The following is a 57,671-nucleotide window of genomic DNA, read 5'->3' as shown; positions in this document are numbered from 1 at the left end:
GCGTCCATCACTCCCCAGAATCGGTTTTTAAAGATCTGGGTCGATTCTCGTTGGCGTGGTGGGCTACTTACGACTCCAGCAACTCGATCCGCCACGTCGTACTCTTCGAGCGGCCCCATTGCTCTAGCGAAATATCCGAGAGTTCGTCTTGAAGCTGACTGAGATACTGTGCAACGGCTTTCGGCGATCCATCGAGCTCACTAGCGATATCGCGAGCTCGAAGGTACGTCGGCTCGGTGTCGGCTCTCTCGACAAGATACGCTCGAACCGTTTGACGGGTTACATTCGGCATATTGAATCAGAATCTCGATGGTCAGCGCAGCCATCCGAGGAACTTGTAGTCGTGGTCGGGCGTGTACTGGCGGAACAACAGGCTGTTGGTAAGCACCGACACACTGGAGAAGGCCATTGCACCTGCGGCAAGCACAGGCTGGAGCAGACCAAGCGACGCCAGTGGAATCAGCGCTGTATTGTAGCCCAGCGCCCACACGAGGTTCTGCTCGATCTTTGCGATGGTCCCATCGCTAATGCGGATGGCTTTCACGACGTCGAGTGGATCGTCACGCATCAGCGTCACGTCGGCAGCTTCGATAGCGACATCGGTGCCACTGCCAATAGCTGTCCCGACATACGCGACGGCGAGTGCTGGTGCATCGTTCACACCGTCACCGACCATCATCGCCTTGCGACCCTCGTCCTGGATGGCTTCGATCGCATCAGACTTCTCGTCAGGGAGGACTTCCGCACGGACGTTGGCTGGATCAATACCAATCCGTTCTGCGACGGCGCGAGCGGTCCGCTCGTTGTCACCGGTGATCATCATCACGTCGATGTCCCGATCCTGAAGTGCGGTTACTGCATCTTTCGCACTCTGTTTGACTGTATCGGCGTCGGCGACCACACCAACGAGCTCGCCTTCATAGGCAACGAGCATCGACGTTTTCCCCTCATTCTCGAGGCGTTCCATCGTTTCTTCGGCGGATGAGGAATCGATATTGTTGTCACGGAGTAGTTTCCTGTTGCCAACCAACACCTCGCTGTCGTCGACAATAGCACGAATCCCGTGGCCGGGGACGTTCTCGAAACTGTCCGGGTCCGCCACATCGATGTCGCGCTCTTCGGCTCCGTCGACGATTGCCCGAGCAAGTGGGTGTTCACTCCCGCTTTCGGCAGTAGCAGCGACTCGAAGCACGTCTTCCTCAGTGAGCCGATCTCGCGTGGACAGCGCTCCACCATCGGCCGCCGGTTTCCCGCCGTCGGTAACTGGCTGACCGTTCGGGTCGAAAACGACCACGTCAGTGAGTTCCATCTCGCCCTCGGTGAGCGTCCCAGTTTTGTCGAACACGACGGTGTCTACGTCTTTCGCCCGCTCAAGGATGTCACCGCCCTTAAAGAGAACGCCGTTCTGGGCACCGATGGTCGTACCGACCATTGTCGCTGCCGGCGTTGCCAATCCAAGCGCACAGGGACAGGCGATTAGCACCGCACTCGCAAAGACGACGACAGCGAATTCGAATGTCGAGAGCGCGGCTGGCCCTCCACCGACGAGGCCCCAGAGCGGGATGGCAGATACGAATCCAGCAAGCGTTCCAGGGAAGAAATACCAGACAGTACCCCAGAAGAGAGCGTTCAGGATAACTGCCGGCACGAAGTAGGCGCTAATACGGTCAGCGAGGTTCTGAATGTCTGGCTGGCGAGACTGAGCTTCTTTGACGGTTTGAACGATCTGCTGGATGGCAGTATCCTTCCCAACCTTTGTCGCCTCCACAACGAGGATACCGTTCTCGTTGAGAGTCGACCCGACGACTTCGTCACCCTCGCTCTTTTCGACGGGCACCGACTCGCCGGTGACCATCGACTCGTCGACAGCGCTCTGACCATCGACGATGACGCCGTCGGTTGGAATCTGTTCACCGGGACGGACCTTCATCCGGTCGCCAACCGTGACTTCCTCAAGAGGGACCTCATGTTCGGTGCCGTCCTCATCGACGAGCGTCGCGGTGTCGGCTTCCATCTCGAGGAGTTTCCGGAGTGCCTCGCTGGCTTGCCCCTTCGAGCGAGCCTCAAGGTAGTTACCGAGCGTGATGAACACCAGGATGAGCGCAGCTGTGTCGAAGTAAAGCCCGCCCGAGATCAGACCGAGCAGTACCACGACGCTGTAGATATACGCCGTGGACGAACCGAGGGCGATGAGCACGTCCATATTGGCGGTCTTGTTCTTCACGAGTGCTTTGTACGAGTTCTTGTAGAACTCCCAGCCAAGGACAGCCTGAACGGGCGTCGCAAGCAGGAACTCGACCCAGCCGAACTCAATCCCGAGAATCGTTTCCGGAAGGATTCCGCCGCCGAGAATGAACTTCTCAACGAGGAAGAAGATAAGTGGGGCAGAGAGTGCAGCACCGAACAGTGTAAGACGAAGCTGCCTGCGAATTTCCGCCTGGCGTGCGGCATCGCGGTGATCCCCTGCAGAAGCGTCGGATTCGTTGTCCTCGCGGACGGGGGCGTAGCCAGCGTTTTCAATAGCGTCGTAGAGGTCCTCAATAGTTGCTTCAGTGGGGTTGTACGTGACTTGTGCTTCGTCAGTTGCGAAGTTGACGTCGGCCTTGATGACACCCGGTGTTTGCTTGAGTGCGTTCTGCACCGTCTCTGAGCAGTTCGAACACGACATATCGGTGATGCCGATCGTTGTCGTTTCCGTGATCGGTGTATACCCAGCGTTTTCGATGGCGTCGTAGATACTTTTCAATGAAACCTCGTCCGAATCGTACTCCACAGTCCCTTCGTCAGTGGCGAAGTTGATGTTCGCCTCCGAAACCCCATCGAGAGAGGTGACGGCATCGGAAATGGTCTGTGAGCAATTCGCACAGCTCATCCCCTGGATATCGATGTGAATTCGACGCTGACTCATTACACTATATTATACGTCTTCCCTCTTCAATGGATTTGTTCTTTAGAATGTTCAGGCGGGAGACCGGGAAAGCTTTGGATCGAAAGTGATATTGCCCCAACACCGATCAGTCAGCACGCTGCTGGAGCTGTTCGTACTTCTCCTCGAAGCGAGTTTCACACGACGGGCAACAGAACTGATAGAGATCGCCGTTGATTCGAGCCGTCGTTCCTTCGTTATCGACCGTATTGCCACACTGCGCACAGGAAAGTGCGAACTCCATCCCACCGAGGTTGGGAGACCAATCCGAACCCACCAAAAGTTTCACTTCGAAGTTATCGATCGTTCCTTCGTCAAAGATATCGTCGAGCCAATTGGCGACGTCGTTGTCTGGGACTCGTGCATAGACTACAATGTCGGCTTCCGCAGTGATAAACACGTACTCAACTGCACCGGTATCGAAGAGCGTCTCCTTGACCGACGAAACATCACGTGTGCTAGTGACTTGAACTGTGACCAGAACCGGTATTCCTTTATGGAACTGGGATCGGTCGATATCGAGCGTGAATCCACGAATGATTCCTCGCTCCTGTAGTCGAGCAACCCGATCCGATACGGCAGGTGGGGAGAGGTCAACAGCTTCCGCAACGTCATTGTACGGACGACGGGCGTTCGACATCAATAGCTGGAGGATTTCGAGGTCGGTTTCGTCCAAATCGCGCATAGTAGTACTACGTCATCGAGAGCCAAAAGTGATGTGCGTTTTTGCCTTTTGTTTCTAGTGTAGTGGGTACAATACAGATACAGAATTTAAAGGGGAATCCACAAAAGACAGTAGATCGTATCTCGGAGTGTATGACGACCACTATCACTGTTGAAGGAATGTCATGTGGACACTGTGAGCAAACCGTCGAGGAAGCTCTCCAAGGTGTGAACGGTATTACCGATGCGACAGCCGACCACGAGGCCGAGCAGGCGACTATCAAAGGTGATGCTAATAGTTCAGAGCTCGTTGAAGCCGTCGAAGACGCAGGCTACACAGCGAGTGTCTGAAAGGAACAAGAAAGAGCGGCTAACCATACCGATACCTGACTCTTTATGGATCCGATGGTAGCGTCTCAGTCACCTTGCGGTGATTCCGAGTGAACGATAGCAGCAAGACTTTCGAGTTGTGCGGCCACATGCTCACTCTCACCTGCTAAATGGACAACGAGATCATCGAGCGTGACAATCCCCACAATGTTCCCATCTTGCACGACAGGTGCTCGTCGTGCGTTCACTTGATTCATGTGATGGAGTAGGTGTGGAAGGCGTGCTTGGGAGTCAATCGTGAGTGGATCTTCAGTCATTACATCTTCCGCAGTGAGGTCTGCTCCCAACTGTTCATCATGCAGAACGTTAGTACCGTATTCGTCTGTCAAGAGATGAATTGCAAGATCACGATCGGTGATGATTCCGGTAAGATCTCCGTTCTCGATGACTAAGACATCTCCCACGTTTTCGTCGACCATCGTCTGGGCGACCTTATCGATAGCCGTGTCGCTGGAGACACTCACCACGTCTTTTCGTGCAATTCTCCCTACCCGGAGGTTGATATCGGAGCGTTCATTTGCCATCGACTACCATACGGTAGAAAGACCGAAAAGTGTAGTGCCCAATCAAACAACTCCAGGGAGTATATTCCTACAAGTAATTCCCGCTACAACACCACAAGAGCTAACGGAACAAGTCAGCGACGTCTAAACATCCTCTTACACCACTAATTCGAGAACATCTCGATTCGAGGTCATTCATATACTACTAGCTTTATCTTCTGAAATGGAGTTTGCGGGCTGGAATCAGTTAGAAATACAAATTCCAGGAAGAACCAGATCGTATAATATGTACCGAGTGAAGAAGCTACGAAGTCAGTGTCACAATCCGAAACGAATACAGAGTCAATTACATCTATAGGTTTGTAATGCAAGCCAGGTCATACTTAAAGGAGATGCGAAGAAGACCCTCGTGAAGATATTCTCCAATCACATGTATGAGTAGAACAAAACCGTTCCAAAGACAGTGGACGTCATCAGGTTGTTACTCCACCCGACGGTCATGAAGTGCATAGAACAAGCGGTTATATTTAAGTCAATTACCGAGTGTTCGGGGTGACCGAATTAGAGAAACGAGTAAGATGGTTGCTGGCGAACCGCAAGGTATGGGGAAACATTCGAAACATGGGGAAGACAAAACTGAGTCAACTAAAGTATCACTTAGGCAAGAACCAGGAGGTCACGCTTCAATAGGAGGATTATCACTCCACAGCGAAGGGTTCCAATTGGTACCATCAGAAACACGATTCCAGCACGGTGAAACGGTCGATTGGTCGTTTCAGGTCGTGACTGAGGATGGACGAGCGGTAACTGAATTCGACGAAGCACACGGTGAAGTGTTGCATCTCATCGTCCTCCGACGAGATCTAACCTATTTTCAGCATCTCCATCCTGACGTTAAATCGGACGGGACGTGCAGTGTTGGAGATTTTTCGTTACCAGAGCCAGGCGTATACCGTGCATTTGTCGATGTAGTCATTGAAGGCCATTCGATGACGCTTGGATTCGACCTCTTCGCACCTGGGACAGCAACTGTAGAAGAACGCCCTGACACGTCACGGCAGGCCACTTGTGAGGGGTACGTGATTGACCTACTCACAGACAACGTTACTGCCAATGAAGCTACGCGATTGTTATTTGACGTGCATCGCGATGATGGATCCGTAGCAGACCTAGAACCGTATCTTGGGGCCCTCGGCCATTTAGTTACCCTTCGTGAGGGAGATCTCGCATATCTCCACGTGCATCCGAAAGAAACAACATCTCAGCCGGGTCGTGTTGAGTTCGATGCAACATTCCCGACATTAGGTCGGTATCGGCTGTTTCTCCAAGCAAAGCCAGAGGGCAATCTTATTTCGACCTCGTTTGACGTGCGGATCGAAAACTAAGCTACTCTCGTCTTTTATCATGCACAGGTATAAGATCAAACTAAGTATCGATTAGGGGAGAAAGACTAATCTGCGGACTGTGGTTCCTGCGACAAGGGAAGACCAGGTAAATTCGGAAGATCCAGATCAACTCTTCGGAGGAACTGTGCATTGACAGCGACGACGACGGTAGAGAGAGACATTAAAAGGGCACCGACGGCAGGGGACAAAAGAATTCCAATTGGAGCAAGGATCCCCGCTGCCAGTGGAATGGCAAAGACGTTGTAACCGGCTGCCCAGACGAGATTTTCCTGCATCTTTCGGTAGCTCGCTCGACTGAGTTTAACGAGTCGCACGACATCAAGAGGATTGTTCTGAACGAGAATGAGATCCGCAGACTGGACTGCAACATCTGTACCACTCCCGATTGCAATACCAATATCGGCGCGAGTGAGTGCTGGCGCGTCATTGACTCCATCGCCGACCATTGCGACGAGTTTTCCCTGCTCTTGTAACGTAGTGATTTTCGAATCCTTGTCTTCAGGAAGCACTTCAGCAAAGTACGTGTCAATACCAAGGTCGTCTGCCACGGCTCTTGCAACACCTTCGCTGTCGCCGGTCAACATCGCAACCTCGATATCTAATTCGTGAAGTGCTTCGATAGTTTGTCGGCTTTCCTCTCGAATTACATCTGCAAGAGCAAATGCGGCTATCGCTTCGTTATCCCGCAGCAGATAGACGACTGTCTGTGCGTTTTCACCAGCAGTATTCGCGAATTGGGTAAGCTCAGGAGCCAGTTCAATAGCCTCCTGTTCGATGAGATTTGGACCGCCGACAAAGACTAAATCATCATCGATGGTTGCGCGGACACCACGGCCTTTGATGGCTTCGAAATTGCTTGCTTGTGGGACGGACAGTCCCTGATTGGCTGCTGCGTCACGGAGTGCTTGGGCAATCATATGCTCCGAATCGCGCTCGACAGCAGCAGCCATTGCAACAGCTTCATCATCGTTGATTCCACTGACGGTCATAACGTCAACGACGCCCTGCTCACCTTTCGTGAGAGTCCCCGTCTTATCGAACACGACAATATCGACTTCACGCGCTTGTTCCATAGCGATCCGATCACGAACGAGCATCCCATTTCGAGCCGCAAGTGACGTGTTGATAGCAACGACAAGCGGTACTGCCAGACCAAGTGCATGTGGACAGGCGATAACGAGGACTGTAACAACTCGCTCAATCACCATCGCGTTAAAAGAGATAGCAATCGTCCATCCGATGGCTGTGATGATCGCTGCGGCAACTGCTGCATAAAATAGCCATCCTGCAGCTCGATCAGCAAGAACCTGTGTTCGAGACTTACTCTGTTGGGCTTCCTCGACGAGTCGCATAATACCGGCGAGTGCCGTATCATCGCCAGTAGCCGTGATTTGAACGCGAAGACTGCCATCTCCATTGATCGTCCCACCGATCACCTCATCACCAGACTCCTTGAGAACAGGACGGGATTCTCCCGTGATCATAGATTCGTTGACCTCAGAGTGCCCTTCTGCTACAACACCGTCTGCAGGAACATTAGCACCCGGACGGACAAGAACACGGTCGTCGGTCTGGAGGTCACTGACAGGGACTTCTTCCGTCGTGCCATCGTCAAGAATGCGTTCTGCAGTGTCGGGAAGCAGTTTTGCTAATTCATTGAGTGCACCAGATGCGCGCCGGACACTCCGCATTTCAATCCAATGACCCAGCAGCATGATGTCGATTAGCGTCACCAGCTCCCAGAAGAACGCGGATGTCGTCGGAAGAACGACGCTTGCGAGACTGTAAACGAAGGCAACGGTGATCGCCATTGAGATCAGCGTCATCATGCCTGGTGAACGATCTTGTAGCTCCGGGAGTGCCATTTTGAGGAACGGCACACCACCATAGGCGAAGACAATTATCGCAAACACGGGATTAATCCATTCACTCCCAGGGAATGCGGGAACCGAGAAGCCAAGCCACTGCTGAAGGGCCTCACTATAGAGGAGAACTGGGATCGAAAGGAGTGTCGACACGAAAAAGCGCCGGCGGAACATCTGCTCGTGACCAGCATGCATCCCGCCATGACCACCGTGGTCCCGGTCTCCGTCTTTGTGTCGATTGTGAGTTTCGCGTTCTGGTTTCTCCGTGTCTCGTGCTTCTTCCTCTAAGAGCGAACGCTCTACGTGAGACACCTCTCGTCCCTGCTTAGATTGCTCTCTTTCGTCATCTGAGTGCCTGTCGTGACTGATTTTATCCTCAGTTTTCTCTCCATCCCCTGTCGAGTCGTCGTGCTCGTCCATTACTGAACCTCGAAGAGTCATCTACGTCATCGAGCGTAAAGGAAGTATGGTTGGTTCTCACCCTTGAATTGTCCTACCTACGTACGAACGCACGTTCCAAAAAACCGGATTGGGCTTCGGGGGAACGTCCGAATTCCGATTTACGCGGACGCCATGTCACGGCAGCTCTCTGCACACTCTTCGAGAACCTCGGCACAGACCTGACAGTGCTCGTGGTCGTGTCGGGAACACTCTTCGGCACATTCTTCGGCCGCACCAGCAGTGGCCTCGGCAAGTTGCGGGCTATAATTGGAGTTGCGCGCCATGAATCGAGCGTGATCGGCGGCGAGGTCGGCCACATCTCGGCACAGGCGAATACACCGCGACATGTCCATATCTTCGTCCAGACACTCGTCAGCACACCATTCGCACGCCTGAACAGCCTCAAAGCAGTCGTTCATACACTTTTCTCCGGTATCGCTCAGTTCGAGTTCTGATAGTGCCATCGCATTCATTACTTCAACGTCTCTCTTTTCCCCTCTTGTTGCTAGCAGGGTAAAGGTACGATGCGTCGAAAAAGGGAGAGAGAAAGTAGGAGCATAAAAAGGCGCCTAGCGTTTCAGATGTAGATTGCCGACACGCTTTACATGATCGCTGGTAGATGTTCGGGACGAGAGATAGATATCATGGTAGAACTCGATCAAACGGATACTGATATTCTGCAACTGTTAATGGACGATGCACGTCGTTCGTACACCGACATCGGCGAGCAAGTCGGATTGTCGGCCCCGAGCGTTTCGAACCGCATTACCCAGCTTAAAGATCTGGGGGTAATTGACGGCTTTACTGTGAATATCGACCGTTCAATGCTGGCCACGGGTGATGATATCTTGATCGAAATCGAAGCACAGCCGGGCAGCGAAGAGGCGATCGTCGAGACTTTATCGACTGTGGATGCGGTTGAGTGTATCTTGCAAGCGGTCGATCCACGGATCAGTGCGCACGCATATATGAACGATAGAGAGATCAAACAGCTCTTCTCTGAAACACTTGATGAGCAGCACATCCAAAGTTACGAAATACGGAAAATAGCGAATTCCGTCTGGAAGCCACAAATCGACCGATCCGATCTTGCGATCGAATGCATCGAATGTGGAAAGCCAATCCAAGGAGATGGCATAACACTCGAAACCGAAGAGCAGCAATACTACCTCTGTTGTACATCGTGTGAGTCCCTCTTTCGTGAACAATATGATGAGTTGAAGAGCGAAGTTTGAACAGAGGGATGGAAGGTCCTCCGAGCTACACGTTTAACCTGTCTCGCAAACCTAGTGGTTTGATGCTGGATATGGGTTACAAGTTCTTCTCGCGTTTCCGCGTGAAAATTAGGATCTAGAACTGTAACAAGGAGGGGAACATATTTACTATCATATCAATATCGACTAATAACCGGTACCACATTCATCCCCAAATAGTTTGCTTTATTGTCAAGTGGGTTGTTATCCCTTTGGGGAAATCCATGTCCAACGAATCGCGAGTTACGAATCAGACACGCAGACAGTTCCTCGGTGTTGTGGGCGGTGCTACGATTGGATTGACATCCACTGTGACCGCACAAGAAACGTCATCGGGAGATAACCATCAAAGCATGTGCTGCTTTGCTTTTGGTGGTCAAGTCTCTGGCTGGCAAGGACGGAGGCCACAATCCATCGCGGGACAAAAGAATCCAACACTCCAACTCGAGCCAGGACGGACATACGGAGTAATGTGGCAGAATCTGGATGGACAGCCGCATACATTCGCGTTGCGAGATTCGAACGGGAAGAATCTCGCCGTGATACTTCCGAACGTCCGAACAATGCAAAATGGTGGTCCAATGATGGATGGCCAAAATGGAACAACGATGGGGGGACAGGATGGCCACATGATGGGTGGGGAAAACGGCTCGATGATGGGTGAGCATCAAAACGGGGGGACACCTCCGAAGGATGCGATCAAAGTCACACCGCAACTTGCAAAGAAAGGGGCGGTCCAGATGTTGGCATTCGTTGCTACCCGTGAGGTCAAACAATATCTCTGTACTACTCACCCAACAACGATGGTCGGCCGGGTGAGAGTATCACAACAAAGCGATGATAGCGGGAATCATGGCGGAGAAAGCAATCAGGGTAGCAACGGTAATCACGGCCACGGAGGGGAAAGTGGCAACAACGGAGGCTCATAATTGCTGATTTGGAGCCCGTAGTCGACATCTCCAATGACATCGGTTGCTCACAGCGGTCGTAGTCTCTGCTGAGGAGGTGAACAGTCGCAAAAATACTCACCTATTACTTTGCTCAGTGCCGAGCGCGTTGTCGGTGACGCAGAATGAGAAATCCAAGAGTAATGATAAGAAGTACTTGCACCACTTTATCGATTAGACCGAAACTTCCGACGTGGGGCATTCCATCATTGATCCACAGGAGGATTTGAACAGCGGTATAGAGAATACCCACACCATAGAGATACAATCGATTGACACCGATGAAGAACAGACCGATGCCACCGAGGAATCCGAGTCCGGCAAGGGCCATGATCTGTTCGCCATGCTCGAAATAGAGATAGAAGTGCACGGCAGCAGTAAAGAGCGCAAGTAACGCGACGCCAAAGTGAATCGGAGAGACGGTGAAATTCTGCCGGCGTGTACTGGTGTACCGATACGCTGGTGCCGTTGCAACTGTCCCTAACAGGAATAGTCCCCCGACCATCAGCAGCCAGCCATTCACGAATCCTTCTTCATCCCCACTGTGTCCCTCTCCTTCGTGGCTGTGGCCTGATTCGGTCTGACCTTCCCCCGCGTGATCGTTCCCTGAATCAGTCTCTCCACCATGACCATGTCCTGATGCAGTGGTTGTTTCGGTTCCATGACCGCCTCCCGATTCAACTGTTGTCTCTGTTCCATGGCTTTCCCCTGATTCGGTTGTCGTCTCTGTGCCATGTTGTTCCCCATTATGATGGCCATCGTCTTGAGTCGATGTTGTCGACGTTGTTGTATGATCTTCACTACTTGCCATTGCAACCCCTGGTGAAGCAACCAGAAAGACAATGCTCAGTATCAAGAGTACGCGTCCGATTCGTTGCCAGTTGGGCTTCATGAGTGGCGGTTGACCGCGATGGGGTATAGTTCGTAATGAGCGTTTTCATCCAGTGAAAATACCCTCGGAGGTAATCTTAGCGACTTTATGAAATATCTATTGAGAGAAAGAACAGATATGTTCTATTCTATGACCAATTGATTCGGAATCCTATACCGTTCGCTCTATTATGATTTTAACCGGAAGTACCAAAAACACCACTACTTCCAGTGTAAATCAAGGCTACAGTCCCTCTATCGTACGATAGTAGTCACTCATACATTTATAAACCTCATGTCGCTACATCGAATATCCGCCTTCGTGAAGTTGAGACTACGCAGGCAATAGCGACCCCAGAATTCACGATTTGGGACAATCCACCCATCTACAAGCGTCTCAAACTGAACCACAGACGCCGATTCTAGTCAATCTACTAACTACTGGACGGATTAACGACGATTCGAACCAGAGCTGCCGCTGCTCACCAAGCGTTCATTGCCTTGAAACAGGGTTCTAGCCGATTCCAGTTTGCTTCAGAAGTGTAAGGACCGTGTTTGCTGTCACAATCGGTGATCGGTCGTACTCACCCATCACTCCAACCTGCACAAGAAGATCGACTGCACGCCAGATTGAGTACAGCAGACATGCGAATGCGAAGTAGAAGAATCGCAAAACAAAGTTCTTTGACGTGGTGGCTGCCATGAACCGTTTGACGCTCTTATAGCCGCTCTCGATTTCCCACCGATATTCATACTCTCGCAACAGCCTCGGCTCCCCGTTCGTCATGAATACCGAATACTGCCGATGATCCGTGCAATTGGAATTAACCCTGCGTCGGTACACAAGCGTTGTTTCATGTCGCTCGTCGTCGTTCAACAAAAGATTCCGATCGGTCACGTACCGATCTTGATCCCACTGCAGTAACCGCTGTGCTTGGGCTTGCTCACTCGTTTGCATCCGTTTCGGTACAACATATCGGAGCCCACGCTGGTCAATTTCCTCCAAGATGTGCTGACTGTCAAACTCGCGATCCATCAAAACGTTATCGACAAGAACCTGCTCTTGGGCGGAATCCAAGAGGTCTCGGACAATCTCTAACCGAGAGTCGCCCTTCCGAACCGGCCGAGCATCCAAGACGATCGGTACTGCATTGCCGACGAGTTGGATCGTCGCCCACTGATAGGCGTACTCGCCGTCTTTCGTCCCGATAATCTCCTTCATGTCCCGTACGGTCGCCGGTAAATGGATCATCTTCGGTTGTATCGATCGCGACGATTCCCGCTCGATGGAACGCATCTGTTTCGGCAACTCGGTCAAGTAATCGACCGCTTTGCGGTACATCTCACGAATCCTGTCGATAGAGTTTCGAGTTCCCAAATGCGTTCGTCGAACGCTTTCATGCGTGTCGAGAAACCGCTGTGTCGCATTTCGTGTGCGTGAATCCATAGTCCGTGTTCTCGCGCATGTTCGATAGCGGCACGGGCGACTCGTTCAACACGGTTGCGAGCAGTAACCAGTTCCTCAACTCTATTTTCGAGTGTGTCGATGCGCTCGTCTTTCCGTTTCGTTGTACGCCGCAATAGCGGATCTTTCGGTAATCGTAGAACCCGATTCCAAGCGTCTAGGTCTCTTCTATCACGAGTAGCCGATGGTTATCGTACTAATCAATCCGGCCTGCATACCATGTCCCTCTCTACTGATGACGGCTTCTTTGGCCGAGAACTGTCTGCCAACTCATTCAGCTACGTGAGAACCACTTTTGTCGTTCGCCCTTTTCACAAAAGGTAGACGGAGACACCCTCGAACCCACGAACGCGACTGAATTCAACAAATTACCACGGGAATGACGAGTCACACCCGTTGTGACCAGACACGAAAGCGAAACCACGAGGTAGCTGTAACATACAACTACACTACTTCTGAACAAATCGAATTTTTTTCTTAGTTGTGACTAGAATAAGAGGCGTCGGAGACGTGAGGAACCACCCCAAGCCGCAACCAGAGGCAGTCTACACGTCACGTCCCGTCCAACGTATCAACCGTGTTCTGTTTTCTCGCCGTTCTCACACCTCACCACCGTCACGTCCGGTCACAACGGGTGTGACGCCACCCGTGACTGCACCATTCTCGAGGAGATCGAACTCGTGATACCGCATCTCGTTCAGCCCTTCGACTGTGTCCATGTCCATTGCCATGATCTTGATTTTCTCCTGTTGCTGACTCATACGGCGCTCTTTGACCGTCACGTCCAACCCACCGAGGTCGACGAGTGCGTCCCACACGCGAGTGATCGTTGTCCCGTGCGGTTTCTCGCCATCGATGGCAGTGATCGCTTCCTTCAGATCTGCACGTGTCCAGAAAATGCCCGAACCGTTTTTCCGCCGCGTGGCGAATTCGTCCCATCGTCGGGCGGCCGTCACTGCACGCCACGAGTTCTTTTTGTTTTTCTCGTCTACGAGCCGCTGTTTCACTTGGTACGGCGAACAGTTTGCGTACAAATCCAGCGGAGATGTGGCCGGGTCGATGTCACCCGGTAGACCAGCGGTGTTTGACGATTCGCTATCGTCTTCGATTTCGGCCTCGAGTTGGCTGACCTTTGCCGTGGCCGCTTTCGATATCTCCCGCGCGGTCTTTGCGTTCTCGTTCGCCTCATGTGCGTTTGCGGCTAAGTCCGTCCGTGCTGTACTCGCCTTTTCGGTAGCCGTCTCAAGGTCAGCAACACGCTGTTCAAGCATGTCGATCTGCTCGGCCTGCTGCTGGATCACTGCCCATATCGTCTCCCGGCTTGGGACCTCCTGCTCGGTCACGACCGCGTTCGACGTGCTCGGCTCTGTCACGTCCATCCCCATCGCGGCGGCAAATTCGTCGTCCGAGACCGCGTTCTCGTCAACTTCGTCGGGTGACAGTCCGATCGACATCAGTACTCACCTCCGAAATCCGTGGTGCTCATTGGCACTCACCCAGTGGGGAAAGCCCAAGATCCTCGGGCAACAGATCTTCCAGTCGGTTAGCGACTTGGGAAAGTCCCTGTTTCTCGGGATCGTACATCTCGTGAATAATCAGCCATATGCGGGCTGTCGTTTCTGAGACGTCAAAGTGGGCTGCGGTGCCAGCAATTGTTCCAGCTTGCTCGTAGGCAGCCCGCAACCGCTCTGGATCACGGTACGGATGCTGCTCGAGTTCGTCGGCTGTCGTCAGCGACGATAATGCCGTTGAAAAGCCAACATTCGAGGCAGATTGGTTGGATGAAGTCGATCTATTCTTGTCTGTCGTGTCTGTCCACTGATCTAATCGGCACTGCGTATCCGGTAGCGGGGAACCTTTACAAGACGTGGCTTCGAAGTTTTGGGTACTCTGGGACATAGCTAAGCGTGGTGCTTGGATGTGTTCTGTGCCAGAGATGGCCGGTGCGTCCGCGAACGAGTGCTTGGACTCACGTACGTTCGCTGATTTGCGCACCGGTGCTACCGACCCGAGAGCCGTGCGTGTCCGGGTACGATTCAAGTCTCGTAGAGTCGAATTATCCCCGAACGACAGTCATCGGGCGGTGATCTCTGGTGTGATTTGCGCTTCTCAGCGAAGAGTAATATCTTCACCGCCGTTTACGGTGTAAAAGTGTGTAGGACACTGAAAATTCTCCTAACACGTTACCGAGTAGTTCTTGAATTGTTCATCTCTCGTTAATAGGCTCTAGAGTGCCCCAGTCACCTACTTAGATCGATTTTGTCTGCATGAGTAGATTGTTCGAGATAAGAATCATACAACCCAATTCCCCAATCAACTAACTCATTATTAGAACTGATGATCATTGCGACGTGGTTACCACTGCCAGCTTCGTTGTACGCTCCGATCGCAACCCGTCGATCATCGTATATTCCGATACCTAACGTATGCGCAAAATCAAGCGTATAAATGTCATAATCGCTCAGATCCAAAGAATCGAGTATATAATGAGTCTTGCTCGTATTAGCGATTTTTACGAATGTGGGCCAATCGAAGATGATTTCGCTATCAATGCTAAAGTTGAGTAGTTCGTACGCTGTCCGATACGCACTGAATAGAACCGGATGATAGATCGAGCAGAGCCCTCGAAATCGGCTGGTATCCCGATCATAGAGGTTGAAAACTGTCGAAAGTACTGACCCAGGGTTAGCAGGATTAGAGACTATCAGCTTGGCGTCAGCGAGCGAATGGATTGGGAAAGTAGCGTCTTCTGGAGGAAGGCGCTGAAGCCACGGTGCTTTTTCAATAAGCTGTTGGACTGCAAGAGATAATTCACGGTATGCATTCAAAGCCTCTCGTCCAGCAGTCGTTATCCGGTGGTTGCCACCGTGATCTTCCGTCCATCCATACTCCAGAAGATCACCAAGGACTCGTCTGATCGTGGGTTGTGAGGGTGGGTCGCCTACTGCAGTATTCAGATCTGTGAGTCGATAAGACTCATCTTTCAGCGTTTGGAGAATACTGATCGGGTGGTCGGATCGGGTCAGAAACGCTAATTCTTGGAGTGGAATCGTTTTGAGGCACGTTTCAATGACGTCCAAAAGCAGAAGACCGCCAGCAGTAGATTTGATTTCTGTTTCGTGGTTTCGGACAAATCCTCGATCTCGAAGAACCGCGAGATGATTCGAAACAGCTTGCCGAGAAATCTCGGCATGGTCAGTGATATCAGTTCGTGTAGTAGGATTTCCAAGTGTACCGAGGGCACGTAATACCGAAAGACGCGTAGTGTCCACAGTCTCATTGATTACATCACGTACGACCAATTCTTCACCTGTGAGCGGGTTTGTAGCTTGGCGACAAGTGGAATTCACAGAGATCTCTAGCTAAAGGATCCTTCCTGCTCCTTTTAGATATTTGCTATCCGACTCATGAAATTTAATTTGGCGAGAAATACCTATTCCATTTTAGTTGAAGACCAACAATTGAGTTGTTTCAGCATACTCAATGACGAGTCGGATATCAAAGCGTCACAATAGGAGGGAGATTCGTCCGCCGATAAACGCCACCGCCGAAATATACATTGCATATTTAAGGATTGACTGACCTACCGACGGATCATCGACGCTCAAATATCCAGCATAAATAGTCACAAGAATCGCTGGCGTCACTAACACGAGATACGCGATTCCGAATATCCCGATGAGATATGGAATAGGGCTCGCAAGTACTGCAATGAGCAAAACCACCAGAGCGATCAGTAGTGAAGGTCGATATCCGATAGTGATTGGCAATGTTTTCATGCCACCCTCACGATCGCCTTCGATATCTTCGATATCTTTGATTAGCTCTCGGGCAAACGTCGACAGCGCTGCTAAGAGGAATAACACGAAGACTGGCGTATTAACTTGACTAACAGCCGCTGCACCGAAGAGAAACGTACTCCCACCAAGGTAGCTCACGAGTAAGTTCCCGACGCCTGGCAATCCTTTGAAAAGCTCCGTATACATGATGAGGGCAACAAGGTTTACGACCGCAATCGCGGTCGCTAACCGTGAAAGTAGCAGAGCAAGCGCTCCAGCAATAGCAAACAGGATGAGACTGAAGATAAGGACGGTTCTGGGGGCGACTGCACCACGAGGGATTGGGCGCTCAGGATCGTTGATGCGGTCGATATCGCGGTCGAAGTAGTCGTTAATAGCCATTCCCGCACCAGTTGCAAGAATCGTTGTGACGATTGCTGCACCAATTGCCCCGCTATTGCTGAAGACAGCAGTACCTTCAGCCACGAATGCACCGATGAACGATAGGACTCCAGCTGCGATAGCATTCCCTGGCCGAGTGAGTTCGAAAAGTCCTTGAACGCGGTCGGCATGGGACACACCTTCGACTTTCTGTGGACGTCCAATAAAGAGCCCGAACCTACGTCGTAAAATCAGAACGGGTAGAAGCAGTAGTCTGGTTTGGTCGGTGTGTGAGAAAGACCTATTCGCCGTCACTAGTCTCTTCACATATGGAAACAGCAGACAATGAGTTGACAGAGGAGACAGTCCTCGCAGATGAACGTGTAGCAAGATTCGAGCAACTACTGGATGAAAAAACCGAGTTGGAACTCACGGAGACGATGGCCACGGTCTGTGGAGTCCATAAAGCAGCATTCCGTGTATACCTCACTGTGCTCGATCATCCACGCAGCACGATTGCTGAAATCGCCGAAATTCTCGACCGCGATCAGAGTACGATCGGGAAACAACTGAAGCCGTTGTATGAAGAAGAGTTAGTGAATCGGTATCCTCGCACCGTCTCCAACGGGGGCGTCAAGTATCTTCATGTCGCCCAACCACTTGCGCAAACGACAGAGTGGTTAGACCAAGAAGTGAACAGCTGGACGGATACAGCGATGGCCCAATTGTCTTGCCTGTCTTCCGAATGAGCCACCATATACAGAATTCATATTCAGCATACAGATACTGTATTTAAAGACAGAGAAAGGATTTCAGATTCAGAATTGTATTAGTTGGATCACCGGTTCAGCTACTTGAGAGAAGAGAGTATCCAGCGGGCAGATACAATTTTTGTATACAGTATTCGAATATAGCATATGTAGACAAAGTTCAGTCCAGAAAAGACAGATTCTGACTACACAATATTAGGATACCGATTGTGACAGCACCAGTAACCAGCATACGTATTCAGTATACGTTTTCAGAATACACATTCAAGATATCGATGCAGAAGCCACAGTCAGAAAGCGGAAACAAACAGCGAACTCAGAACTCGTCTTCTTTAGACAGGAGGTGCTCTTTTTTCGCCTTTACTGCTTGGTCAACCGTCTCAGGAGCCACCTCTTGCAACCCTACTCGAATGAGATCCCCAATCGTTTGGCTTCGATTCACATTGGAATCGTTTTCTCGGTTGAGTGCCCTGCGTGCATCTGTTGCAACATTTTCAAGTTCTCCAGACTTCTCGAGTCCGTGAAACAGTGCTGCGAGATTCGTATCTCGAACAGTGATATTCGAACTGGCGTCACCGTTGTCAATTGCTTCATAGGCTTCCTGAACTGTCTGCGTTAGTTCGACAGTCTCGTCGGCCTGGGACGGTTCGGACGTTGAACGTTTCTGGTTCTTACTGTTCTGGAGGAGCTTTTCGGCTTTGTCTTGGCTCATTGGTCTCTGTGAGTCGGTTAAGGAGTTCAGTGGTGTTCTCTCGATACGCGTTTAGCACACGCTGCCCTGTATTGTACAGCTCATCTTCAGGGACAGCAAAGAGTGTGCAGCCTTCGTTTTGCTTCTTCGAGATATCCTGTGAATTCGGGACAGGAACCAGGGCCGCCTGGTCTGGATATGCCTCTTGGAGTTCAGCAACGAATTCCTTTGATAAGTTCGTCGAGCTCTTCACCATCGTCGGAATGACCATCGCGAGCTGCGGATCGATTGGATGTTCTTTGCGAAGGTCATCGAGATCGTCGCGAAGATTATCTAGCTGGTTTCGTTCGAACGCACCAGGTTTGAGTGGCGCAATGACGTTTCTGGCGGCGAACAACCCGTTCAATGCAATGTTGTCCTCTTTGCCCGGCAGATCGAGCAAAACGAAATCATATCGATCGTTCAGGTCTTCGGTGATGAACTCATCTAGCTTCGAAAAACGCTCCTCGACAGGAACGTTTGCGAGATTATTATCTGCACCACCGAGTCCAGGATCTGCGGGAATAAGGTCAATGCCTTCTCCCGTATCATAGACCATGCGATCGACGACCTCTGGAATATTGTCTCGAATGAATTCCCAATCTTCGCCAAAAATAGCGGAGATAGGAGCATCGATATCTTCGACCTTATTGTTCATCCCAAAGTGAGTGGACAAGTCGTTTTGCTTCCCGGCTAAGTCTATGAGGAGCACGTCAAGATCATGCTCCCGTGCAGCTGCAACAGCCACGTGTGCGGACGTAGTCGTCTTTCCGACCCCGCCTTTTTCAACGTAGGTTGCAGCACGTAGTATCCGGTTGCTCGATACAGTGACCATATGCATTTGCTGTATACATATACAACATACAAAAAGGTGCGTCAGACAATAGGAAATAGAAATGCAACCTCATGTATCGACTTGGATGAGAGCGATCTGTGTGGCTTTAGAAGAAGGTCAACAGGTAACGATCACAAGCCGCATCTGCATAGTGTATACAAATACAATATACAGATACTCTATGCAGTATTATTTAGGAGTGTCTGAGAGGTAGAAGAGTTTCAATCGAATAGCCATGCAATACTGATGACTGTCGAACCTAATCAGTTTCAGGGATATCTGACTCACCCAGTCTGTAGAGTTGGTTGAAGCGCCCAAACTGAGTTAGTATTGGATACCAACGATCAAATACACGGGAAAAGATCTCTTGTCGATCTACTATACAATACATGATAGAAGACAACCCCATCAAGCTCAATCTTCCCTCACACCCCAGTATGTCCAGTGTCTTCTCTAGCAAACACCCCACTACGTCCAGTGTCTGACGGACGCAAGACAGTGGACAGAGTGGGGTGACTATATCAGACTTGATCACCGAACCGTTGTTGGATTGATTCGGTTTTACCTACGATGTCCACAGTCTCTTCGAGTGCTTCTAAAAGAAGCTCTGGACTAGTATCGAGGCTATACTCGTAGTACCGTCCGCCTGCTTCTCCTTTGTTCCGCTCCGTACGGCTCGCGATTCCAAGCATAGCTAACTCACCAAGATGGTCACGCATTCGACGCGGGACAAGTGGATCAACAGCGGCGCGCTCGCAAACCAGCTCATATTGTGGTTGAACATCTCGAGCGCGCGTAGGAGTTTTCCCTTCCTCATTTAGAATCAAAAGTGCGTAGAGAACGAGTTGGCCTTGATGAGTAAGCCCGTTAACTCCCTCAACAACGCGGCTCTTCTCAAGTGAGTCACGTGCCTCATCAACGTGCGCTTCAGTGAGTTGTTCAGCCTGGTGTTCAACGGCGATATCACCCGTTTCCATCAGAAGGTCAAGGCTCTGCCGAGCGTCACCTGCGTCCTTTGCACCATATGCTGCACATTTCGCGATGACAGCATCAGGAACAACGTCTTCATGGAACGCAATATCAGCCCGCTGCCGAAGGATGTCACGGAGTTCAGCTGCCTCATACGCTGGAAATTGGAGTTCCTTTTCACAGAGACTTGATTGAACCTTTGACGAGAGTCCTTCGCGGAATTTGAAATCGTTTGAAATCCCGATGATACCGACCTTGGCTTCTGTAAGATTCTTGTTGGCTCTTGCGCGAGGGATTTGATAGAGGATAGAATCGTCATCGATGTGGTCAACCTCATCCAGAACGATGATCACGGTATTGCCTACATTATCGAGTTCCGCCCAGAGCATTTCGTATATCTGGCGCTTTGAGTACCCAGTCGTTACATGTTCTTCCGGAGGACGGATTTCGTTAATCAGTTGAATCGCTACTTGGTAGCTCGTGGAAAGGTCTTCGCAGTTTGTTCGAATCGTTGTGATATCGACATCGTACTCTTCCGCGTCCGACTGAAGTTCTGAAAGAAGATATCCAGTACAGGCCGTCTTACCCACGCCTGCTTTTCCGTAGAGAAAGATGTTCGATGGCTGGTCACCATTAATCACGGGCTGGAGAGCAGAGATATACTGTTGCAGTTCCTCATCACGGCCCACGATTTTCTCGGGTTGATAATCCTCACGGAGGATATCCCGGTCACGATAGATATTCGTATCTGGCTCGAACAGCCCCATTGAACCAAGTCTCGTTAGATAGGGTAATAAAACCACCGTGTCTACTGTGTCTCGTGTGTCCGGTGTCCGATTTTTCGTGGGACCCACACACCCCACCGCGTCCAGTGTCTCGGTAGAAACGATGCTTGAGATGTCACACGAGAACTCTAAACAACGGTAAAGTTTATTACTTCCCGTATTCAATTACTCCGAACGATAGTCAGCGTTAAAGAGAAAAGGCTGTTTCTGGAAACAATCTGGCGAATTGCTGTATTTGGCCGTTCTATGTTTGCGAAGACACTGGACAAAGTGGGGTGTGGGAGGGCTACGATCAATCTTCTGTGGCTGTAAACCGAGTCTTAGCGTCCGTTTGTGTGCGATGAAACGATGTGCTTCTTTAGTTTGTTCTCGTTCACTCACAGAGACAGTTGAAGTGGTCTCGTGGGTGATCCCGCAGGAACTTATGTATCGTTATCGCAAGTTCAAGCGTGACATCCTCCTCGCCGTAAACAGCGAGGCTTCCCGTCCCGCAGGTGGGATATTTGCCGGTCTACGACACGACCTGTTCTCTCGTGCGAAACATTCCGCTCTCGCGGTCGAACAGGTGTACCGAGGGCTGTGCCACACAGCCGTTACTCCTATCCTCACCGTGAGGATTCGGAGTTATCTTCTGGCGCATATTCTCTGCCCCGTTACAATCCGCGTTGGCGACCAACTCACATGATGAGCAGACGTACAGGCCACGCTCAACACGATTCGATTTCGTATCGTCACCGCACCGTGAGCAGGTCTTCGACGTCTCCCACTCGTTCTCTTTCAGCACCTCGACACCGTGTTCTTCGCCTCTGTATTCGAGGTACTGGTAGAGGCGGTCGAACGCCCATGTGTGCAACTTCTTGTTGCCTGTCTTGCCCCAATCGGACTCTCGAACGTTTTCAGGCCAACTCACCGCGAGCGCCCCAACACCGCGTTCGACACACTCAGTAATGATGGTGTCTGAGAGAGTGTGAAAAAAGTGTGTTTCACGCTTTGTGAGTTTCTGCCGTGCCCACATCGACTTCTCGGATGGGCCGTTTTCTCCCTCCGTATCGTACTCGGCACGTTTGAAGTAATGTTTGTCCTGTTTGAGGGAGTTGCCGGGGTACAGGACGTATTCGTCAGGGAATGCGACCGTGGCGAGGTTCGTGATGCCAAGGTCGATGCCTGCTACTCCGTCGTCCGCTGTGTCGGTGGTTTTGAGTTCGACTTTGCACACGAAGTGCAGTTCCCACTCGTTGCCGTTCCAAACCGCCCTGACGTTCTGCACCGAATCGACTTCTGTAAGGTTGATGTCGGGGCGGGTCTGGTATTCACACAAGAGGAAGTCGGACCAATATCCCTTGAGGTTCGAGCCTTTGCTGAGTCGTATGCGGTTGTTCCCAGGGTCGTGCTTGAACCCGTCTTCTTTGAATGTAATTGCGGAACGGGGACGAGTGTCGCCGTGTTTGCGGTAGCCGGGCGGATTCGCCGTGTCGTCTTTCTGTCGCAGGTCGAACCATGACTGGAAAGCGTCGGAAAGTTCTTCAATGACTTTCTGACTGGATTGTGCGTTCAGGTCTTTCCAGCACGCTTGGTTCTTCATGTACGATTTCAGCGGGCCTTCGTCCGGAATTTCACCGGTTGCGTCCCATATTCTGCCTGCCGTCCACCGTGCGACGTTCCAGATTTTCGAGGCGGAGTCTCCGAGCGAGTTGAGGCCATCGCAGACCTGTCGGTGGTTCTGGATGGAACCAACGTAGGTGCGCGTGACCTGAATCGCCATAGATAGCCTATCTAGATAAACCTACTTAACAGTATGGCTTACGTTGAATATCCTGCCTGCTATCGACGATGATTTGAGTCGGCGTTGTCGGATTCACTCCTGCCCTGAAGGCCGGGATTCTCTCCTAAAAAAGCATCCGCCTGCTCGGCAGTAACCGCCCGCCCGGAATAGTACGACGCCGCTCGGTTCTCGTTGTACAGTGCTTGGAAGTCTTCTTTCAAATCGTCGCTGATTACTCCCAATTCAAACGCGCGTTGTTACGCGTATTCATGGTCCATGAAATCATGGACTACATCGTCGCTCATTGCGATAGCATAGAATTCGAATGAGCGTTCAATCGCCCCAAACGCGAGTTCGACGACCGCTGTGTGGTAGCCATTTTGATCTTGAAGCGTCTGTGCAGCGGCAATCAGACGGCATGCCTTCTTGAGCTGTGCTTCCTCTTCGGTCAGTTCGGCAAGTCCTTCCTCCGGTGTTCCACCTCGCTCAAAAGACCGATGGGCCTCTTCGAGTGCATCTGTGACTACCTTTGGACGTCACTCATCGACTAGGTCCTCCATTATCGATTGGAATTTCTCGAACTCTTCGGTCTTGGAAAGTGTGATCCCAGAGACGACGGTTTCAGCGATTTCTTCTGTATGGGCGGGCACAGACGCAGGGGATTCAACAACAATATGAAAATCGTATCGTTCGCCATTGATTTGCTCCGATGCGAGTTCTTTACCGATTTGAGCTGCACGTCGTTGGTTGCGGCCTCGGTGTTCGCGGACCAGCACCCAGAGATCAATGTCGCTTTGTCGATCCGCTTCACCCCGTGCCACACTCCCGTAGACGAGAATTCCGAGGACATCATCGAGGTCTTCATTGAGTGTCTCGACAGCAGCTCGTACCGGTGCGTGGAATTCTGCCTGTGGGATACGGAGCAACGGATTATCTGGAATCATCACCCGTTCTCGATTGATACTGACGAGTTTCTTGTTTCCTTCCTGTCGAATGTGGACAAGGTCATTTGCTGCGAGCACGTCGACTGCTTTTCCGACGGTCCGATGTGTGACGTCCACCATGGACGCAAGTGTTCGGATCGTGTACTCCTTGAAAGGACGATCAATTAAAAATTGAAGCAATTTATCTGTTGCTTTGTGGCGATAGAGATTCGGGTTGCTTGCTGGCACTGGAACCTGTATCGTCGCTGCAGATGTTTCTTCACCTCCCGTTGACGCCGCGTGTTGGCTACCTTCGCTCTCCATAGATACTCTATGTAACCACTACTATAAAAACTTTATACGTGTGAGATTTGAATAGGTGTATGAGAATTGCTGAGGTGATGGTCGCAATCAGCACGCATGGTTGCGAGAGTTAGTATCAAATACTAACTTGCGATAACCACTTTCAGATCTGCTCTTTCCGAATTGTCACTATATCTGCCGCCACTCGTTTGGATCCCTCCGCTGCAATCACGAGCAGATTCGGCGCTGGCGTACAGGGCGCTCGATCACCGGCGTGAAATCCTGCATCTGCAGCACCGGGGAGTTGCACCTGGTATCCATTGCCTGCAATCTGCAGTGAGGCGTTTGCAACTCGGTGGATCGAGACGGTATCGAGCGCGGCTGACGTTGCGAGTTCAACGATGTTCTCATCGGAGATTCGGTTGAGGTCGACGACGAGCAGGAGACCGTCAAATGCGAATACACGGATGTCTGCAAGCCGGGTGGGCTCATCGTCGGTTTCTTCGACGAATCCAGCGGCTCGGGCAGGCTTTGTGACCTGGAGAGCAAAGCCATCGCCGGACCATTTGATTGTGTTGGACATTATTGGTTAGTATGGTATACTAACCCAAGAGTGTTCATCTTGGGAGATGCGCTCTCGACTCGGCGTTGATGGTGAGAAGTGGGGGCATCCATCCTCGCAGGTGGTATCCCGTGTACTTACCTGTACAGCTCTCAAATCCAGAGATAGCAATGAGTTCGAATGGGACGTCGCCACTCACTCCACTCGCGCAGGATGCGCTTGACGCCCTCGCGACAGCACTTCCGGATGCGGGAGAGCTCACGTACGAGCAAGCGTATGCAATTCTCAACGACGAAGAGGATCTTGAGCGCCCTGCTGCCGAGGATATCATCGAACGGCTCTACATGAAAGGCCATCTCTATGAGGTCGAAGGGAAGCTCCGGTTGACTGATTACGGGGCTGAATAGCAACGTCAATCTCGGTAGTACAAAACGCATGGTTACTACATCGCGAAGTAAGGACCAATTTTCTTGATTAGCTAGCTGGACATGGATTTCCATCCGTATCGCGTTGTGTTCCGATCGGTTTGTAAATGAGGATGGTATTGTCGCTCCGAACAGTGACGAGATAGTCCTCAACCGTGAATCGCACCTCAACGTCGCTCTTTTTCGATGCACTTGTTGTAATGATGTCTTCGAGTGCATCTGGGTCCACGTATTCGTACAGCGAGAGCGTGGTCTGGCCACCTGCCGGCTCGATCACATCAATGAGTGCTTCTACGACACCAGCAACAAGCTCTGAAGTCGATGAGTCGAAATCAATCGTCTCAGAGGCGACCAGTGCATATTGCGGTGGTGAGCTCGGGCCGGAGTATTCTGCGGCGGAACCGAACCAACCGATTGCTTGGGTTCTTTCTGTGTCACTGTTCATATTTTCTATTGGTCCTCCAGAAACTTGAGTAATGGCCGCTTACCGTAGAATTCACTAGGTTGAAAGAAAGTGACGCTAGAATTTGAGTTCGACACACATAGTTCGGATATTTGACCGAATCATATGATAAAATCAAGCTATGACTGACGAACTTATTTTATCCTTCGGATTATTGATGGAGATACGCTCTCACACTGGCCAGTACGACGCCATCGTCTGGCGTCATCACCCGACAATGGCTCGTACTTGGGTGTGAGGGTTACCTCTCCCTTTCCCCCGCTGTCCGTTCCGGTACGTGAGTGTCTCTATTGTTCAGTGGTTTCTCTGTCAAGCAGCCAGGTTTCGGAAATCCGTATCGGAAACGGATGGAACGTATCGAGCTCTGGTGGTGTTGTCAAGTATCTTGGATCAGAGCTGACAGAGGTCAATTCGTGCACAACGCCGTCAGTATCGGAGGTTTTTCGCTCTCAACAACCCCTTAGAATCGCCTGTATGAGTCGAGTGAAATTCACGACAAACTCATCAATCAATTCATTCGACATCATCTCGCCCTCATCGATATTTTGCGGAAAAGTTGTGGGACTCAGACTGGCCAACGAGTCCGAAATATTCCGAGTTTCCGCCGGACTTCTACTGGGAGAAGTGAACCAGTTTACACCACAACTGTATAGGGTGTGTTCTCGTATTGCTGTAGCGTCCTACATGGTGGTAACTCACTCTGGTTGACGTCGGTCGTTCCTGTATTGGAATATTCGGAAGCGACCCTGGCGTGCCTTTCTGATACCCCGGTGAAATATTATCTGTGATGCGCCAGACAGCACCAGAACTACCCTCACTTGCCCCCGGTATTACACTGCTCGAAACCGACGAGCGCATGACGGGTTCACTCCAGTCGCTTGTCCTCGATCAATTGCTCTTGGATGACGGATCGGCCATCTGGATCGATTCCCACGGGAACGGAACAACACACCCGCTGACGCGGATTACACCTTCAATGCGAGTCCTCAGTCGGATTCACATCGCCCGGGCGTTCACTCCGTGGCAACACCAGAGTCTCGTGCAGGATCTTGCTGAAGAGCTTACGGACGAAACGACGATTGCTGTTCTACCAGCTCTCGATTGGTTCTACCGGTCGGAGGATCTTCCACGGGGTGATGATGAACGCATGCTTTCGACTGTGACCGAGCGGATCAACGAGCTTGCCGAACGGTTTGAGATTCCGGTGCTTTTGACGTTACAGACGGACGATACGCTGACAGCACCAATTCACGACATCGCTGATCAGACGATTCAGTGTAAACAGACTAAGCTCGGACCACGGTTCGCTGGCGAGGAGTACGAGACGTTGGTCTACCCACTGGAGAATGGGTTAGTACAAACCACACTCGCGTATTGGAAGCGTATTCTCGCCAATCGGCATCCAGCAATGGTTGATGCGGACGTTTCTCCGGAGGTGAGCGTGAATGGGGCGTACTAACACAACGTATCGTGATTTACTGCGGGCAATGGAGTCGCGGTGGCAGGAATATCGGCGTGCACTCCGACACGCTGACCAGGCTGTCTTTGATCGGCTCTTCGAATATGCCCGCGCACATGCGGACGCGAGTGGGCTCCAGAACCACCAATTCGTCGAGATTCCAGCGCTGATGTCGATGCTCATCGAGCAGCAAAAGCAGATTGAGGATCTGGAAGATCGACTCGATCACGTCGAGGATGATTTGAACGATCGGGGATGAGACGATGGTGCACAAAATCGACTACGTCGATGACGACGTGCTCAGATGGTCGGTAACTGAGACGGGGGTGGAGTGTGAAGTCGATGAGTCGTATACGCCGACGATCTACGTGTCTGTGCACGGTGATGGCGACTTTTCGACGGCACGTGCTGCACTTCGTGACCATCCTGCCGTTGTTCGGGTTACTGTCGTCGAAGAACGCGTGAGCTTTCGGCACGATCCGGAGCAAGTACTTCGGGTGGACGTGGTCGACCTCAGGGCGGTCAACTCGGTGGCACGAATGGTGAGTAGATGGGGTTCGCCTGGTGAGTATCGCTGCTACGACGTCGATTTCTCGCGGGAGTTCCGCTACTGTCTCGAAGAGGGGGTTGACCCACTGCCGAACCACGAACTCTCGCAAATGCAGATTTCTGTGTCGGAGACGGAGCTTACGAGCGAGAGGGTTACCGAACTCACGATCGACGACGAGACGGTGACTGGGAGTGAGACGGACGTGTTAACCACGCTGTCGGCTCGGGTTGAGTCGATTGACCCTGACGTTCTGTTCTTGAATACCAGCGACCTCATTCCCGTTCTGTTCCAGCAGGCTGATCGGTTCGACGTCAAGTTCCAGCTGGGACGACGACCTGGGTGGCAGCAGTTGGCGGGCGAATCAACCTACGAAAGCTACGGACAAGTCGGCCACTCACCGGCACGCTACAATCTTCCGGGTCGGGTGATCATCGACGGCTCGAATACGTTCATGTGGAATCAGACAAATCTCGATGGCTGTCTGTATCTCGTCGAACAGTCGGGCAAGCCATTGCAAGAGTTGGCGTGGTCGTCGATCGGGAACATTCTGACCGGGATCCAGATACAGGAAGCTCGGGAGCGGGATGTGTTGGTCCCGTGGCGGTCGTGGCGACACGAGAAGTTCAAAACGATGCGCCAGTTGCATGATGCCGACCGGGGTGGGTTCACCTTTGCGCCGGACGTCGGGTTGCATGAGGACGTGCACGAACTCGACTTCTCCTCGTTGTATCCGAATATCATCGTCACGCGGAACGTGAGCCCGGAGAAGATTCGGTGTGAGTGCCATGCCGGTCGAGAGGATGTACCGGGCATCGGGTATGCGATTTGCGACGAGCGGGGCTATCTGCCCGATGTGCTTGAGCCGTTGATCGAGGATCGTGATGCGATCAAAGCCGAGATACGGGAGACTGAGGATGAAGATCGTCGCGATGAATTGGAAGGCCAATCCAGTGCGATCAAGTGGGTTTTGGTCTCGTGTTTCGGCTATCAGGGCTTTTCGAACGCGAAATTCGGGCGTATCGAGTGCCACGAGGCGATCAACGCGTATGCTCGGGAGATTCTGTTAGAGACGAAGGCCGTGCTCGAGGAGCATGGGTGGCGCATTATGCATGGGATCGTCGATAGTGTGTGGGTGACACCGATCGAAGACGAGGAACAGACATCGTTGTCTAAGCTTGTATCGGAGATATCTGAAGAGGTAGAGATTCGGCTGGAGCATGAAGCCCACTACGACTGGATTTCCTTTGTTCCGTTGCGTGATTCGGATGCCGGTGCATTGACGAAGTACTTCGGGAAGGTCGCTGGTGAAGATGAGTACAAGTATCGGGGTATCGAGTGTCGCCACCGCAGTTCGCCGTCGTATATCGATGACGCGCAGAAAGCGTTGATTCGAGCGGTGGATGCGCATCGTGATCTGGAAGCGGTGTGTGAGGAATTGCGGTCGTGGGTTGATCGACTTGAGCGTGGGGCGGTTGATCCAAATGAGTTAGTGATCACGAATCGGGTTTCGAAGAAGAAGGAGGACTACACGCAATCGACGCGGAGTGTGGCGGCCTTGGAGCGGGCGGCTGATTTGGGGTTGGGGTGTGCGCCTGGTCAGAGTATGTCGTATGTGGTTGTTGATGATGCGAAGCAGTCGAGAGAGCGGGTGAGGTTGGCAAGTGAGGAGTTAGATGAGTATGATGTCGAGTTCTATCGGGAGTTGTTGGTTCGTGCTGCGGCGAGTGTGTTGTCACCGCTAGGGTGGCGTGAGAGACGCATTGAGCGAGAATTGGAGCAGTATACAGAATCCAGTTTGGCGTCGTTTGGATGATTAGAGGAATGTCTCCATTCGGTGACTCGCCGGTCTATCGAAAGTAAGGAGACCCTTAGCTAATGAGACGGATGGTATCTTGCTCTCTTTGCAAGCTAGGATGGTGTGGTGAAATCCATCGGCTGGATGATCTCCTTTCACATTATTGTCTACAACTCAGTAATTCTACTCTTAATCCATAAGATTAAAATTGCTAGCTAGTATCTCATGAAAAAACACCACATGGCGGATATCCATTCATGCTTCGAAAATGTCAAAGGTATAACTTTATAATACAGGTATCCGTCAGTATTTCATAGGACCAATAGACAATGACACGTGATGCCACCGATCCAACGGAACCATCGCTTGATGCACTGTTTGAAATCCTCGCCAACCAACAGCGCCGCTATACTCTCTGCCTCCTCTCGGAAATGAATGGTGTCTCAACTGCAGTCTCAGTACTCGTTGATGTGCTCACCGACGATCTTGAGATATCGTGTAACCGTCTTCGGATGAATCTGCGCCACCGTCATCTGCCGAAGATGGCTGATTACGGTCTAATCGAATATAATTGGCAGGAAGGAACCATTCGCTATCAGTGCAGTGATCGGCTTGAGGCACTGCTAGAAGTCAGCGAACGCAGGAAGTGAGAGTAATCGCAAGACGGAATAAGAGTCTAGTCTTCTGGGAGACGATGCTGTGCACAAGTGTCCAGAAAACCTCCATTAATTTCTTATTCGTGGCTCCTGTCTACGGACTCGTTGAGAACAGCTGCCATAACAAGACCTTGCAATATCACCGTGGCTGTTCTAGTGGGAGGAATTCATGGAATCAGATTCAACTGACATTGGGAATCAATCAGCACGTACTGGCGGACCTCGTTCACTAACTGAGCAAATCATTCGAGTGGTTGCAGAATCAGACGGACGATCCAGAGAAGATCTGGAACCGTTATATGAGGCGATCGATCCAGACGCACTCACTGCACTCTTTGCACCGCGAGCAGATGGGTCGTCCCGTGCTGTTGGCGACGTCTCGTTTGAGTATGCAGACTATTGGGTGACTGTATCGAGTGAGGGCGCTGTCGAAATTGACGCTATCGACCCATAGATACGACGGTCTGCAGTGATCGTCGATTTCGTTTTGTGCTCGGGAGTGAACAACCACTTTACTAGAATGGTTGACTGCTGTCACCCGTTTCCAATGGAGGGAACTTCTCTCCATTGGAAAGAGTGTTCCCGTCCAGGAGATACATGAGGTTAACACTGAGGTGTGTTGTCACCTCACAGAGGCTACGGGATCGATTCACTTGGTGGTTTGGATCGATGGGACATATCTGCCTTTCTGTGGTGCAGCTATTTATTACAGGGCCGATACACGGCCGCACCCTTATTATGTTGGCTAGCCAAGTACACTGGTCATGTCACTTTCCACTGCTGTGCGGCGGTGGTTAACTGACGAAGATGGCCTCGTCTATGAGTGCCGGAATTGCGGAACAACACTAGAGGCCACCGATCAGCAATGTCCGACCTGTGGGTCGACTGAAATCGTCGTCTTCGACGTTTCATAACTTGCTTTTAAGACTGTTGTCCGTCGTATTCCCGAGGTTCGTTACTGGCTTGTCTCACACGGGATTGTCGCTCCAACGTCTGAATGAGGGTGGACATCCAGTGCCCTGTCTCCCTTTTAGTCCTAAGTGAACGGTGAATCCAATTGTTCCGTGTGGAAGTAGAGTGCACGTTTCTGTTCGGGAAGTTGCGTATCGTCTTCCACATCATACCGAACGGTACAGCGGCGGGGATACCGGGTGAAAAAGTCAAACACAGTCCCCGGGAAGAGATCGTCCCATCGAACACCTTGTTCAATCACGATTTGTTGGTCGTACGGTTTCCCACAGAGGGGGCACTCATCCGTATCTGGTGTCGGTCTTGGCATAGCATGGTCTAGTTGGCTTCGGCAAGGATGGGTTTGACGGCGCTCGTCACCTCCTCAAATTGCGTCATCGTCAACGAATCCGTTGTAAGATACAGCCCGGCGTGATTAGCTATTACACGTACGAGGTAGCCATTGTCGAAATCTCTGAGTGTAAAGTTATACTCACCAAGTTCAGACCAGTTGTACGTCCGCTGGAGGTTGAAGCCTCTGCGCTCGGTCTCAATGAAGCCGAGTTTGTCTCCGCGTTCGAGTTCGTCGCGGAGATACAAGTGTTCGGCTTCGTCTGGCGTGAAGTACGTGAGACTGCGTAGTTCATCGCCGATTTGTGTGCGGCACGCCCGAATCAACTTCTCGGTCGTAGCATCAGCAAGCGTGCTCATGTGCGACAGTTAGCCACTCGTGTTGAAAATATGTTTTGGCGAGGGAATTCTTCATTTTACCATCTCAAGCGAGAATCCTCTCCCTTCAGAGCGAGGAGATGTCGAGGTAATAGCTTCTAATCGTCGGTAGAGTGGAGCTCTGGCGGTGTTTCTGGGACCGTGTTCTGTGTATACCAATAGTGGGTGGCCGCCAGCATCCCGAAAGCCGTTAGAACTCCGAGGATCGCTACAAACCAGGAAAGAACGGTCACTGGATAGAAATGTACCCAGAGCCCCATGAAAAGGAGTATACTCCCTAGTGTGAGTCCACAATAATAGCGGTTCCAGGGAAGCATTGGTCTGGTGAACATATTCAGATAGTTGTCAAACACTCGTATGCGACTCGTCGGCTGTATTTTCCCGGTCTCTGTGTCGTAGTCGATGATTCCAGCCTCGGCGAGTGCCGGAATGTGAGTCTGATACAGTGAAATATAGACTCGTTTTCGCTGTTCGCCCAGGAGGTCTGTTGGTGACGTGTTGTATTCCCATGCAGCGACATGGTCGGTCACATCGGCAAAGTCAACAGTGCAATTTTCTCGTCGTAGATAGTGAACTGCATATCGCCGTCGCATGCTCTGTAACACCTCGAACACTTGATCGCGTGATAGTTCAGTTCGATTCATTGAATCGTTCATGGGTTCAGCGAATGCCTTCATGTCACTCTCCTCGATGGGCAGTGATTGAGTCGAATGCTACAGAGATCACCATTCTACAGCCTAGTCTCTCGTCTTCGACCTTTGTTATCTCGACGCTATCTATGGTTAGCAGACCTATACAGCCGGTATCAGGTGGTGTAGAATTACCACTCCTTGTCGAGAGAATGTTTGAACAGTAGTTGTAGTACGGCCGCTCACATTTGTTACTCGTACTCAATTCGTTGGTGAGGGCGTTCACCGAGTGAAGGGTCTCGGTTCCGCTTCGAAGGACCTCCCTGTTCGAGCCTATAAAGTGTCTACTTCCAATCGGGCATCTGAATTAGTGATGCTGTGGTTATCAGCGACTAGGTCGCCTGATTTTGGGGCTATCATTCCCATTCTCGTTTGTAGACTCATCCTATCGAACCGGTGGCGAAGCTACGACGCACTACCTGCCGATTACACCGTTGTAATAGAGGTGGATCGCGAGAGCGACCCCTCCATTTCGCAGAAATAGACACGGCGTCTGCTTTCGATGTGTTCAAACTAGTAGTCGTAGCAATGCGATAGCATACTCATCTGAAGAGAAACCATCCAGCTGGCTATCGTTGGGGTTAGGGCGATGCCTGATGTGATTCGCTCGGCCATTTCGAGTACGTGCGCTGGAATTTTTCTGAGGGAAAGCGTGCAGAGGTGTTGAGATGGGAAGCGCGCTGGAGAAGAATCGGTTGTCACCCAATTTCTCACACTCAGCTTATGTGGGTTGGTAGCCTGGCTCTAAGTGCTATGAATGATGAGGAATGGGAAGATGGTGACGTTCGCACTCGGACAACAAACCGTGCCACATTACGGCCCCCACCCAGTATCCAGATTATTAACGCTGTATCCGATGCTGCGGACTGCCCACTTGAGGAGCTCGAACCACTGTATGATGCTATTGACCCAGATGCGTTGGATCGCCTATATACACCGACATATCATGGGGACGTGCGCTCTGACGGAGAAGTGATCTTCTCGTACGCTGGCTATCAAGTCGTGGTCGATAGTTCAGGTACTGTCGAGCTGACCCCCATCGAATAGTACAGCAGTCTCATCTTCCCCGATCAAAGAGTGATATCCACCGATCTGCTCCCCCCACCAAGATGGGGTTCTGCGACCCCCCGTGATTACAACGCTATAATCCGCGCCCTCCGTTCTCCTCCGTTGGCTTCGTGGACTCGCATCCACCCGGCAAGGTCGGGGTGGGCGAACGTGATCTCGATGTGGTGACCACCGACGACCATTGCATCGTCCACACACAGCGTTCGAGATTCCTTGTAGGTCACACCAGGAACGCGCTCGGCCATCTCTTCCATCACGCGATAGCCGTCGTTCTTGTACGCACAGTCATAGTGAGTTGCCACCTCCCGATAGCCCAACCGTGCAACCATCACGTCATTGTCTTGGCAACGTTCTTCACGTGCTCGAGGACATTCAGGTACTTGTCCTCGACTTGCTGGCTCTCGGCACGCTTCTCGCGGAAGTTCACGAGCCCCGTATTCTGTTCCGAACGCTGGACCGTCTCGAAGAGCTGACGGCCTGCATTGGTTGCTTCGGCGGCGAGGTTCGGCGAATCGTCGTCAACACTCTCTTCGGTCTCGTAATCCCGCACGAGGTTAATTATACGTGAGACTGACCCCCGAAATCGTGCATTCTTCTCCTCTGCTTTGGTGAGATCGTCAATGTCCGATTCCATGGTCTCGGTGGTCTCTTCAAGACTACCGAGCTTTTGTCGGTCCTGAGCACGCTCTTTCGTTGCACCTCGCGATAGTCTTCGAGCTCATTGACTCACTCGTCGCAGGTCGTGTTTTGTAAGCGATCATCGTTCGCCTCGTTTCGCGTTTGAACACATATTTGACACTAAAAACACATCGTTATCCACGTTTCACGTCTACTCTCTAATACTGATAATTTTGTGATTTCTGTGGATTTTTGTCTTCTGTGATAAGCTATTCTGTCACCCGTGTCTCTCTGCACCCTGTACCTACCCTTTACTTTGGACGAATTTCGAGGTACGAATGGCGATATAACGGCGCTAGATTTGCATATAATAACGGAGGGCTACTCTCTGGCCGTTATTTGTTATATGCAAACGATTGCGGGCTCTCTGAGGGATATATGCACTGTGTTGAGCTCTCTTGCTACTGAATATCGCATTTACTGCTAATCGACCGGATCTTGTTACTCATGCTATGTGAAAATGGTTGGATGTGCTATATGAAAATAGACGGCGAAAATCGGCTTAGACGTCTGAATTCGCTGCACAAAATAACTCTCCCGTATTTGCAAACCGGCTAATACAGCTAGGCCGAAATACAGGCGATAAAGTAGGTTCTCAATATGACAGGATGAGATAGACCGGTTTTCTATTGCAAGCTACTATAACAGATATGACTGTTTACATGGTCCAACAACCGAATTCGATAACGTCGGATAACGTAGCTTGAACTAACGTAGCTTGAGCTAACGTAGTCCTATCTACACAATCGCGCCCTTTATGTTGCCATCGAATCTACAGGCGAACAATGCCACCATTCGTTAACAGAACAAACGAGCTCGATCGACTCACGAAGCTCTACAATAGCAACTCTCCAAATTTGAGTGTGATATACGGTCGTCGGCGAATGGGAAAAACAGCGCTTGTCGTCAAATCTATCGAAAACCGCGAGGATGCCGTCTATCACCAAGCAGCACATGGGACTCCCGAGCAACAGCTCGATTCGTTCATTGCCGATGCGACAACAGCCTTTCCTGGGATCAATCGGATTCGAAAGGATTGGGAAAATGTTCTCACATACCTTGCTGAACAAGACGCAATCGTCATCCTCGATGAATTTCCCTATCTTGTTGACGAAAACGAGGCTCTTCCATCAATTATTCAGCGTATCTGGGATCACGAAGTCGAAGAGACAGCGGCAACCTTCGTCTTGACTGGCTCTGCTATTGGGATGATTCACAACATCGCCCTTGATGGGAGCTCACCGCTGTACGGCCGCATCTCGAAGCGACCGAATGGGAAGCTCAACATCGGCCCGCTCCCCTTTGGAGCGGCGATGACCTTCTTCCCCGACTATGATCCAGCAGAACAGGTCATGGCGTACGGTGTTTTTGGGGGGACACCAGACTATCTTCGCGCTGTTGATGACAGCCAATCACTCAAGCAGAATATCACAGAAACGTTGCTCCTTCGTGATGGTGGTCTCCATGAAGAGCCTGAAAATGTTCTGTACAGGGAATTGGACGAGGTGGATCGATACTTTGCCGTGCTGAAGGCGATGGCCGAAGGGAACCGCCAGCGAAACGAGATTGTGCAGGCCGCAAGCATCAATGCTAACAGTGCTGGATATTATCTCTCCCGTCTGCGAGAACTCCAGATAATCGAGCAAGAGTATCCAGTCACGGTTGACCCATCACGAAGTCGGAACAGTCGCTACCGAATCTTGGATCAGCTATTCGCGTTCTGGTTCCGGTTCGTCCATGGACGATCATCGCGGTATGAGGTCTTCGGGCCAGATGCGTACGATGAACTCGTCGAACCCTATCTTTCGGACTTTGTCAGTGGCACATTCGAGCAGCTGTGTCAACGGGCGATTCTCTTCGAATACGGTGATAAGTATACGTTTACAGAAGAACCAGACACATGGTGGGACACCGATGGGCGGGAAATCGATATCGTTGCGCCAACGAACAGTGACACGTTAGTTGTGGGCGAAGTGAAGTTCACCCAACAGCCACTCGGGTACGATGTCTTTGCTCAGCTCCAGCAAGAAGCACCGCATATCGATTGGACACCGAATGGGGGTGAAGAGCCAGACTATGAGTATGCGCTCTTCAGCCGGAGTGGATTTGCGTCATCGTTGGAGGAAGCCCGTGATGAAAGGAATGATCTTTGTCTTTACACTGTTGAGGACGTGATTGAAACGATCATGGACTAGGGGTTTTGGGATCGCTTTTCGAGGTGCATAATCGTGGCGGCACTGTCTATACAAGGAAACCAAACGTCAGCGGTACGATTGACAATGTGTTATGCACTGTACGTAGGTGGCTGATTCTTGACAGCGAGATCGGCTGTACCGTGAAAGACTGACTTCGACTCTATGTCGTTCGTACAAATCCTGAGCTTGGTTCGTAGACCTCTCCTTTCTGTTTGAGCTTTTCAAGCTCTGTTTGCGCCTTCGACTGTGTCATCCCAACCATCTCTGCTTCGATTAGGATGAAGGGCACGGGTGCTCCGTCCTCGCATTCATCTTCGAGTTTGGAGATGAGTTCTTTGATGTTCTTTATTCGATCTCGTTGTGATTTTGAATGTCCGGTCTCGACGAGACTTGGCTCAGACTGTGCTGACTCCGTCTGTTGCTCACGAATTGTTCCAAATACTGTTCTGATTCCAGTTCGATGGTCTTTGGTTCGATGCTCGTCTCGCCACTCGTTTGCCTCGGATTGGGTTGCAAACTCTTGTGTCGTCCTACAATCGCCGCAGTGAGCCGTCCAGGATTCCTCTGTCTCGATTTCACCAACTGCTTCATGGTCGGTATACTCCGCGTGATCCGATTGGAACTCTTCAGCTTCATATTGTGAGTCGAATGACCACGACTCGTTGCAAGTTTCACATCGAAGGCGATAGTCGGTCGATTCTGATACCGAGACCTCTGGCACTGCCGAACCCTGTACCCATCGAATATCATGTCCCGTGTGTTCGACATGTTTCCGGGAAAATTTCTCTAGCGACGAATAATCGTCCGCATCCTCATCCATATCACACTCAGTACATTCCACAGAGAATGATTCGAGATTTATTTCCATACCAGCAATGCAGACTCGGTTGCAATCAATGTTTCTTGGCCAACTGTAGCTACGATTACGGCTGATGACGACGTCGGGTTTCTGGAGACGAGTGAGAGTAAGCGAGGGTCCTTGGGACTGGTCGTTTGTCCTCATTGTGAACGGGTGATGGGTGGCGCCGCGACGGCTTCGTACGATTGCATCCTGTTCTAAGCCGAGTTCCCGAACGTCTATCTCTCGGAAGACATTGACAGTATCCTCGGTATGGACGATTACAACGTTATAATAGAGGGGGATCGCGAGAGCGACCCCCTCCATTTCGCAGAAATAGACGCAGAAAACGACGCACTCCACCGTACCCAACCGACTAGTACCACCATGTGTCACCGGCAATGCGGTGTGAATCTTTTGTGGTGGTGCCGCCCGAGAGGGGGTTCGGAGAACCCCCGTGATTACAACGCTATAATTAGCGCCCTCCGTTCCCTCCTGCGTTGGCTTCGTGGGCGCGCATCCATCCGGCAAGGTCGGGGTGGGCGAACGTAATCTCGATGTGATGGCCACCAACGCCCATGGCGTCGTCAATCGACAACGTTCGCGATTCCTTGTAGGTCACGCCGGGCACACGCTCGGCCATCTCCTCCATCACCCGATAGCCGTCGTTCTTGTATGCACAGCCGTAGTGAGTCGCCACCTCCCGATAGCCCAATCGTGCAACCATCACGTCGTTCGTCTTGGCGACGTTCTTTGCATGTTCCAGCACATCGAGGTACTTGTCCTCGACTTGCTGACTCTCGGCGCGCTTCTCACGGAAGTTCACGAGCTCCGTGTTCTGTTCCGAACGCTGCACTGTCTCGAAGAGTTGGCGACCTGCATTCGATGCTTCGGCGGCAAGGTTCGGTGAGTCGTCGTCAATACTCTCTTCGGTCTCGTAATCGCGCACGAGATTGATTATACGCGAAACTGACGCTCGCACACGGGTGTTCTTCTCCTCTGCGTTGGTGAGTTCGTTGATTGTGCTGCTGTCGATCTTGGGCATGTGCTTTCACCGCCTCTGTGCGATAGTCTTCAAGCTCATCGACGGGGGTGAAATCTTGTTGAATTGAGTGTTGTACTGATTGTATCTGACCCATACGCTTACGTGGTGCTCTATAGTAGTGTCTGTGGGAAATGATAAATTAAATAATAATGTGAACCATGTCCATCAAAAAACGCCTCTCGCAGAAAATATCGACTCCAGATCACGAACAAGTATCGTCGCTACAGGAACAGACAACGACCTATTTGAAGGACAAACTCGGCACGAGGACAGAAGCAGTCGCCGAGCTCACAACACTGATTGATCAATTCACTAACGAACGCACGGCTCATGCAATCGAGAATACTATTGCTCGATTTATAGAACAGTACGAGCCGAGTGACAATCTCGAATTCTCGGATGATCGTGCGCTTGAGACCTTCTTGCGTCGATATAATTTAGAGAAAACCCGCCTCGACGATCATTTACTCGAGGTGGTCCGAAGCCAATTCGCCGTGAAGACCACCGAGGAAACTACACAATCGCTCGGACGTATCGCTGACGAACTCTCAGGAGAGTCGAAGGCAGACGTCGATCGCTCGGTCGACGATACCCTGACGGAGGTGCTATCCAGGTTCGTGGCTGACGGTGATGAGGATCGGGTCCACTCTGTCGGCGATTTTCTCGAGCGAGATGCTATCGACACGGCTCAGCAGGTCGAACAGCTGTTCGTTGAGGACCTACCGCGAGTGGTGGAAGAAACACGGACGACCGACGTGAAGGCGGATCAGGGGCATGCTTCACCGACGACCGCAGCAGCAGTTGCTGCGATGGCTATCCTTTCTGATGGTGATCGAATCGATCCCGCCTTCGAACGCGTTCTGATCAAACTGGCCTCACACCTGCTTCCCATGCATAGCGATGTGGATGGACCTCCAAACAAAGGACTCGTCGATGCTCTCCCGGAAATCGTACGAGCCATCCGTGAAGAGGATGTAGACTTCGAGACACTCAACTCGAAGCGGACTGGTTCGATAGTACTCGTTGCACTGTTCATCGCCAATCTTGTTGGAATGGGTTTGGGAGCGTGGAAGTCGTATCGGCATGCGCCGCCAATTCCCGACGAAATCCGTGACCAAAATGGCGACATTGTCGCCACCGACGAACAGATCCGGCTGGGAAAGAAGCTGTTTCAGGCCAATGGGTTGATGAACCAGGGGTCAATCCTCGGTAACGGATCGTATTTCGGAGTCGATCTCACAGCTGATGCTCTACACCTTAAGGCTGAGTTCATGCAGGAGTACTATGCACGAGAACAGGGAGAAGACTCTATCGAGGCACTCGATGACGACGAGCAGGTCACCATCGAAGAACGCGTCAAACGAGAACTCGACGCCGACGCTCCAGATGGATCAACCATCCAGTATTCGGCCGCTGAAGCGTATGCCCATCGGCGAATTCGTGAACAGTACATCGAGCGGTACCACAAAGGTGACCCTGACCGAGGGATTCCGCCAGAATTCATTGCGACGCCCGAACAAGCCGAGCGCATCGCCGACTTCGCTGTTTGGACAGCATGGTTTGCCCACACTAATCGACCAGACTCAACCCACTCATACACGAACGACTGGCCGTATGAACCAGCGGTCGGGAACCGGCCGACCGGGCAGGTGTTGGTCTGGAGCACGATCAGCGTCTTCTTGCTTATCTTCGGTGGTGGCCTCGGAGTATGGGCGTATCACTCGCTTGACTTCGCTGAACCGACGACCGACGTTATCGACATTCCATCGCCTGACTCGGTGTCGATCACTCCTACGCAGTATGCTGCGGCGTGGTACGTCCCGGTTGCTGGGGCACTGTTCGCAGTGCAGGTACTTACTGGGGCGCTGCTCGCGCACTATTACGTTGAGCGGACGGGTTTTTTCCGGATTGAAGAAATGCTCGGAATCGACCTCGTTTCGCTACTGCCATTCACGACGGTTCGAACGTGGCATCTCAATCTCGCAATCCTGTGGATAACGACCCTGTGGCTTGCAGGGGGACTCTTCCTCCCAGGGCTATTCAGCGACCGCGACCCGCCCTGGCAAGCGACGGGCGCATCGGTGCTGCTTGGATTACTCGTCATCACGACCGCTGGTGCGTTCGCGGGAGTCTGGCTTGGAATACAGGGTAAATTCGGTTCGCCTGAAGAGAGCAGGCTCTGGTGGTGGCTCGGCTCTGAAGGGCTTGAGTATCTCGAGGTGGGCCGACTCTGGAAGTTGCTCTTGCTTGGTGGACTCGCTGGATGGACAGGACTAGTACTTCGGAGTGTTCGACAGATGGACGAACCGCTCGGGGGGCTCGGACACTTCTTGGTATACGCGGGTGGTTCGATCGGACTGCTATTCGGTGCGAGCATGCTCTACACTCCAGAGACGAACATGGCAGTGACAGAGTTCTGGCGCTGGTGGGTCGTCCACATGTGGGTCGAAGGCGTCTTCGAGTTCTTTGTGATTGCCATCATCTCTGTTGCCCTCGTATCGATGGAACTCTTAGAGAAAGAGGAGGCAGAGAAAGCAATTCTTTTTGAGGTGTTCGCGATCATGGCGGCGGGTATCGTCGGCGTCTCGCATCACTACTGGTGGGTTGGCCTCCCTGATTTCTGGGTGCCGCTTGGGACGACGTTCTCGACGCTTGAGTTCGTCCCGCTCGTGTTCGTTCTGTATCGAAGTATCGGCGAATACCGGTCATTAAAATCCCAGGGCGAGGAATTCCCGTATACCATTCCGTTGCTGTTCATTCTTGGCAGTAGTATCTGGAACTTCGTCGGTGGCGGTGTGCTTGGCTTCTTCGTTAACTTGCCGGTGATCAATTACTATGAGCATGGAACCTATCTCTCTGTCGCCCATGCCCACGGGGCAACGTTCGGAGCGTTCGGTTTGCTTGCACTTGGGCTTGGGACCTACATCCTGCGTGTTGTGACGCCCGAGGCGGTGTGGGATCCGACGTGGTTCCGAGTCTCGTTCTGGTTCATGAATATCGGGCTCACAATCATGGTCGTTGCATCGTTGCTTCCGGTCGGATTCGCTCAACTCCGGGCGGTCTACACGGATGGCTATGCTGCCGCACGGAGTCTGGAGTTCTATGAACAGCCACACATTCAGACGTTGTTGTGGGCACGGACGTTCGGGGATACGCCGATGATTCTCGGGGCCCTTACGTTCACCGCTGGCGCTGTCCGTCACCTGTATGCTGCACGAAAGGCACCACTAGAACGGGACAAAGGAACGACGGGCACACCGGTTTGATTTGAGTCGGTGCGCTCATCATACCCTCGCTTTTTGCGGGTGATCGCCTCTCGACGGGCTTGTGTCGCGGATGCAGACGTTTCTAGTTCTTCGATGCGTTGTGCAAGCTCCTCGATTAGGTGATTTCTTCGATCAAATCGAATCCGTATTTGAATCCTATTTGCCCTTCGAATCCCCGAGCTTCGATTGCTCGCACAACACCTTTGCCAGCGTCGGTGTCGGTCGTGACAACGGTGACAGACGCTACACTGCCGCTATCGAGGAGCTGCATTGCAACGCCAGCAAGTGCTGTATCCGCTTTCTCGATCTGATCCTCGCTTCGATGTGACGCCTGTGCTATGAAGCGTCGGACGGTATCCATCACTGCTGCGACTGCACTATTTGTATAATCGAGTTCGTCAGCGATCGTCACCCACCCGGCATCGATCGCACTGTTGATCGGTGTTTGACCTGGTGTACTTCGATTAGGTGCTCCACCAAGTTCGGCGTATACTCGCTGAGGTATCACAAACGAAATTCCGTTGCGTTGTGCAAACCGCCTGAGTGCGGTGTACTTGTTGTTTTGCTGTCGTCCACAGGCGATGAATAATCCCGAATCTGCAACCCAGGCGTCACTCGCGATATCCGAACCAACGTCACTCATTTTTTCCTCTCCTACGTCTCCGTGTCTGGTGGGTGGTCGCGTGCGTTTTGGATCCGATTAAAGTAGGGGTCGTGTGGTTGCATCTCGAGAATGACTTCCCTGAGTGCATGCAGCACAGCGATCGCGAACGCAACCTGGAGATCAAGCTCTCGAGCAGCAATTCGCTCGGTCATTTCCCCATCAACGTAGGGAACGGCGTACGTGAGTGCAGCAGCAAGCTTGCCGAGTCCATATCGGTCGAGGAGGAGGTCGAGATCCTGATCCTGCGGAGTCCGGCCGACTGCTTCGATGAGGGTGGGTGTGATCGTATATTCTGCCCCATCAATATCTGCAGTCAGCGTAATCGGTGTCGCCGCGTAGGTGTGTGTTTTCTGTGCTTCATCACGGGACAAGACGCCCATCTCTACGAGTGTCGCTGTATCCGAATAGGCGGTCGTTCGGGGTGTCTCTACTCCGTCGACGATTTCGTCGATCGTCACTGCTTCATTTCGCAGGATATAGGTATAGAGACGGGCCAGCCGTGGTTCAGTGAGCAGCTGGGCAACCGAGAGGAAACCATCAATGACGTGTTCGGGATTGCCTTCGGCTTTTGCCATACAATACATAATTCATGTGTTGTGTAATAAGACTTGCGTCGATAGTTGGATCATTCTCGTCTTGCTCCTCGAAGGCTAGATTACACCGTTGTAATAGAGGGGGATCGCGAGAGCGACCCCCTCCATTTCGCAGATACAGACGCAGAAACAGACGCAGAAACAGCCGCACTCCACCGTAGCCAACCGACTAGTACCACTATATTTCACCGGCAAAGCGGTGTGAGTCTCGTGTGGTGGTGTGGTTCGAGCGGGGGTTCTGCGAACCCCCGTGATTACAACGCTATAATTAGTGTCCTCCGTTTCCTCCCGCGTTGGCTTCGTGGGCTCGCATCCACCCGGCGAGGTCAGGATGGGCGAACGTGATCTCAATGTGGTGACCACCGACACCCATGGCATCGTCCACACACAGCGTTCGAGATTCCTTGTAGGTCACACCGGGCACCCGTTCGGCCATTTCTTCCATCACCCGATAGCCGTCGTTTGTGCACGCACAGCCATAGTGCGTTGCGACTTCTCGATAGCCGAGTCGTGCAACCATCACGTCGTTCGTCTTGGCGACGTTCTTCGCATGCTCGAGGACGTCGAGATACTTGTATTCGACTTGCTGACTCTCGGCTCGCTTTTCGCGGAAGTTGACGAGCTCGGTGTTCTGTTCCGAGCGCTGTACTGTCTCGAAGAGTTGACGGCCTGCATTCGAGACTTCTGAAACGAGATTCGATAAATCGTCGTCAACACTCTCTTCGGTCTCGTAATCCGGCACGAGGTTGACTATACGCGAGACCGATGCTCGCACCCGACAGCACGATTCATCGTTCCTAATTCGTCGAAAAGCAGTTAGAAGACTTCGACCCCGGTGAAATATTAGAAGCGGTGCGGGACGTCTTTTATCGGTAACATAGGCGTGGGAGATGATCGATCGAGATCGTTCAAAGAAGGGAGTTCCTCCGTATTCAAATAGATGGTCCACATATCATTCGGTCGTGGCAGTTTCGTTCGATCTCTTCGGGACGCTCGTCGAAGTCACACCGCCAGATGACCCTGCACAAGCCGTTGCGGTTGCACTCTCCGAGCGGGGTGTTTCTATTCCGCCGGACTGGACGCACGTCTATACGACTCCCCATCTTGATGTCCCTCCCGGTGAAGAACTCTCGCTCGTCGACCACGTAACAGTGGGATTGGAGAGTCGTGGGAGAGATGTCTCACGCTCGGTCGTTCGAACGTCACTTCTCGATGCGTTCGAAACCCCGATTCGCACACGAGCAGGGGCTAAAGCCGCCGTTGCCTCTGCCAATGGATGTGGACCGATTGGAATCCTCTCGAACTGTAGTGTTCCGGGACTCGTCCAACATACCCTTTCTCAGTCCGATCTTGTCCCGGACGTTTTCGATGCGGTCGTCAGTAGCGTCGAGTGTGGATGGCGGAAACCCAATATACATGCGTTCCGCGAAATCTCTGCACGGCTCGACGTCCCACTTTCAGAACTCACCCACATCGGTGACGATCTAGAAACAGATGGTGGGGCAACCAACGCGGGAGCCACCGCGATTCTACTCGATGACGTCACACTGAGCGACATTTCGAGGGAAATGGAGTGCCCCGAATGACTCTCTATGGCGTCCTCGCGGTCACGATCGCACTCTTGCTAGATTGGTTCTTCATGGAACCACCGACGCGGGTACATCCTGTCGTCTGGTTCGGCAAGGTGGTTGCCGCAACCGACCGCGAGTGGTCGGCTCCTCGACAAACGGGTCTACTGATTGCGTTTGGATTGCCCGCAATAACTGCCATTGGTGTCGGTGTCCTCGTTCAGATAGCCCTCGCGGTGCATCCCTTCGTTGCGACTGTTCTCGCTGGTATCGCACTGTTTACGACGACGAGCCTGCGGATGTTACTCGAAACCGCGACCGACGTGACGGAATTGACCGAGACAAATATCGAGACTGCCAGGAAGGAGGCACGAGCGCTTGCAGGGCGCGACGCGTCATCACTCTCACCGGGAGAAGTTCGAAGCGCAGTTGCCGAAAGCCTCTCTGAGAATTTGGCCGATGGCCTCGTGGCGTCCCTGTTCGCCTTTGCCATCTGTGCTCCCATTTCACTTCCGCTGGCCGCCGCTGCGGCGACGTGGGTGAAGGCAGTCAACACGCTTGACTCCATGTTGGGCTATCGGTCGAAACCTGTCGGCTGGGCGAGCGCGCGACTCGACGATGCGGTGATGTGGATTCCAGCACGACTCAGCGCAATATTCATCGCAGTCGCCAGTCGGGGAACTGGTTCTCTTTCAGATGCTAGTTCGTGGGCTCATGAACCCCCGTCCCCAAACTCCGGGTGGCCAATGGCGACCCTTGCCGCAACACTCGACACTCGTTTCGAAAAGGCAGGCGTTTATACGCTCAATCCCTGTTCACAGCTCCCAACCGCTGCTGATGTGAGACAAGGCGTGAGTGTTGTTGGGCGAGCGAGCCTCCTCGCGTACGTCATCGCAGGGGTGATCGCGTGGCTTTAACCGCGGTTCGTGGCGCGCTCGGGTTCTTGAGCCGGCTTCCGGTAGGACACGATGAGGATGCGTGGGACGCGTTCCGGCGCAGTTCGGTCGCGTTTCCTTTGGCGGGATATGTCATCGGTATGTTCCTTGCCATTCCGCTCCTGCTCCCGCTTCCCGCATCCGTCGATGCTACGTTGTTCCTCGCGACTGTGTATGGGGTCACGGGCATCAATCACGTCGACGGACTGGCTGACCTCGGCGACGCAGCCGCAGTACACGGGGCGGAGAAACGCCGTACTGTGATGAAAGATATGGACGTCGGCGTCGGTGCTCTTCTCGCCGTTTCCCTCCTCGTTGTTGGACTTGCGCTCGCCGCGGTCGGATTAGTCGCACTTCCGCTCGAAGCCATCATCGCCATCGTGGTCACCGCGGAGGTGAGTGCGAAACTCGGAATGGCTGGATTGGCGGCGTTCGGTTCGCCCGCACACGAGGGATTGGGATCACAACTCGTCGACCAAACACCCCGAGGCTTCGTCGTCGCGGTCATTGTCTCGCTCCCGACACTAGCTTTTTCGTGGCCGCCACTGGTGGGTATCGTAATGATGAGCGCCAGTCTGCTTACTACCGCCATCATTGGTTGGTGGGCACGATCGTGGCTCGGTGGTGTCAGCGGCGACGTATTCGGGGCGACAAACGAACTTTCCCGACTCGTTGCGCTTCACGTGGGGGTGGTCATGTGGACGCTCTTTTGATGTGCGGTGGCAAAGGAACGCGTCTCGACGCATCCGTCGAGAAGCCGATGTTCGAAATCGACGGCGTGCCGATGGCAGACCGCGTCTGTACTGCTGTCGCTGAGAGCCGAATCGATGATATTCATGCAGTCGTCTCTCCGCACACGCCGGAAACGCGGCGTCATCTTGACTCTCGCTCGCTGTCCATCATCGATGCGCCTGGAGATGGATACGTCGAAGACCTCTCGTACGCACTCGAACGCGTCGAACTACCTATTTTCACCGTTGTGTCAGACCTCCCGCTCCTCTCCGGAGAGTGTCTCGACCGTGTCCTTTCCGTACACGACCGCGATTCGCTCACGGTCTGTGCACCCGTCGCCCTCAAGCAGCAGTTGGGAGTGGGAACCGACACGACGTTCGAGCACGATGGACGGGAACTTGCTCCGACCGGACTCAACATCGTAGGCAACGGAGATGCCGAAACCACGTATATTACTTACGATGCACGTCTCGCTGTCAACGTGAACCGACAGATCGACGCGGCCGTGGCGGAGGCATTCATATGAGGCTCGTCCTCGCTGCGGGAACGACACACACTGCCGAAATCGACGGGATTAGTGCCGCCGGTGCAGCCCCGGATCTGATGGCACATACGCCGAGTGCAGACGTCGAAATCGTTGAATACGGACGGCCGGTTCGGGCGCCGATCGTGCCGGTCAGTCCAAGCGGCTGTCCGACACCTGCGGTCATAACGCGTGCCGTTCGGGAACGACTCGGGTTCGAGCTAACCGTTATCGATGCCGGGTTGATACGCCCGACGAGTACCCCGACGGTTTCGGTTGGTGCACAAGGAGGCGAAGACATTCGAGAGACGGAGCCGGTTCCACGTGCACAGGAAATCTATGAGGAAGCACGACGATTTGGCGCGGCGCTCCCCGACGATTCAGTCATGATCGGCGAGACGATTCCTGGCGGGACAACCACTGCTTTGGGAGTTCTCACGGCATTAGACGAAGATATCCCTGTTTCGTCCTCGCTTCCGGACAACCCACTTCGCCTCAAACAAAACGTCGTCTCGGAGGCACTGTCTCAAAGCGACTTGGGTCGGGGAGACGCAGCCGGTGACCCTGTCTTCGCGGTGAATAGCATGGGTGACCCCGTCCTCGCTACAGTGGCGGGATTCACCATCGGTGCCCTCGGATCTGGAATCGACGTAACCCTTGCTGGTGGAACACAGATGCTTGCGGCAGCGGCGCTCGTTCGCCACGCAGGAATCGACGACCCGCTCGGACTGGCCACGACGTCGTTTGTCGCCAACGACGAGACGGTCGCACTCGCCCGAGCGTGTGAAAGGCTCGGTATCGACCTCGAAGTCACTGACCCCGGATTCGACGAGGACGACCACGTCTCGATGCAGCGATACGTCGATGGGGAAGGCAAAGAGGGTGTTGGAATGGGTGGTGCGCTCGCGCTTGCCCACCGAGCGGGTGTCGATATGGATTCCGTCCGGGACAGCGTTATCGAAGTGTATGAACGACTCGATGGTGATGCCGATGGACCCTGACGCCGTCGACACCGTCGAACGTGTTCCCCACGGGAGTTCCGATGACCCAGACATACTCGATTTCAGTGCCAATATCAATCCGCGAATTCCCACCGGAGTGGAAGCCGTGTATCGTGACGCCCTTGAGTTGTCCGGAACGTACCCACCGGACGACTACCCCGAGTATCGTGCGGAAGCATCCAACTACGTCGACTGTACACCAGAGGAAGTAGTTCCGACACCGGGTGGCCTCGCCGCCATTCGACTGACCATCGAGACGACGGTTTCGGCGGACGACTCGGTACTCGTTCCGTTCCCTAGTTTCGGCGAGTACCACCGTGAGGTGTGTCTCCAAGGTGCGACACCCGAGTTCGTTCCTCACGACCGCATTCTCGAAACGGACCCGACCGACCACGCACTCGTCGTCGTCTGTAACCCGAACAACCCAACCGGCGATCTCTACGATGCTGACGCACTCCGTCGCTATGCGGGACAGTGTCGGGATGCCGGAACCACACTGCTCGTCGACGAGGCGTTTCTCGGATTTACCGAACAGGAGTCGATAGCAGGTCAGGTAGGTGTTGTCGTCGCTCGCTCCCTGACGAAACTATTCGGCTTGCCGGGATTGCGTGCCGGATTCGCGGTCACGACAGGCCCTGCAAGGAATCGACTCGAAATCGCCCGTCGAGCGTGGACGCTCGGAACTCCTGCCGCGGCCGTCGGAACGTACAGTATGAGGTGTACCGAGTTCATCACCGAAACCCGCGACCGCGTCCAAAACGAATACAGCAGAATGTGCGATACGCTCGCCGGTTCGTTCAATGTCCATCCCTCAGACGCCCCGTTTCTGTTGTTGGACGTCGGTGAGCGTGATCCCAACAAAATCGTTCGGACCGCCCGTAAGCGGGGTGTCGCCGTCCGCGATGCAACGACGTTCCGCGGTCTCGATTCACATATTCGAGTGGCAGTACGCTTACCGGACGAAAACGACCAACTGTTGGACGTACTCGACGATGTTTGAGACGACTGTTCGGAACGACGTGCTTCGACTAGCTCGCCCCGAAACTAGATGGCTCAGTAGCGGTTGGGACGGGGGATTCACCGATGCGAACGCCGCCTACAATATCTCGGTTCCGGAGGGATTCGAGCGGACGGACTTGGATGCCTACATCGACGAACGCCGGACAGAGGTGGGGTTCGACCGTTCCGGTCCGGCACTCCTCACTGGAGTCGACCTCCGACACGCTTACGGGGCACGATGCGGGTCGGTCGAAGCTGTCGTCACTGCCGGTATCTCGAATCCTGCAGCGCTTCCTATCAACTCGAACACCGGAACGAAGACCCTCGCTGATGCCGTGGATGAAGACTCGGACGTTGGAACCGTGAACGTCATTTTGGGAACGTCCCACGCCCTCGACGATGGGAGTCTCGCGACGCTGTTGTCCGTTGTCGTCGAAGCGAAAACAGCAACGTTACTCGCCGATACGGGGTTTCCTGGTACGACGACGGACGCGGTTATCGCTGCGTGTGACCCGAACGGAGAGGGGGAGACCTTTGCCGGAAGCGGGACGCCTGTCGGCGCAGCAGCGAGAGTGTGCGTCCGCGACGCTGTCCAAGCGAGCCTGCGCTCGCGCTATGCGACACGAACGATTCCGTCGTCAGTCGAGGAGGCAGAATATGGCGTTACAACCGCAGTGCAATCCGAAACGTTTCGCCTTTAAAATCGACTATCCGTACCGGTCTTCTCTCACTTCCACCGGCGGACGAAAAGTAGCGTACCGATCATCGCGATGCCAGCGCTGGTCACACCGAATCCCGGTTGTCCGTTCGATTCTGTCGTCGTTGTTTTTTCGCTGTTGGCAGAAGCGTTTGTCGTCTCTGTGGTGGTCTCGGACGTAGTAGTCGTAGTGTTCGTGTTGGTCGCGTTCGCTGCTGCATATGCATCCGGATGGAACTGTTTCGTGAGATTCGTAATAGCATAGACTACTCGCGGTGCGGGTTGGTTCATGTACTCGATGGGAACCACGACCGTCCGGTTTTTCCGCACGGCGGTGAGGTTCCGGTATCCAGTTTCGTCCGGGACGGCCGGGTCTTGTTCGTTGAGGACGATCCAATCGGGGTCCTGCTTTACAACGACTTCCTTGCTGATCTGTTTGTACCCCGAGATGCCGACCTTTGCGGCGACATTATTGCCACCAGCAGTTTGGACGATTTCGTCGATGAACGTCCCTTTGCCGGAAGTGTATCCGTAAAAGAGATAGAAGACGTCCGGCCGCTGCTCTCCTTCGACTGCCTTCCGAACGGTACCGAGACGGTCTTTCATCCACGAAACGGTATTCTCCGCGCCTCCACATTCGTCGACGAGGGTGCCGGTGACGGTGGTATCGCGGTAAACGTCCTCGATAGAGGTTGCACTTCGATATGAGTACACCGTCAGTCCCGCCTCACGGAGTTTTTTTACAGTCTCCTTCGAGACGGTGTTCGGTGCGAGAACGAGATCCGGTTCGAGCGAGACCACTTTTTCCACGTTGACGAACGACTCTCCGGTACCGGACACGTTCGCTTTTTTCTCCGCTCCTTTCAGGTAGTTCGCATACTGAGTTACGCCAACAATCTTGTCCTTTGCCCCGATTTCCCACATTATCTGTGCGGCGCTCGGTGAGAGCGTGACGACTCGTTGTGGCTCTTCGGTGAGCGATACCTTCGTCCCGGTCGCATCTGTCTTGCTTACAGGAAATGAACAGCTCGATTGCTGGGTCCCTGCCGCTGTCGCTGCAGGAGGGACGCCAATCATTGCTACGAACAAAAGACCGATCAGTAGTAGCTTCTGTCGCATGTAACCGCTCTTCGAACGTATTCAATAAATATTTACCTAACACAACCTCACTTTCATACCCTGGGCTTTCTCCAGCCTCATCCGGGAAGACCTCCCTGATTTACCGACCGACAGTCCAACGTTGGAACTTGCAGCACAAATCACCAGAGATCATGGCTCGAAAATGAATGGATTCGTCATCGCCGGGACAGCATCTGGCGTCGGGAAAACCGTCGCAACACTCGCGATTATTCGCGCTCTCGAAGCAACGGGTCAGACAGTTCAACCCGCAAAAGCAGGCCCGGACTTCATCGACCCGAGTCATCACGCCGCCATCGCGGGACGACCCTCTCGCACACTCGATACGTGGCTCGAAGGGGAAGACGGGATACGACGAAATTACTACCGCGGAAACGGCGACGTTTGCGTCGTCGAAGGCGTGATGGGGCTCTACGATGGAGACCAATCGAGCACTGCACGAGTCGCGGATGTCCTTGACCTTCCGGTCGTGCTCATCGTTGATGCCAGCGCCGGAATGGAGAGTGTCGCCGCGACTGCACTCGGGTTTCGAGAGTACGCCAAACGAGCGGGTCGGGATATTGGCGTCGCTGGCATCATCGCTCAACGTGCCCACGGCGGGCGTCACGAGCGGGGAATCCGCGATGCACTCCCGGATGAGTTGAGATATTTCGGTCGAATTCCACCGATATCCGGCCTCGAAATCCCCGACCGTCACCTCGGACTGCAGATGGGTGACGAATGCCCCGTGGAAACGGGCGCGCTCGATGAGGCCGCTGCACACGTTCGTGCGAATCGACTGTTGGATATCGCTCGTGAGCCACCTCGCCTACCGGCGCAGGAACCGAATCCCGCTCGAAATCGCCGTGTTGCAGTCGCTCAGGATGCAGCATTTGGCTTCGTCTATCCTGCTGTCATGGAACGACTTCGATCTCGGACCGAGGTTGTGACGTTCGCGCCGACGGAGGGTGACGACCTTCCCGACTGCGACGGCGTCTATCTCCCCGGTGGCTATCCGGAACTCTATGCAGAACGACTCGCCGACAGCCCGTCGCTTTCGACGCTTTCGGACCGAGCGAGTGACGGACTGCCAATTTTCGGTGAGTGTGGCGGTCTAATGGTATTGGTTGAATCACTCACCACGATGAACAAGCAGACATATTCAATGGCGGGAGTACTCCCTGCCGACGTACGAATGCACGAACGATACCAAGCACTTGATCACGTCGAACTCCGTGCCCGCTCGAAGCCGTTCGGTATCGATAGCGGAACGACAATTCGGGGACACGAATTTCATTACTCGAGCGCGGATGTCGCGTCCGATGCCACCTTCGCCTTCGACGTGAGACGAGGAACCGGCATCGACGGAGAGTATGACGGATTGGCGGAGTTCGAGACGGTCGGCACGTACTGTCACGCTCACGCCGCGAGTGGCGCGTTCGACGCCTTTATCGATTCATTGTAACAATGTCAGAAAACGATTCCAATTCCACCGAGACGGACCGTAACGAACAGCTGAAACAAACGCCCGGCAAGGGCCGGACACCGACGTCCCGACCAATCGAACCTGATGCTCCCGACGAGTTTGGCCTCGTTCAACTCTGGTGGGGCGATGGGAAGGGAAAGACCACCGCTTCGTTGGGGATGGGCTTTCGCGCCGCGGGCCACGGCTATCGCGTTCACATGCTCCAGTTCATGAAGGGTGGCGCGTCAAGCGTCGAAGACGTCCGTGGGGAGTACAACGCCATCGAGCACTTTCCCGGATTCACGTACGAAAACACGGGGAACTACGGGTGGCATGGATTCCTCGACGGCTCGAACGACGACGAGCACGTCGCCAAAGCCAAGGCCGGATTTGCCCGAGCTGAAGAACTCGTCCACGCCGCGGGCGAAGTGTCGCTCGATGAATGGCTTCCATTCGACGGGCCTCCCGAGAACGGAGTACACATGCTGATTTTGGACGAAATTCTCTATGCGGTGAACCGTGAGCTGATCGACCCAGAATCGCTCATCAAGCTCATCAAATCCAAGCCCGATAATCTGGAGTTGGTTCTTACAGGCGGACACCGGAAACCAGAGTATCTCTACGATTATGCGAACCTGGTCACTAACGTCCGAAAGGAAAAACATCCCATCGACGATGGACAACGCGCCCGTAAAGGAACCGAGTACTGATGACAGAGACGGTGCTCGTCGCGGGAACCGAAAGCCATGTCGGAAAGAGCACCGTTGCTGCGGGACTGTGTCGACTCCTTGCCCGACGTGGCGTGTCGGTCGCACCGTTCAAAGCGCAAAACATGAGCAACAACGCTCGGGTAGCCGTTGCTCCTAATGGTGGGTATGGCGAAATCGGCGTTTCACAGTATGTTCAGGCACGAGCTGCTCGAATCCCGGCGACGACGGATATGAATCCTGTTCTGCTCAAACCACGTGGGGATGGCGAAAGCCAACTCATACTTCAAGGGAAAGCCGTCGAGAACGTTGCTGCTGGAGCGTACTACGAGTCACAGTGGGAGCGGGCCAAACGTGCTGCTATCGAATCCTACGAACGATTAGCAGCGAATCACGATGTTATCGTTGCCGAAGGAGCCGGGAGCATCGCTGAAATCAATCTTCACCATCGAGATCTCTCGAATGTGGAGACCGCACGATTTGCGAACGCGTCGATCCTCCTGCTCGTCAATATCGAACGTGGTGGAGCGTTCGCCAGTCTGTACGGAACGTTGGAACTCATGCCCGATGATGTTCGTGACCGCGTTCGGGGGGCGGTCATCACGAAGTTTCGTGGAGACGAGTCGCTGTTGGTCCCCGGTATCGAAGCGATCGAAGATCGAACGGGCGTCCCGATTCTCGGCGTGTTGCCGTACGACGATCCCGGTCTTCCGGAGGAAGACAGCGTTTCACTGCCACAGCAAGATAAGCCGGTGATTTTCGGTGACGATGACGATGTTCCAGACTCTCGTGCCGTCACGATTGGTGTTCCACGGTTACCACGCATCTCGAATTTCACCGATCTCGAACCGCTAGCGAATGAGCCTGGTGTCCGTGTTGCATATCTTCCACCTCAATCTGGTCTCGACCGCGTCGATGCGGTTGTGCTTCCCGGGTCGAAGAACACCGTCGATGATTTGCTCACTCTACGGAACGCGGGATTCGATGAGCAGTTAGCGGCCTTTTCTGGTCCTGTCGTCGGTCTCTGTGGTGGGTATCAGATGCTTGGCAAACGAATCACAAATGCGTCACTCGAAAGCACCGACGATCACGATGTCGTGAGTGGTTTCGATCTGCTTCCTGTCGAAACGCGCTTTACCACTGAGAAACACGTTGAGCGAGTAACTCGAACGCTAGACCCAGTTGGGTTGCTGTCCGAAGCAGATGGGACGGTCCATGGATACGAAATCCACAGGGGCCAAACCACTGCAACGCAACCAGTTGAGAGGCCGATTGGTGAAGGGAGCGCCGCGTTGAATTCCGTCCTCGGCACGTACCTCCACGGTCTTTTTGAAAACGAGAACGCTCGAACCACGTTCGTGAAGGCAGTGTTCCAATCTGCGGGAAAACCGTACCTTGACGAAAGGGATTCGTTTCAGTCTCCCTACGATGCTGCTGCTGATCTTCTCAGGATGAGCGTCCCTCATTTGTTTCAGAAATTTGTCGATATCGGCCGGTAATTGAGTTTTCCATGTTCGGTTGGTCGACCTGATAACCACTGGTAGAGTAGTCGATTATACCGTTGTAATAGAGGGGGATCGCGAATGTGTCCCCTCCATTTCGCAGAAATAGACGCAGAAATAGACGCACTCCACCGTACCCAACCGACTACTACCACCATGTTTCATCGGCAAAGCGGTGTGAATCTCGTGTGGTGGTGTGGTTCGAGAGGGGGTTCTGCGACCCCCCGTGATTACAACGCTCTAATCAGCGCCCTCCGTTTCCTCCCGCGTTCGCTTCGTGTGCTCGCATCCACCCGGCTAAGCGGGGTGGGCGAACGTGATTTCAATGTGGTGACCACCGACGCCCATTGCATCGTCCACACACAGCGTCCGTGACTCTTTGTAGGTCACGCCGGGGACTCGTTCGGCCATTTCTTCCATCACCCGATAGCCGTCGTTCTTGTATGCACAGCCGTAGTGGGTCGCGACCTCTCGGTAGCCCAGTCGAGCAACCATCACGTCGTTTGTCTTGGCAACGTTTTTGGCATGTTTGAGGACGTTGAGGTACTTGCCTCCGACTTACTGTTTCGTCGAGATGGTCTTCTTCACAAACGATGCAATATCTAAAATCGTCTTTTCGGCGAAATGATTCTGCTTTGTATATTCTTCGAGACTTGGTTTGCCTGTACCGGGCATGAACAGATGATTGAGCTTTGGGTATCGCTCGAAGCTCACATTCGACTTACCGCTCAATGTCTCATGCCACTGCTTGTAATCCCCCTCAATAGTGACCTGGTAGTCACGCTCTCCCTGGAGAAGTAACTGTGGAATGGGAAGACACCTTGCAGCCTTGAGAGGGTTGTATTCTTGCAAACTACCCCAGTACTCATCGCCACCAAGGTAGACTACTTGATCATCGGGAAAGTCGAGTGAACGAATCTGTTCCGTGATTTGATGAACCTGTTTAAGCTGTTGTTTTTCGGCGTCTGTCACCACTCCGTCTCGGGTGGCTAAGTATTGGTTCTGGTCATCAATCGCGTCGGCTGCCGAGCGAACTAACGGTGCTAGCATGCCTATCCCAGCAAGATTGCTGTCTCGAGTCGCAATACGTGGCGCTAACGTTGCCCCAATGCTATGTCCTACCACGAAGACGCTATTATTTGCTACCGTTGGTGATTCGCGAAGCATCTTGATTGCTGCCAGCGCGTCATTGGTTACCGCTTCATCGATAGTGATTTCTGCAAGATTCGGGTTGCAAACTTGTGTTCGCTTATCGTACCGTAATACAGCGATTCCATGGGATGCAAGCCCCCACGCGAGATCCTTATACGGTTTATTTGGTCCGATCGTGCCATCACGGTCGCTTGGTCCTTGGCCGTGGACGAGGACAATTCCAGGGGCTTGGTTGGTGTTGTTTGGGAGCGTTAGTGTTCCACCAAGTGTACAAGCATCAGTTGCGTGAATGGTAAGATTCTGCTCAGTAAAGGTGGAGATATCCACATACGATGGCGCTGACCATTTCGAATTCAATTGGCGGATTTGGAAGCCAATGATTGTCTTGTCATTAAACGCTGTAATGATCTTCCTCTTACCATGTTCGAACGTGATCTGTCCGGTTACTATGCCGGTCCCCTCTTGATTACGAACTTTTAATTTTGATAATGACTGAAATTCTCCGTCCTGATCTTCTAAACCGTTCCAAACTTGTTCCAGTTGTTCTGGACTGACCTGCTTCGCTAAATCGGCTCCAAATTGCTCGTGGGCTTTTTCATATGACCCTTCATTGATGAGGCGAATAAGCGACCGAACCTGGCGTTTTAGGGCCTTGGATTTTGTTGTCTTTAGTGTCGTCTTCGTCTCTATGTCAGCGGATGCGATCTCAAGAGACTCAGTCTTACTGGATAAACACCCTGTCAATAGACTAGCTACGCTGGACCCGCCAAGAGTGAGGAGTGTCCGCCGGTCAAAGTCAGCCATTAGCTGCTCACCATTCTGGAAGCCTCGCTAAGGAGTGAATGTCCGCGGGATTGACTGACCAACTGCATCTGCTGGTCGCTATCCTTCGCTAATTTGCTGACATCGAGTGTTGGAGGGATCTTTTCCATCATCGGTTGCAAAGAATGTAGTCATCTTGAGCATTTGGCGAATGTTTCTTCTATCCTCAATCTGACAATTGGACAACCGAGAAAGTAGAAGGGACTGCGAAAGTGGGTTATCCAGTAGCGAGAAGCACATAGATCACCATCCGGACTGTTGTTATTCTCCGATAGACCGAGAAAGCGGTGCACCAAGCAAATCAAATATCTTGAAAATTCGTTCCGAGGAGGTTCACCTGTCGTGAGTGGATACCGCGGGATGCTTATCTACGGAAGTGTCGCTGTGACCGCTCACTTAGACGGGAAGACATGATTTGGTTCTCGCCCGACAAACGGACCAACTTGCTCTCCTGTCGTCGCATACCGGTACAGAGCGGTTCGAACGATCATGCCGACAACTTGTGTCGCAACTATTGAGGCGACAATGAGTACGAATCCGAGACTACCAACGACGTACGCCACCGTCCCACTTGCGAGGAAATACGCCCATCCTATACCGATAATCCCGAGAACTGCGATTGGGAAAAACACGAATGAAACGCCGAGGGATGCACTAACACTCTCGCCCCAGGTTTCGCGGAACGCCGACCCGCTTTGTTCTAGGATCGGACGAAGACCGTCCGTGTCTTCAAGGACGATAACTGGGACAACAAAGTACGTCAAGAGTGCCCAGGCAATGTCAAAGAGGAACCGTGCAAGGCTTCCAAGTGGTCCAAGTTTATCGTCAATGATGTAGAGGACAGTTCCAAGCGTAGCAGCCGTCACTGACCACAATGCGATTTTCCATCGGACTTGCCATGCGGCAGCGAGTCCTTCGCGAACCGATGGATCTTCGCCGTCGAAGTACCGGGAGACACAGTGAACAACTGCGGCGTTAAAGAACACGCCGACACTTGACGAGACAGCCATTACGATGAATATGGCTGCATATTGAGTGAGATCATTTGTGATGAGTGTATCCAGGCTGTGATACTGGAGTACTACACCAAGTACGACAGCCAAGGCGCTCCCAATTGAAAGGAGGCTCAGGAGCGGGAGGAGGGCAAGGCGGGGGTTGTCGCGGAAGACGTCGACACTATCGTCAACGATTGAGAGTCCGCGCTGGAAGCGTCCAACCATACTCTAACTATAGGCCTCCGTGAATATAAATATTCTCAACACTATCGTCTCAGAATTGATCAATCAGGATGAGAAATTGCGATCTCTCATTCTAGTAGTTCGCCTCGGACAAACGAGTGTGTTTGAGTATTCAGCGAGCACGTACTGCCTAGACAACCATTCTACCCCTGACGCAGCTGGCTTCACTCATGCTTACACCTGCCACGGACCAATACGTATCGTTAGGAGTCTCTAAGCAGTTGTTTGTACGGACGATGCTGGACGAACAGAAGTACGAAGCATACAAAGTGGTAGACCGCTACGCAGATCAAGGGTTTACCTGGTCGATTCCGATTCTTGCTCTCGATTGGAATCTGTACCAGCGTTGTGTGGACTCGTATTGTTCTGGTTTCTTCGGCTGTCAGTCGCTTGTGAATCAGCGACTTTTTCGACAGTTGTTGACCAAGTGTAATTCTGATCGAGATCTGAGGTCTCTCGATCAAGTTCGAGCGTGAGTGGCCGGGCAATCTGTTGGATCATACCGGTGGTCCACTCCTGAATGCGAGTTAGCCCATTTGGATCTGGAGACGTAGCAAGTCGGAACTCGCTGCCATTCTGTGTAATCGTGTCTCTATCCAGCAGTTGGTTGATGGCCGCATCGAGA

The 57,671-nt window shown here is 52.7% G+C and carries 51 protein-coding genes and 2 pseudogenes; 22 read left to right on the top strand and 31 right to left on the bottom strand.

The features are described 5' to 3' along the window. Window positions 1-313: 313 nt before the first annotated feature. Together LJF34_RS27885 and LJF34_RS27880 are read right to left on the bottom strand one after the other, a co-directional pair. Window positions 314-2,908, bottom strand: a complete 2,595-nt coding sequence (locus LJF34_RS27885; RefSeq protein WP_231189957.1) for a heavy metal translocating P-type ATPase — start codon at window positions 2,906-2,908, stop codon at window positions 314-316. 106 nt (window positions 2,909-3,014) lie between these two features. Further along, window positions 3,015-3,611: a winged helix-turn-helix transcriptional regulator gene (locus tag LJF34_RS27880; RefSeq protein WP_231189955.1), complete on the bottom strand. Its 597-nt coding sequence runs from the start codon at window positions 3,609-3,611 to the stop codon at window positions 3,015-3,017. A 131-nt stretch (window positions 3,612-3,742) separates the two neighbouring features. Here LJF34_RS27880 and LJF34_RS27875 point away from each other — a divergent pair, with 131 nt between their 5' ends. After that, window positions 3,743-3,940, top strand: coding sequence for a heavy metal-associated domain-containing protein (locus LJF34_RS27875; RefSeq protein ID WP_231189946.1), 198 nt, complete (start codon window positions 3,743-3,745; stop codon window positions 3,938-3,940). 65 nt (window positions 3,941-4,005) lie between these two features. Here LJF34_RS27875 and LJF34_RS27870 read toward each other — a convergent pair whose 3' ends face one another. Beyond that, window positions 4,006-4,503, bottom strand: coding sequence for a CBS domain-containing protein (locus LJF34_RS27870; protein WP_231189943.1), 498 nt, complete (start codon window positions 4,501-4,503; stop codon window positions 4,006-4,008). A gap of 581 nt (window positions 4,504-5,084) precedes the next feature. Between LJF34_RS27870 and LJF34_RS27865 the strand changes: the two genes are divergently transcribed. Then, window positions 5,085-5,867 (top strand): hypothetical protein, encoded by a 783-nt coding sequence (locus LJF34_RS27865; RefSeq protein ID WP_231189932.1) that lies wholly within the window; start codon window positions 5,085-5,087, stop codon window positions 5,865-5,867. Window positions 5,868-5,932: 65 nt separating this feature from the next. On the opposite strand, the gene LJF34_RS27860 is transcribed toward LJF34_RS27865, so the two are convergent. Then, window positions 5,933-8,173, bottom strand: a complete 2,241-nt coding sequence (locus LJF34_RS27860) for a copper-translocating P-type ATPase (RefSeq protein ID WP_231189930.1) — start codon at window positions 8,171-8,173, stop codon at window positions 5,933-5,935. 140 nt (window positions 8,174-8,313) lie between these two features. Next, window positions 8,314-8,658, bottom strand: coding sequence for a four-helix bundle copper-binding protein (locus tag LJF34_RS27855; protein ID WP_231189927.1), 345 nt, complete (start codon window positions 8,656-8,658; stop codon window positions 8,314-8,316). Window positions 8,659-8,838: 180 nt separating this feature from the next. On the opposite strand from LJF34_RS27855, the gene LJF34_RS27850 reads away from it, so the two are divergent. Both LJF34_RS27850 and LJF34_RS27845 read left to right on the top strand, forming a co-directional pair. After that, window positions 8,839-9,429 (top strand): AsnC family transcriptional regulator, encoded by a 591-nt coding sequence (locus LJF34_RS27850; RefSeq protein ID WP_231189923.1) that lies wholly within the window; start codon window positions 8,839-8,841, stop codon window positions 9,427-9,429. 602 nt (window positions 9,430-10,031) lie between these two features. After that, window positions 10,032-10,376 carry a hypothetical protein gene (locus LJF34_RS27845; protein ID WP_231189920.1) on the top strand — a complete coding sequence of 115 codons (345 nt, stop codon included), beginning with the start codon at window positions 10,032-10,034 and terminating at the stop codon, window positions 10,374-10,376. A 112-nt stretch (window positions 10,377-10,488) separates the two neighbouring features. Here the strand turns inward: LJF34_RS27845 and LJF34_RS27840 are convergent, their stop codons facing one another. From LJF34_RS27840 to LJF34_RS27820, 5 genes and pseudogenes are all read right to left on the bottom strand, one after another. After that, window positions 10,489-11,205, bottom strand: coding sequence for a hypothetical protein (locus LJF34_RS27840; protein WP_231189917.1), 717 nt, complete (start codon window positions 11,203-11,205; stop codon window positions 10,489-10,491). Window positions 11,206-11,778: 573 nt separating this feature from the next. After that, a pseudogene (locus tag LJF34_RS27835) lies at window positions 11,779-12,627 on the bottom strand (transposase); the annotation flags it as partial. A 701-nt stretch (window positions 12,628-13,328) separates the two neighbouring features. Then, on the bottom strand, window positions 13,329-14,183 hold the full coding sequence (locus tag LJF34_RS27830) for a hypothetical protein (protein WP_231189914.1): 855 nt from the start codon (window positions 14,181-14,183) through the stop codon (window positions 13,329-13,331). A gap of 786 nt (window positions 14,184-14,969) precedes the next feature. Then, entirely contained in the window at window positions 14,970-16,001 is a 1,032-nt protein-coding gene (locus LJF34_RS27825; RefSeq protein ID WP_231189913.1) for a helix-turn-helix domain-containing protein, read from the bottom strand. A gap of 234 nt (window positions 16,002-16,235) precedes the next feature. Then, on the bottom strand, window positions 16,236-17,087 hold the full coding sequence (locus LJF34_RS27820) for a geranylgeranylglycerol-phosphate geranylgeranyltransferase (RefSeq protein WP_231189910.1): 852 nt from the start codon (window positions 17,085-17,087) through the stop codon (window positions 16,236-16,238). A 131-nt stretch (window positions 17,088-17,218) separates the two neighbouring features. Here LJF34_RS27820 and LJF34_RS27815 point away from each other — a divergent pair, with 131 nt between their 5' ends. Then, entirely contained in the window at window positions 17,219-17,638 is a 420-nt protein-coding gene (locus LJF34_RS27815; protein WP_231189907.1) for a helix-turn-helix domain-containing protein, read from the top strand. Window positions 17,639-17,975: 337 nt separating this feature from the next. Here the strand turns inward: LJF34_RS27815 and LJF34_RS27810 are convergent, their stop codons facing one another. The 6 genes from LJF34_RS27810 to LJF34_RS27785 form a co-directional block, all read right to left on the bottom strand. Next, window positions 17,976-18,371, bottom strand: a complete 396-nt coding sequence (locus LJF34_RS27810; RefSeq protein WP_231189905.1) for a hypothetical protein — start codon at window positions 18,369-18,371, stop codon at window positions 17,976-17,978. Continuing rightward, window positions 18,331-19,224 (bottom strand): ParA family protein, encoded by an 894-nt coding sequence (locus LJF34_RS27805; protein ID WP_231189903.1) that lies wholly within the window; start codon window positions 19,222-19,224, stop codon window positions 18,331-18,333. Before LJF34_RS27805 ends, LJF34_RS27810 begins: the two co-directional genes overlap by 41 nt. 521 nt (window positions 19,225-19,745) lie before the next feature. Next, window positions 19,746-20,960, bottom strand: coding sequence for an orc1/cdc6 family replication initiation protein (locus tag LJF34_RS27800; protein ID WP_231189901.1), 1,215 nt, complete (start codon window positions 20,958-20,960; stop codon window positions 19,746-19,748). Window positions 20,961-21,489: 529 nt separating this feature from the next. Then, a complete protein-coding gene (locus LJF34_RS27795; protein WP_231189899.1) occupies window positions 21,490-22,740 on the bottom strand; it encodes a transposase in 1,251 nt (416 codons plus the stop codon). Between the two features lie 536 nt (window positions 22,741-23,276). Then, window positions 23,277-23,987: a nucleotidyltransferase domain-containing protein gene (locus LJF34_RS27790; protein WP_231189897.1), complete on the bottom strand. Its 711-nt coding sequence runs from the start codon at window positions 23,985-23,987 to the stop codon at window positions 23,277-23,279. Window positions 23,988-24,129: 142 nt separating this feature from the next. Next, window positions 24,130-24,549 carry a hypothetical protein gene (locus LJF34_RS27785; RefSeq protein ID WP_231189894.1) on the bottom strand — a complete coding sequence of 140 codons (420 nt, stop codon included), beginning with the start codon at window positions 24,547-24,549 and terminating at the stop codon, window positions 24,130-24,132. Between the two features lie 110 nt (window positions 24,550-24,659). Here LJF34_RS27785 and LJF34_RS27780 point away from each other — a divergent pair, with 110 nt between their 5' ends. Next, window positions 24,660-24,935, top strand: coding sequence for a hypothetical protein (locus LJF34_RS27780; RefSeq protein WP_231189891.1), 276 nt, complete (start codon window positions 24,660-24,662; stop codon window positions 24,933-24,935). Window positions 24,936-25,002: 67 nt separating this feature from the next. On the opposite strand, the gene LJF34_RS27775 is transcribed toward LJF34_RS27780, so the two are convergent. Next, window positions 25,003-25,398, bottom strand: coding sequence for a HalOD1 output domain-containing protein (locus LJF34_RS27775; RefSeq protein ID WP_231189888.1), 396 nt, complete (start codon window positions 25,396-25,398; stop codon window positions 25,003-25,005). An 805-nt stretch (window positions 25,399-26,203) separates the two neighbouring features. Between LJF34_RS27775 and LJF34_RS27770 the strand changes: the two genes are divergently transcribed. The 4 genes from LJF34_RS27770 (at window position 26,204) to LJF34_RS27755 (ending at window position 29,870) form a co-directional block, all read left to right on the top strand. Continuing rightward, window positions 26,204-26,875: a hypothetical protein gene (locus LJF34_RS27770; RefSeq protein ID WP_231189885.1), complete on the top strand. Its 672-nt coding sequence runs from the start codon at window positions 26,204-26,206 to the stop codon at window positions 26,873-26,875. Continuing rightward, window positions 26,862-27,134: a hypothetical protein gene (locus LJF34_RS27765; protein ID WP_069451553.1), complete on the top strand. Its 273-nt coding sequence runs from the start codon at window positions 26,862-26,864 to the stop codon at window positions 27,132-27,134. Before LJF34_RS27770 ends, LJF34_RS27765 begins: the two co-directional genes overlap by 14 nt. A 4-nt stretch (window positions 27,135-27,138) precedes the next feature. Next, window positions 27,139-29,238, top strand: coding sequence for a type B DNA-directed DNA polymerase (locus LJF34_RS27760; protein WP_231189882.1), 2,100 nt, complete (start codon window positions 27,139-27,141; stop codon window positions 29,236-29,238). 311 nt (window positions 29,239-29,549) lie between these two features. After that, window positions 29,550-29,870: a hypothetical protein gene (locus LJF34_RS27755; protein WP_231189879.1), complete on the top strand. Its 321-nt coding sequence runs from the start codon at window positions 29,550-29,552 to the stop codon at window positions 29,868-29,870. A 1,293-nt stretch (window positions 29,871-31,163) separates the two neighbouring features. Here LJF34_RS27755 and LJF34_RS27750 read toward each other — a convergent pair. The 4 genes from LJF34_RS27750 to LJF34_RS27735 form a co-directional block, all read right to left on the bottom strand. After that, window positions 31,164-31,535, bottom strand: a complete 372-nt coding sequence (locus tag LJF34_RS27750) for a hypothetical protein (protein ID WP_231189877.1) — start codon at window positions 31,533-31,535, stop codon at window positions 31,164-31,166. Window positions 31,536-31,651: 116 nt separating this feature from the next. Beyond that, window positions 31,652-32,230 (bottom strand): hypothetical protein, encoded by a 579-nt coding sequence (locus LJF34_RS27745; RefSeq protein ID WP_231189876.1) that lies wholly within the window; start codon window positions 32,228-32,230, stop codon window positions 31,652-31,654. Between the two features lie 1,145 nt (window positions 32,231-33,375). Then, complete coding sequence (locus LJF34_RS27740) at window positions 33,376-33,639, bottom strand: hypothetical protein (RefSeq protein WP_231189875.1); 264 nt, start codon at window positions 33,637-33,639, stop codon at window positions 33,376-33,378. Continuing rightward, entirely contained in the window at window positions 33,639-33,944 is a 306-nt protein-coding gene (locus LJF34_RS27735; protein WP_231189874.1) for a hypothetical protein, read from the bottom strand. The genes LJF34_RS27740 and LJF34_RS27735 overlap by 1 nt, the downstream gene beginning before the upstream one ends. Before the next feature lie 829 nt (window positions 33,945-34,773). On the opposite strand from LJF34_RS27735, the gene LJF34_RS27730 reads away from it, so the two are divergent. Then, window positions 34,774-36,183 (top strand): ATP-binding protein, encoded by a 1,410-nt coding sequence (locus LJF34_RS27730; RefSeq protein ID WP_231189873.1) that lies wholly within the window; start codon window positions 34,774-34,776, stop codon window positions 36,181-36,183. 160 nt (window positions 36,184-36,343) lie between these two features. Here LJF34_RS27730 and LJF34_RS27725 read toward each other — a convergent pair whose 3' ends face one another. Then, window positions 36,344-37,051, bottom strand: coding sequence for a hypothetical protein (locus LJF34_RS27725; protein WP_231189872.1), 708 nt, complete (start codon window positions 37,049-37,051; stop codon window positions 36,344-36,346). Window positions 37,052-37,496: 445 nt separating this feature from the next. Next, window positions 37,497-38,066, bottom strand: a complete 570-nt coding sequence (locus LJF34_RS27720) for a hypothetical protein (RefSeq protein WP_231189871.1) — start codon at window positions 38,064-38,066, stop codon at window positions 37,497-37,499. A 158-nt stretch (window positions 38,067-38,224) separates the two neighbouring features. On the opposite strand from LJF34_RS27720, the gene LJF34_RS27715 reads away from it, so the two are divergent. After that, a complete protein-coding gene (locus LJF34_RS27715) occupies window positions 38,225-41,332 on the top strand; it encodes a cbb3-type cytochrome c oxidase subunit I (protein WP_231189870.1) in 3,108 nt (1,035 codons plus the stop codon). A 115-nt stretch (window positions 41,333-41,447) separates the two neighbouring features. Here LJF34_RS27715 and LJF34_RS27710 read toward each other — a convergent pair whose 3' ends face one another. From LJF34_RS27710 to LJF34_RS27700, 3 genes are all read right to left on the bottom strand, one after another. Then, window positions 41,448-41,975, bottom strand: coding sequence for a hypothetical protein (locus LJF34_RS27710; RefSeq protein WP_231189869.1), 528 nt, complete (start codon window positions 41,973-41,975; stop codon window positions 41,448-41,450). An 11-nt stretch (window positions 41,976-41,986) separates the two neighbouring features. Then, complete coding sequence (locus tag LJF34_RS27705) at window positions 41,987-42,571, bottom strand: BlaI/MecI/CopY family transcriptional regulator (protein ID WP_231189867.1); 585 nt, start codon at window positions 42,569-42,571, stop codon at window positions 41,987-41,989. A gap of 286 nt (window positions 42,572-42,857) precedes the next feature. Beyond that, window positions 42,858-43,364, bottom strand: a complete 507-nt coding sequence (locus LJF34_RS27700) for a hypothetical protein (RefSeq protein WP_231189864.1) — start codon at window positions 43,362-43,364, stop codon at window positions 42,858-42,860. Window positions 43,365-43,551: 187 nt separating this feature from the next. Between LJF34_RS27700 and LJF34_RS27695 the strand changes: the two genes are divergently transcribed. From LJF34_RS27695 to LJF34_RS27665, 7 genes are read left to right on the top strand one after another with little or no spacing between them, the layout of a single operon-like run. After that, the gene (locus LJF34_RS27695) at window positions 43,552-44,175 is read left to right on the top strand and encodes an HAD family hydrolase (RefSeq protein WP_231189860.1); all 624 of its coding nucleotides are present in this window, start codon (window positions 43,552-43,554) and stop codon (window positions 44,173-44,175) included. Next, window positions 44,172-45,074 (top strand): adenosylcobinamide-phosphate synthase CbiB, encoded by a 903-nt coding sequence (cbiB, locus tag LJF34_RS27690; RefSeq protein ID WP_231189857.1) that lies wholly within the window; start codon window positions 44,172-44,174, stop codon window positions 45,072-45,074. The genes LJF34_RS27695 and cbiB overlap by 4 nt, the downstream gene beginning before the upstream one ends. Continuing rightward, window positions 45,065-45,805, top strand: coding sequence for an adenosylcobinamide-GDP ribazoletransferase (cobS, locus tag LJF34_RS27685; RefSeq protein WP_231189855.1), 741 nt, complete (start codon window positions 45,065-45,067; stop codon window positions 45,803-45,805). The genes cbiB and cobS overlap by 10 nt, the downstream gene beginning before the upstream one ends. Further along, window positions 45,805-46,350, top strand: a complete 546-nt coding sequence (locus LJF34_RS27680) for an NTP transferase domain-containing protein (RefSeq protein WP_231189972.1) — start codon at window positions 45,805-45,807, stop codon at window positions 46,348-46,350. The genes cobS and LJF34_RS27680 overlap by 1 nt, the downstream gene beginning before the upstream one ends. After that, on the top strand, window positions 46,347-47,348 hold the full coding sequence (gene cobT, locus LJF34_RS27675; RefSeq protein WP_231189853.1) for a nicotinate mononucleotide-dependent phosphoribosyltransferase CobT: 1,002 nt from the start codon (window positions 46,347-46,349) through the stop codon (window positions 47,346-47,348). Before LJF34_RS27680 ends, cobT begins: the two co-directional genes overlap by 4 nt. Beyond that, window positions 47,314-48,348, top strand: coding sequence for a threonine-phosphate decarboxylase (locus LJF34_RS27670; protein ID WP_231189851.1), 1,035 nt, complete (start codon window positions 47,314-47,316; stop codon window positions 48,346-48,348). Before cobT ends, LJF34_RS27670 begins: the two co-directional genes overlap by 35 nt. After that, a complete protein-coding gene (locus LJF34_RS27665; RefSeq protein ID WP_231189849.1) occupies window positions 48,341-49,048 on the top strand; it encodes an adenosylcobinamide amidohydrolase in 708 nt (235 codons plus the stop codon). The genes LJF34_RS27670 and LJF34_RS27665 overlap by 8 nt, the downstream gene beginning before the upstream one ends. Before the next feature lie 26 nt (window positions 49,049-49,074). On the opposite strand, the gene LJF34_RS27660 is transcribed toward LJF34_RS27665, so the two are convergent. Beyond that, the gene (locus tag LJF34_RS27660; protein ID WP_231189848.1) at window positions 49,075-50,121 is read right to left on the bottom strand and encodes a PGF-CTERM-anchored ABC transporter substrate-binding protein; all 1,047 of its coding nucleotides are present in this window, start codon (window positions 50,119-50,121) and stop codon (window positions 49,075-49,077) included. A gap of 205 nt (window positions 50,122-50,326) precedes the next feature. On the opposite strand from LJF34_RS27660, the gene LJF34_RS27655 reads away from it, so the two are divergent. From LJF34_RS27655 to LJF34_RS27645, 3 genes are read left to right on the top strand one after another with little or no spacing between them, the layout of a single operon-like run. Then, window positions 50,327-51,625, top strand: coding sequence for a cobyrinic acid a,c-diamide synthase (locus LJF34_RS27655; RefSeq protein ID WP_231189846.1), 1,299 nt, complete (start codon window positions 50,327-50,329; stop codon window positions 51,623-51,625). 2 nt (window positions 51,626-51,627) lie between these two features. Beyond that, window positions 51,628-52,335 (top strand): cob(I)yrinic acid a,c-diamide adenosyltransferase, encoded by a 708-nt coding sequence (locus LJF34_RS27650; protein ID WP_231189844.1) that lies wholly within the window; start codon window positions 51,628-51,630, stop codon window positions 52,333-52,335. Beyond that, window positions 52,335-53,831, top strand: coding sequence for a cobyric acid synthase (locus LJF34_RS27645; RefSeq protein ID WP_231189842.1), 1,497 nt, complete (start codon window positions 52,335-52,337; stop codon window positions 53,829-53,831). Before LJF34_RS27650 ends, LJF34_RS27645 begins: the two co-directional genes overlap by 1 nt. A gap of 300 nt (window positions 53,832-54,131) precedes the next feature. Here LJF34_RS27645 and LJF34_RS27640 read toward each other — a convergent pair whose 3' ends face one another. The 4 genes and pseudogenes from LJF34_RS27640 to LJF34_RS27625 all read right to left on the bottom strand — a co-directional run. Then, entirely contained in the window at window positions 54,132-54,329 is a 198-nt protein-coding gene (locus tag LJF34_RS27640) for a hypothetical protein (protein ID WP_231189840.1), read from the bottom strand. Between the two features lie 63 nt (window positions 54,330-54,392). Further along, window positions 54,393-55,790 carry a DUF3887 domain-containing protein gene (locus LJF34_RS27635; protein ID WP_231189838.1) on the bottom strand — a complete coding sequence of 466 codons (1,398 nt, stop codon included), beginning with the start codon at window positions 55,788-55,790 and terminating at the stop codon, window positions 54,393-54,395. Between the two features lie 410 nt (window positions 55,791-56,200). Further along, window positions 56,201-57,028: a DUF6159 family protein gene (locus LJF34_RS27630; RefSeq protein WP_231189835.1), complete on the bottom strand. Its 828-nt coding sequence runs from the start codon at window positions 57,026-57,028 to the stop codon at window positions 56,201-56,203. Window positions 57,029-57,343: 315 nt separating this feature from the next. Then, window positions 57,344-57,671 (bottom strand): annotated as a pseudogene (locus tag LJF34_RS27625) (hypothetical protein); the annotation flags it as partial.

Origin of the sequence: Haladaptatus sp. DYF46 (assembly GCF_021083305.1) — an archaeon.
GTDB lineage: Archaea > Halobacteriota > Halobacteria > Halobacteriales > Haladaptataceae > Haladaptatus.
The sequence above is the reverse complement of the archived record's forward strand: the minus strand, read 5'-3'. Positions and strand labels throughout refer to the sequence as shown.

Excerpts from the sequence above, each read along its gene's own strand:
- LJF34_RS27745 (WP_231189876.1), bottom strand. The coding sequence starts at position 32,230 with ATGAAGGCATTCGCTGAACCCATGAACGATTCAATGAATCGAACTGAA.
- LJF34_RS27775 (WP_231189888.1), bottom strand. The coding sequence starts at position 25,398 with ATGAACAGTGACACAGAAAGAACCCAAGCAATCGGTTGGTTCGGTTCC.
- LJF34_RS27855 (WP_231189927.1), bottom strand. The coding sequence starts at position 8,658 with ATGGCACTATCAGAACTCGAACTGAGCGATACCGGAGAAAAGTGTATG.
- LJF34_RS27635 (WP_231189838.1), bottom strand. The coding sequence starts at position 55,790 with ATGGCTGACTTTGACCGGCGGACACTCCTCACTCTTGGCGGGTCCAGC.
- LJF34_RS27735 (WP_231189874.1), bottom strand. The coding sequence starts at position 33,944 with ATGGAATCGGACATTGACGATCTCACCAAAGCAGAGGAGAAGAATGCA.
- LJF34_RS27655 (WP_231189846.1), top strand. The coding sequence starts at position 50,327 with ATGAATGGATTCGTCATCGCCGGGACAGCATCTGGCGTCGGGAAAACC.
- LJF34_RS27815 (WP_231189907.1), top strand. The coding sequence starts at position 17,219 with ATGGAAACAGCAGACAATGAGTTGACAGAGGAGACAGTCCTCGCAGAT.
- LJF34_RS27750 (WP_231189877.1), bottom strand. The coding sequence starts at position 31,535 with ATGAGCACGCTTGCTGATGCTACGACCGAGAAGTTGATTCGGGCGTGC.
- LJF34_RS27710 (WP_231189869.1), bottom strand. The coding sequence starts at position 41,975 with ATGAGTGACGTTGGTTCGGATATCGCGAGTGACGCCTGGGTTGCAGAT.
- LJF34_RS27765 (WP_069451553.1), top strand. The coding sequence starts at position 26,862 with ATGGGGCGTACTAACACAACGTATCGTGATTTACTGCGGGCAATGGAG.
- LJF34_RS27725 (WP_231189872.1), bottom strand. The coding sequence starts at position 37,051 with ATGGAAATAAATCTCGAATCATTCTCTGTGGAATGTACTGAGTGTGAT.
- LJF34_RS27770 (WP_231189885.1), top strand. The coding sequence starts at position 26,204 with ATGCGCCAGACAGCACCAGAACTACCCTCACTTGCCCCCGGTATTACA.
- LJF34_RS27870 (WP_231189943.1), bottom strand. The coding sequence starts at position 4,503 with ATGGCAAATGAACGCTCCGATATCAACCTCCGGGTAGGGAGAATTGCA.
- LJF34_RS27840 (WP_231189917.1), bottom strand. The coding sequence starts at position 11,205 with ATGGCAAGTAGTGAAGATCATACAACAACGTCGACAACATCGACTCAA.
- LJF34_RS27885 (WP_231189957.1), bottom strand. The coding sequence starts at position 2,908 with ATGAGTCAGCGTCGAATTCACATCGATATCCAGGGGATGAGCTGTGCG.
- LJF34_RS27670 (WP_231189851.1), top strand. The coding sequence starts at position 47,314 with ATGAACGACTCGATGGTGATGCCGATGGACCCTGACGCCGTCGACACC.
- LJF34_RS27720 (WP_231189871.1), bottom strand. The coding sequence starts at position 38,066 with ATGCCCAAGATCGACAGCAGCACAATCAACGAACTCACCAACGCAGAG.
- LJF34_RS27850 (WP_231189923.1), top strand. The coding sequence starts at position 8,839 with ATGGTAGAACTCGATCAAACGGATACTGATATTCTGCAACTGTTAATG.
- LJF34_RS27760 (WP_231189882.1), top strand. The coding sequence starts at position 27,139 with ATGGTGCACAAAATCGACTACGTCGATGACGACGTGCTCAGATGGTCG.
- LJF34_RS27880 (WP_231189955.1), bottom strand. The coding sequence starts at position 3,611 with ATGCGCGATTTGGACGAAACCGACCTCGAAATCCTCCAGCTATTGATG.
- LJF34_RS27755 (WP_231189879.1), top strand. The coding sequence starts at position 29,550 with ATGACACGTGATGCCACCGATCCAACGGAACCATCGCTTGATGCACTG.
- LJF34_RS27680 (WP_231189972.1), top strand. The coding sequence starts at position 45,805 with ATGTGCGGTGGCAAAGGAACGCGTCTCGACGCATCCGTCGAGAAGCCG.
- LJF34_RS27740 (WP_231189875.1), bottom strand. The coding sequence starts at position 33,639 with ATGGTTGCACGGTTGGGCTATCGGGAGGTGGCAACTCACTATGACTGT.
- LJF34_RS27645 (WP_231189842.1), top strand. The coding sequence starts at position 52,335 with ATGACAGAGACGGTGCTCGTCGCGGGAACCGAAAGCCATGTCGGAAAG.
- LJF34_RS27830 (WP_231189914.1), bottom strand. The coding sequence starts at position 14,183 with ATGTCGATCGGACTGTCACCCGACGAAGTTGACGAGAACGCGGTCTCG.
- LJF34_RS27810 (WP_231189905.1), bottom strand. The coding sequence starts at position 18,371 with ATGAGCCAAGACAAAGCCGAAAAGCTCCTCCAGAACAGTAAGAACCAG.
- LJF34_RS27800 (WP_231189901.1), bottom strand. The coding sequence starts at position 20,960 with ATGGGGCTGTTCGAGCCAGATACGAATATCTATCGTGACCGGGATATC.
- LJF34_RS27650 (WP_231189844.1), top strand. The coding sequence starts at position 51,628 with ATGTCAGAAAACGATTCCAATTCCACCGAGACGGACCGTAACGAACAG.
- LJF34_RS27795 (WP_231189899.1), bottom strand. The coding sequence starts at position 22,740 with ATGGCGATTCAGGTCACGCGCACCTACGTTGGTTCCATCCAGAACCAC.
- cbiB (WP_231189857.1), top strand. The coding sequence starts at position 44,172 with ATGACTCTCTATGGCGTCCTCGCGGTCACGATCGCACTCTTGCTAGAT.
- LJF34_RS27705 (WP_231189867.1), bottom strand. The coding sequence starts at position 42,571 with ATGGCAAAAGCCGAAGGCAATCCCGAACACGTCATTGATGGTTTCCTC.
- LJF34_RS27860 (WP_231189930.1), bottom strand. The coding sequence starts at position 8,173 with ATGGACGAGCACGACGACTCGACAGGGGATGGAGAGAAAACTGAGGAT.
- LJF34_RS27730 (WP_231189873.1), top strand. The coding sequence starts at position 34,774 with ATGCCACCATTCGTTAACAGAACAAACGAGCTCGATCGACTCACGAAG.
- LJF34_RS27640 (WP_231189840.1), bottom strand. The coding sequence starts at position 54,329 with ATGGTTGCTCGACTGGGCTACCGAGAGGTCGCGACCCACTACGGCTGT.
- LJF34_RS27865 (WP_231189932.1), top strand. The coding sequence starts at position 5,085 with ATGGGGAAACATTCGAAACATGGGGAAGACAAAACTGAGTCAACTAAA.
- LJF34_RS27805 (WP_231189903.1), bottom strand. The coding sequence starts at position 19,224 with ATGGTCACTGTATCGAGCAACCGGATACTACGTGCTGCAACCTACGTT.
- LJF34_RS27790 (WP_231189897.1), bottom strand. The coding sequence starts at position 23,987 with ATGGAGAGCGAAGGTAGCCAACACGCGGCGTCAACGGGAGGTGAAGAA.
- LJF34_RS27845 (WP_231189920.1), top strand. The coding sequence starts at position 10,032 with ATGGATGGCCAAAATGGAACAACGATGGGGGGACAGGATGGCCACATG.
- LJF34_RS27630 (WP_231189835.1), bottom strand. The coding sequence starts at position 57,028 with ATGGTTGGACGCTTCCAGCGCGGACTCTCAATCGTTGACGATAGTGTC.
- LJF34_RS27665 (WP_231189849.1), top strand. The coding sequence starts at position 48,341 with ATGTTTGAGACGACTGTTCGGAACGACGTGCTTCGACTAGCTCGCCCC.
- cobT (WP_231189853.1), top strand. The coding sequence starts at position 46,347 with ATGAGGCTCGTCCTCGCTGCGGGAACGACACACACTGCCGAAATCGAC.
- LJF34_RS27785 (WP_231189894.1), bottom strand. The coding sequence starts at position 24,549 with ATGTCCAACACAATCAAATGGTCCGGCGATGGCTTTGCTCTCCAGGTC.
- LJF34_RS27875 (WP_231189946.1), top strand. The coding sequence starts at position 3,743 with ATGACGACCACTATCACTGTTGAAGGAATGTCATGTGGACACTGTGAG.
- LJF34_RS27715 (WP_231189870.1), top strand. The coding sequence starts at position 38,225 with ATGTCCATCAAAAAACGCCTCTCGCAGAAAATATCGACTCCAGATCAC.
- LJF34_RS27660 (WP_231189848.1), bottom strand. The coding sequence starts at position 50,121 with ATGATTGGCGTCCCTCCTGCAGCGACAGCGGCAGGGACCCAGCAATCG.